The following is a 56,130-nucleotide window of genomic DNA, read 5'->3' as shown; positions in this document are numbered from 1 at the left end:
TCCTCGACCAGGGGATGCAGCGCCTGGTGCAGGGCCGAGAAGCTGTGCGCCGCCTCGAACTGTGTGCCCGAAGCCGTCAGGACCCGTGTCCGCGCCGCCTCGGCGTGCCCAGCGGCCGCCCCCAGCAACGCCGTCTTGCCGACACCGGGCTCGCCCACGAGCAGCAATGTGCCACCCGCCCGCCGTGCCCGATCCACGAACGAACGCAGCGCCGCCAGATCATCGTCACGGCCGACGAGATCGGCGTCGCCGGCACCAGCAGGCGAATTGAGCACGTGGACCGCCGAGGGTTCGAACCCCGGACCCGGTGAACTCCATGACTGTCCCGGCCCGCCACCCGAATCCTAGAGATCAGGCAACTCGCCGGGAAGCTGTTGTCCTCAGCGCCCGTACTCCGCCGTCATGGCCGCCTGGTCAGCGCTGGTTGAGCGGGAATTCGGCCTGCAGGCGAGTGCCCTGGCCGGCCGGGCTGTCGAGGGTGAGCGTGCCGCCCAGGGCCTCGACGCGGTCGGTCAGTCCGGTGAGGCCCGTGCCGCGCCTCGGGTCCGCGCCGCCGAGGCCGTCGTCACGCACCGACAGGTGCAGGTAGTCACCCTGGACCTGCACTCCGACGTGGACGAGCGTGGCCTGGGAGTATTTGGCGGCGTTCGTCAGCGCCTCCGCCACCACGTAGTACGCCGCGACCTCGACCGGCTCCGGCTGCCGGCCGTCGACCTTCACGTCGAGTTCCACCGGGACGCCGCAGCGGCGGACCAGCGCGCGCAGCGCGGGTCGCAGGCCGCCCTGGGTGAGGATCGCCGGGTGCACGCCGCGCGAGAGCTCGCGCACGTCGTTGACCGTGCCGCTCAACCCGGCCGCGACGGCGGACAGCTGCTGTCGAAGCTGGGTCAGCTCCGGCGGTACGTCGGACTCGGCACGGCGGACGTCCAGCGCCAGCGAGATGAGTCGCTGCTGAACGCCATCGTGCAGATCGCGCTCGAGCTGCCGGCGGGTCTGGTCGGTGGCGAGCACCAGCCGCGCCCTCGACGCGACGAGGTTGGCGCTCTGCACGAGCGAGACCGCCTGGCGGATGATCAGCAGTGCGATGACCACGGTCTCGACGACGATCTCGACGGTGTCCGTCGGGATGCCACGGACGCGCTGTACAACGAACAGCACGCCCATGCCGGCGACCGGCACGTAGGGCAGCAGCAGCTGGCCCCACCGTGCGTCCGGTCGCGCGGCCCAGCCCGGCGTCTGCTGGGCCGGGGCCAGCGCGGCGACCGTGACGAGCGCGAGCCCGGCGACGAACCCGGCATCGATCAGCGTCGGTACGCTCTGTGCACCCGCGGACACCCGGTACGCGAAGATGCTGTCCGAGATCGCCAGGCACAACAGCCCGGCGCCGAGAATGATCAGCAATCGCTTCGCCGTCGACGAGGCTGCGGCGATGAGCAGGACGACGATGACGGTCAGCAACAGATCGGTGAGCGGGTAGGCGATCGCGACCGAGTAGGCGAGCGGGGTGACCGCACCGGCCCGCACCACCGGCGCGAGCGCGGTGGCCCAGCTGAGCACGAACAACGCACCCACGACGATGAGCCCGTCGAGGACCATCACCAACTGCTCCGGGCGGTGCCGCGGCACACCCTGCTTGGGACGGTCGGCGGCCAGGGCGATGAGCGCCACGAGCGCGAACACCGGCATCATCAGATATCCGGCGTCCGCGAGCGACGGCGACGGCAGCTCGACGTTGCGGAACAGCTGGTACCAGGACCAGAGGATCTGCCCGATCATCCAACCGCACATCGCGGCGCCCATCCACACCCGCCACCACCGCTGCCCGCCGGTATGCCGACCGGCCGTGATCCAGCAGGCGAGGGTCGCGGCGAACGCGACGAAGACTTGCGTGTAGTCGTAGACGAACAGCGACCACCACGGGCTCAGCAGCCCCGAACTGCCCAGACCGACGACGGCGGCCACCAGCGCCGCAGCGATTGCGAGAAGGGACGACAAGGGTCTGCCCGAAGAATGGGCCAATCCTGACCGAACGCGATCAGAACCACACGTAGGCAACGCTACCGCACCCTGCGGTCGTCCGCCGGTTTCGACCTGATCGTCCGGTGCGGCGGCAACCCCATGGTGTCGGATGCGTACGCCCATCATCGGCGCAGGGCGCGGCTCGCGCCGGCGACGACGGTGGTGGCCAGGATCCAGCCCGCCGCCATGACGAGGACCGCGACCGCCTTGTCCGCGCCGGTCGGGTCCCACGCCCGTTCGTGGCCGAGGTCGACCAGTGGTACCAGCAGGTCCAGGGTGTACAGCAGCGGATCCCACGTCGGCGCCTCGTCCGCCTTCACCGGGTGCAGCGGGCCGCTCCACGCGAACCACGCGCTCCCGGCACCGAGCACGGCGACCAGCCACAACAGGGCCCGCGCCGGGCGGTAGCCGAAGCCGATCGTGACGTTCTGGACGGAGCCCCACATCGCGCCCAGGCGACCCATCGCGCGGTGCCGCAGCCGCTCGCGGACCCGCAGGACCTCGCGGGCCTCCTGTTCCCGGCCGTCACGGCGCAGCGCGGCGGCGAGCTGATCGTACGGGCCGGGCGCGAAGTCGGTGCCGTACCTGGCCATCCACGCCAGGCGCTGGCGGGCGGTCCACTCGGCCGTGTCGCTGGAGCGGCGGCTGATCCGGTCGTACGTCAGGCCGGCCAGTTCCACCTGGCACCCCGCCGGCCAGCCGACCGGGTCGTCGACGAGCCGGCCGACGTGCGCGTCGCGCAGCGAGATCGTGCCGGCCGAGTCCGGGGCCGGGCGCAGCGTCAGCATCGCCGTCTGCGCCTCGATGAGCAGCAGCGCGTGGCCGTCCGGGTGACGCAGGGTGGTGTGCTGCAGCGTGATCGCGGCGGTGGCGCGCAGGCCGATGAGCACCACGGTGCCGTCGGCGACGAGCTCGTGCGCCCACAGGCCCCCGCCCACGGTCACGCCGCCGGCGCCGATCGCCGGGCCGGCCGCGGGGGCCCGCACACTCGCCTGGGCGATGTTGAGGTCGCCGGCGACGCGGGCGCCCTCCAGGCGCAGGCCGGCCGCGTACACGGCGCCGTGGCCGAGCCTCGCGTCACCCTCCACGACGGCGCGCTGCAGGTTGACCGCGCCGCCGAAGGCGCTGCCGGCCAAGTCCAGTGCGCCGCCGACCCGGACGTGGTGGAACCAGGCCGCGCCGGCCACCCGCGCGTCGCGCATGCCGAACCAGCGGCGCACGCGCAGCGACTCCGCCTCGACGGCCGGCAGCACGCACTCGTCGAGGTTCACCGAGCCGAGCTCGGCGTGGTCGAGCAGCAGCGGCTCGTCGAAGAGGCAGCGGCGCAGGCGCAGCGGGGCGTCGATGCGGGCGCCGGTGAGGTCCAGCCGGCCGGTGATGCGGGCGCCGGCGAGGTCGACGCGGGCCGTGCGGCCGGGCCGGGGCGGCGGGCCGGCCAGCAGCAGCTCGGCGAGCACCGAGGCCCGCACCGTGGCCCGCGCCCGGGCCCGCGGTTCGCCCGAGCCGCCGAGATCGAGCGGGGCGCCCGTGCGGTAGGCGGCGCGCAGCGCCCGCTCGGCCCGGTTCCACATACCGTGATCTATACCAGCCTTCCGTCGCGTCCGGGGGTGTCGCCTGGCGCGGGGCGGGTAAAGAGATCGTATGCACGACATCGAGGAGCTGCTGGACGACGTCTACGCCGGGCGGGAGCGGGTCAGCCGCAGCGAGATCTACCGCCGCGCCGTCGCCCTGGACCTGCCCGCGGAGGCCGTCACCGCGCTGGAGGCGCTGCCGGAGGGTGAGTACGCGCAGGAGGAGGCCGCGGAGGCGTTGGTACAGCTCAACGGCCGAGCGATCCTGGGCACCGGGGTGCCGGCGGGCGAGCTCTCCGACGCGGACCTGTTCCGCGAACTGCGCCACCTGCACAAGACCCGGGACGACACCTTCCATCACGCCTCGCCGCAGGCGCTGGTACACCACGACGAGCGCACCGCGGAGCTCGAGACCGAGTACCTGCGCCGCTTCCCCGACCGCGAGGTGGACCCGCGCCGCCTGCGGGCCGGGGCACGGGCTCGATCAAACGCTTGACGTTGTCCCGCCGGGCACCCGGCGACGAGGAGGACGGCCGGGTGGTCGAGCCGACTCGGGCGCGATGCTTTTCGCCGCAGCGGGCCCAGAACGTCGTGGCCGCCGGGTAGCATCACCCCGGTGATCGACCTCGACCGTTATTCTGAGATCGACCCCGACGACCTGCCCGGGCCCGCGCCCCTGCGAAGACGGCCCGGCGTGCGCGTGCTCGTGCTGGCCGCCCTGGCGCTGCTGGCGGCCGCCCCGGCGGCCCCGCCGCGGACGATCACCCTCGCGCGAGCTACCCCGCACCCGCAGTTCTGCCGGTCCGAGGCCGCCGTGCGGCTGCATGTCGTCCTCGGCGACCGCACCCAGCTTTCCGATTCGACCATGGTGTTCAAGGGATGGACCTGCGGACCGCACGGCATCGAAGCATTGGTGCGGGGCACCGGACCTTAGGGGGTCATTATTTCTTCGTTCGGCACCGAATCATCGGATGATAAGCGTTGACAAGCACATCGACGTCGGCAGAATTCTGAGGCAGACCCGCAGGTGCGATCGGCGCGCTCCTGTGCCGCGCCGAAAGGAACCTCATGAGTCTCACACGACGTCAGGTGCTCGCATCCGGGCTGGCCGCCACCGGCCTCGGAGCCGTCGGTTATCTCACCGTCGGCACTGCCGAGGCGGCCAGTGCCCCGGGCGACGTGGTGGGCAAGATCACCGTCGGCTACCAGGGGTGGTTCGCCTGCCCCGGCGACGGCGCGCCGATCAATTCGTGGTGGCACTGGAGCCGCAACGGCGGCCAGCCTCCGTCCCCCAGTAACACCACGATCGTCTCGTGGCCGGACATGCGCGAGTTCACCAAGGGTTACACGACCGCGTATGCCAACCTCGGCAACGGCCAGCCCGCGCGCCTGTTCTCCTCCTACGACCAGCAGACCGTGGACACGCACTTCAAGTGGATGCGCGACTACGGCTGCGACACCGCCGCGCTGCAGCGCTTCAACCCGTTCGGGGGCGAGGGCCCGACCCGCGACGCGATGGCCGCGAAGGTCCGCAGCGCGGCCGAGACGTACGGCCGCAAGTTCTACATCATGTACGACGTCACCAGCTGGACGAACATGCAGTCGGAGATCAAGACCGACTGGACGACCAAGATGTCGGCGTACACCTCCTCCTCGGCGTACGCCCGGCAGAACGGAAAGCCGGTCGTGTGCATCTGGGGCTTCGGGTTCAACGACTCCGGAAGGCCGTTCGCGCCGGGACCGTGCCTGGACGTCATCAACTGGTTCAAGGCCCAGGGCTGCTACGTCATCGGCGGCGTGCCGACCTGGTGGCGCACCGGCGTCAACGACTCCCGCCCCGGGTTCCTCGACGTCTACCACGCCTTCAACATGATCTCCCCGTGGATGGTCGGCCGGACGGGCGACATCGCCGGTCTGGACTCCTACTACAACAACGTCAACGTCGGCGACCAGGCGGACTGCAACGCCCGCGGCATCGACTACCAGCCCTGCGTGATGCCCGGCGACCTGTCCGCCGGCGCCCGCGCGCACGGCGACTTCTACTGGCGCCACATCTACAACATGACCAGGTTGGGCGCCCAGGGCCTGTACGTGTCGATGTTCGACGAGTTCAACGAGGGCAACCAGATCGCGAAGACCGCCGAGAACGCGTCGATGCAGCCGACCAACTTCGGCCACCCCGCGCTGGACGCCGACGGCGTGGCCTGCTCGGCGGACTATTATCTGCGCATCACCGCCGACGGGGGCCGCATGTTCAAGGGCCAGGCGCCCCTGACCCCGACCCGTCCCACCCAGCCCATTGCCGGCGGCCCGACGACCCCGCCCCCGACCGGCACGGTGGCGCTGCGTTCCCGCGCGAACAACCTGTTCGTCTCGGCCCGCAACGCCGGCGCCTCGGCGCTGCAGGCCACCGCGTCTGTGGTCGCCGCGTGGGAGCAGTTCGACCAGATCGACCTGGGCGGCGGCAACATCGCGCTGCGGGCGCGGATCAACGGCCAGTACGTCTGCGCGGACAACGCGGGCGCGGCACCGCTGATCGCCAACCGCGCCGCCGCCGGCCAGTGGGAGACCTTCCGGCTCGTCCGCAACGCCAACGGGACGGTGAGCCTGCTGGCCGCGGCCAACAACCAGTACGTGTGCGCGGACAACGGCGGCGCCGCGCCGCTGATCGCCAACCGCACGGCGATCGGACAGTGGGAGCAGTTCGACCTCGTGACCGCCTGACCCCGCCGCCGACCTGACCTGCTCGTTGGGTCAGCGGTGGGTCAGCGGTGGGTCAGCGGTTGGTCAAGGCATGGGCATACAATGATGGCTTCCTAGCGGTCGCCGGTCAGCACCAGGAGACCGGCTACCGCGAAGCTGGCCGGCCCCGACAGCACGTGCCCGGCCTCGGCGAGGAGGCCGTCGTTTACGAGACCGTGGGCATCGGCGATCAGGCGAAGCGGCTATTGCACCGGACGCCGTCCATCGGCGGCGGCAACGTGCGGCCCGTCCTCGTGTCCAGCGCCCGGCGCGACGACAACAGCGCCCGGCGCGACGACAACGCGGGGTGGCGCCGGAAGCCGAGACACGACGGCCGCGACAAGCTGATCGCCGCGGCCGAGTCGACCTTCGCGCAGACCATCGCCGGCATGACGCGATGACCCGGCGCCGCGCCCTGCTGGCCACGGCGGGCCTGCTGGCCCTCCTGGCGCTGTGCGCGGGCGCGGCGATCCTCACCGACGTCGTGCACTACGCGACCGGCCGCCGGGGCACCGTCACCGTCCGGTCGTGCGCGTTCGACGCCGGCTCCCACCGGCCCCGGTACGAGTGCGCCGGCACCTTCGAGTCCAGCGACGGCACGATCCGCCGCGAGGCCGTCCACTTCGTCGAGACCTACGGCGACGATCCGGGCGCCCGGGTCCCGGCCACCCTCAACGGCGCCACGGTCAACGAGGTCAGCCCCGCCGGCACCGCCGCCGGCAGCGCCGTCGCCGTGGCCTCCCTCGCCGGCGTGGTCGCCCTGCTGCTCGTGCGCCGCAGACAGCCGAGGTCATGACCTTTCCGGCGGCACGTGGCCGGACGAGACGATCTCCCGCGCGGCGGGTCTGAGCTACCGGTGGGTGCGCTCGTCGGTCAGGAAACGGGCCAGCCGGGCGTACCCCTCGCCGCCGTGGCCCGCGACGACCGCCCGGTCGAACAGGGCACGCAGCGCGTGCAGCGGTCCCGCGTCCACGCCGAGGTCGGCGGACGCGGCGGCGACGTGGGCCAGCGCCGCGGACGCCGAGCCGAGGGTCGACGGCTGGCCGGGGAAGGTGCCGGCCGCCAGGTTTCCGGCGTACCGATGCGCCATCTCGGGCAGGAGCGCGCCGATGCCGCCGGCGAACCTGGCGAACGCCGCCGGGTCGAGTCCCGCGGCGGTGGCGAGCGCGAAGGCGTGGGCGAGGCCGCCGGTGGACATAACGAACAGGTCCAGCAGCGCCATCTCGTACGCGGCGGCCGTCGTGACCTCCTCGCCGAGAAAGAGCGGATCGGCGGCGAAGGCCCGCAGTACGGCCTGGTGGGCGTCGAAGATCGGCCTGGGACCGCTGTAGAGGATGGTCGCGGCGGGCGTGCCGATGGTGGGCGCGGGCGTCAGGATGGCGCCGTCGAGGTATTCGATGCCGCGGGCGGCCGCCCAGCCGGCCATCCCGCGGACCTCGCCGGAGTGGCCGCTGCCGAGGTTCACCAGCACGGCCGGACCCTCGGCGCCGTCCAGCGCAGAGCGGACGGCGCCGTAATCGAGCAGGCAGCAGATTGCCACCGGGGCGCGGCGCAGCGCCTCGGCCGCGCTCGGGGCGAGGGCCGCGCCCCGGTCCAGCAACGGGTGGGCGCGCTGCGGCGTGCGATTCCAGACCACGGTGGCGTGCCCGGCCGCGAGCGCGGCGCCGGCGAGCGCCCGCCCCATCGGCCCGAGCCCGAGCACCGCGACGGCGCAAGGTTCGTCGTTCATGCCACCGACGCTAAACCCTTCCGTTGACGTGAAGGTCAAGCCCGTGATCTCCTGCGGGCATGCGGATCGGCGAGCTGGCGAGGCTGACCGGGACCACCCCGCGAGCGTTGCGGTACTACGAGGAGCAGGGCCTGCTGCGACCCGGGCGGCGCCCGAGCGGCTACCGCGACTACCCGCCCCAGGCCGAGCACACCGTGCACCACATCCAGCTGCTGCTGTCGGCCGGCCTCGGCACCGCGACGATCGCCGAGATCCTGCCCTGCGTCCCCGACGGCGCGACCGTGCTCGCCCCGAAGTGCCCCGAGCTTCTCGACGGCCTGGCCCGCGAGCGTGCCCGCATCACCGAGACCATGGACGGCCTCGCCGCCGCCCGCGACGTGCTGGACCGCATCATCGGCGCGTGACGCGGCCGGGGGATACCGTCGAGGTCATGCGCCTGGTGTCGCTGCTGCCGTCGGCCACGGAGATCGTCTACGCGCTCGGGCTCGGCGACCGGCTCGTCGGGATCACCTTCGAGTGCGACGAGCCGCCGTCCGCGCGTGCGGAGAAGGCCGTCGTTGTCGGCGGGCGCGACACGAAGGGGTTGACGCCGGGCGAGATCGACGCGTACGTGCGGTCGCGGTTCGCCGCCGGCGAGGACCTGTACACGCTGCACGCCGGTGCGCTCGCCGCGCTGGCGCCGGACCTCATTCTCACGCAGGACCTGTGCCGGGTGTGCGCGCTGCCGTCCGGGCACGTCGAGGACGCGCTCGATCATCTCGGCTGCCGCGCGGACGTGCTGTCGCTCGACCCGCACTCGCTCGACGAGGTGCTCGGCACGATCGTCGCGGTGGGGGAGCGGGCCGGGGCAGCCGGGCGGGCCGCGGCGCTCGTCGCGCGGCTGCGCGAGCGGCTCGGCGCGGTGGCGGCGCGGGTCGCCGGGCGGGAGCGGCCGCGGGTTCTCGTCGTGGAGTGGGTGGACCCGCCGTTCACGGCCGGGCACTGGGTGCCCGACCTCGTCGTCGCGGCCGGCGGGGAGCCCGTCGCGGCGCGGCCGGGCGAGCGGTCGGTGCCGGCCGACTGGGCCGAGCTGACCGCGGCGAGCCCGGACGTCGTCGTGGTCTCGCCGTGCGGGTACCACCTCGACGGCGCCGCCGCCCAGGCCGGGCCGGTAGCTGCGCGCTTCCCCGAAGCCGAGGTGTGGGCGATCGACGCCGACGGGCTCGTGGTGCGGCCCGGCCCGCGACTGGTCGACGGGGTGGAGGCCCTGGCGGCGGTCCTGCACCCCGCCGTGGCCGCCCCGGCCCCCGAGGGCGCCGTGCGCCGCGTGGCCTGATCCGGGCCGAACACGACGCCGTCATGACCGCGACGGCGCGTCACCTCGCAAAGCCACCCCCGCACGCTCCGGCGCGTCGCGTTTAGCGGCGTTCGCGGGGGTACTGGCTCGCCGACGCCCCGAAGCGAGTTCGCACTGTGCCGTACGGCTTGCGGCCCGTGCGAAGAGGGCGAGGCGAAAGGAACACGGTTGAGTATCGGGTTTGCGCCGGACCGCTCCCGCATGCCGGGCGGCCCGGCGGTTCGGCGTGCCTCGACGGGGATCGACGGCGGCAAACGCAACGTGCTGGGCGTCATGGTCGACGTCATCGACTACGACGCGGCCGTCGCGCGCGTGATCGCGGCCGCCCGGGACCGGCGTCCGTTCATCCTCAGCGCGTTGGCCGTGCACGGCGTGATGACCGGGGTCGCGAGCCGCGCGCACAACGCCCGGCTCAACGCCTTCGACGTGGTGGCGCCGGACGGCCAGCCGGTGCGGTGGGCGCTCAACCTGCTGCACGGGGCGGGGCTGCGGGACTGGGTCAGCGGGCCCGACCTGACGCTGCGGGTGCTGCGCCGGGCGGCCGCGGATGCGCTGCCGGTCTACCTGTACGGCTCGACGGCGCCGACCGTCGAACGGCTGGCGGAGTCGCTGACCGAGGCGCTGCCGCCGCTGCGCATCGCCGGCGCCGAACCGTCGAAGTTCCGCACCGCCCACCCCGGCGAGCCGGAGCGGATCGCCGAGCGGATCAACCGGTCGGGTGCCCGGCTGGTCCTGGTCGGTCTCGGCTGCCCGCGCCAGGAGGCGTTCGTGCACGCGATGCGACCGCTGCTGGCCATGCCGCTGCTGGCCGTCGGCGCGGCATTCGACTACCACGCCGGCCTGCTCACCCCCGCACCGCTGCCGATGCAGCGGTACGGCCTGGCCTGGCTGTGGCGGCTGAGCCGCGAGCCGCGCCGGCTCTGGCGCCGCTATCTGCTCCTCGGGCCTGGCTACCTGGCCCGGCTGGCCGCGCAGAAGACCCGGCTGTGGATCCCGGTGGCGCCCGAGCCGGTGTACCGCCCGCCCGAGCCGCCGCCGGTCTGACTGCACCCGCCAGCCCTGTCAGCGATCAGCCGAAGCGGAGAATCGAATGTGCGGAATTGCCGGCGTGGTGATCGCGGACGGCGCGCGCGAGGTCGACCCGGACCGGTTGCGTGCCATGTGCCGTACCCTCACGCATCGCGGCCCGGACGACGAGAGCTACTACGTCAGCGGCGCCGCCGGGCTGGCCGTGCGGCGCCTGGCCGTCATCGACGTGGCGCACGGGCGGCAGCCGGTGCGCTCCGAGGACGGGACCGTGCACGCCGTGCTCAACGGGGAGATCTACAACCATCGGCGCCTGCGCCGCGAGCTCGCCGCGCGCGGCCACCGGTTCCTGTCCGGCAGCGACGCCGAGGTCATCCCGCATCTGTACGAGGAGCACGGCGCCGACTTCGTGCGGCACCTGGAAGGCATGTTCGCCATCGCGCTGTACGACGGGGCCCGCCGGCGCCTGGTCCTGTGCCGCGACCGCGTCGGGGTGAAGCCCTTGTACTACGCCGAGCGCGACGGCGGCCTGGTGTTCGGCTCGGAGATGAAGGCCGTGCTGAGCGCCGTCCCCGACCGAACGCCCGACCTGCGGGCGTTCGGTGCGTACCTGTCGCTGATGTACGTGCCGGCGCCGCGGACCATGTACCGGGAGATCCGCAAGCTCCCGCCGGGCACGTCGCTGGTGTGGCAGGACAACGCGTACACGGTCAAGCCCTACTGGGCCCTCGCCGACGTGGCACCGCGCTCCGGCCTGAGCGCCGCCTCGGCCCAGCGCGTCCTGCGCCACCTCATCGTCGACGGTGTGCGCCAGCAGATGGCCGCCGACGTACCGCTCGGTTTCTTCCTCAGCGGCGGCATGGACTCCAGCACCGTCGTCGCCGCGGCCCGCCTCGCCGAGCCGGACGCCGCGCTGAAGACGTTCTCGGTCGGCTTCGCGGACCGGTCCTACGACGAGCGCGGCGAGGCCGCCCTGATCGCCCGGCACTTCGGCACCGATCACACCGCCCTGCTGGTCGAACCGCGGGCCGACGACGTGGCGGGGGGCATGCTGTCCGCCTTCGACGAGCCGTTCGCGGACCCGTCCATGGTGCCCACCTACTACCTGTGCGGGCTCGCCCGCCAGAAGGTGACGGTGGCGCTGAGCGGGGACGGCGGTGACGAGCTCCTCGCCGGCTACGCGACCTACCAGGCGGACAAGCTCGCCCGCTACTACCGGCACCTGCCGCGTCCGCTGACGGCCCGGATCGCCCCGGCCCTGCTGCGCTTCCTGCCCAGCTCGGACGCCAAGGCGAGCTTCGACTTCAGGGCCCGCCGGTTCGTCGAGAACGCGATCGAGGACCCGGGCCGCAGCCACTACCTCTGGCGGGTGGTCTTCCGCGAGGCGCACAAGGCGCGGCTCCTGCAGCCCGACGTGTTCGCCGAGATGACCGACGCCTACGAGACGCACGAGACCCACGACCGGGCCGGCGCGGGCTTCGATCCGCTGACGCGGTTCCAGTACACCGACGCCCACGTGTACCTCCCCGACGACGTGCTCACCAAGGTCGACCGGCTGAGCATGGCCCACTCGCTGGAGGTCCGGGTCCCGCTGCTGGCCACCCCCGTGCTCGAGTTCGCCTTCTCCCTGCCGGGCCGGTTGAAACTCCCGGGCCTGCGGCCGAAATGGCTGTTGCGCCGCGCGATGGCCGGCCTGCTGCCACCGGAGATCGTCGCGATGCGCAAGAAGGGCTTCAACGCGCCGCTGCCCAGGTGGCTGCGTGGCGTCTACCGGCCGCTGCTGCGCGAATACCTGAGCCGGGACGTCCTGCAGCGGCAGGGCTACTTCCGGTTCGACGAGGTGAACGGGATCGTCGAGGAGCACCTGAGCGGCACGGCCGAACATGCCCGGGAGCTGTGGATCCTGTTGCTGTTCACGATGTGGGCCGAGCAGGAGAAGGCGTACCGCTAGTGGTCCCGAGCCGCGGCTTCGCCCGGGGCCGTCGGCGGCGACGCGCGCCACGACGCCGTGGCACTGCTGGAGGTAAGAAACCGTGAATTACTGGGGGCTGCTGACGTCGCTCATCCTGGCGTTTCTGCCCGCCGTCGTCCTGGCATCCCTGATCTCGCAGCCGGCCCGCGCCTGGGCCTGCCGGATCGCCTTCCTGGTCTCGGTGGGGCTGATGCTCGCGCCGTGGCTCTGGATGCGCCTCGGCTACGACGTCCCGGCGCGCGCCGCCCTGCTGCTGGTGACCGGCGCGTTCGCGGGCGGGATCGTGCTCAGCGCCGCCACCGCCGGACTCGTGGAGGACAACGCGCCGCCCTCCCTGGGCGTCCAGCGCATGGTCCTGTCCTACCACGGCCCGGGCCGGCTGCGCCTGCGCCCGACCCCGCGCGGGAAGCGGCTGTTCGACATCGCCGGCGCGCTGCTCGGGCTCGCCCTCACGCTGCCGCTGTGGCCGGTCATCGCGCTGCTCATCTGGTTCGAGGAGCCGGGCCCGATCTTCTTCACCAAGAACTCCGTCGGCCGCGGCGGCGCCACGTTCCGGCAGTTCAAGTTCCGCAGCATGCGGTACGGCGCGGAGCGCCTCACCGGCCCGGTGGCGTCGGTGCGCAGCGATCCGCGCACCCTCACGGTCGGCCGGTGGCTGCGGCGCTGGCACCTGGACGAGCTGCCCGAGCTGGTCAACGTCCTCGGCGGCTCGATGAGCCTGGTCGGCCCGCGCCCGCTGCGCACGGTGCTGGTCCTGACCCATCTCAAGGCCGTGCCCGGATACGCCGAACGGCACAGCGTACGGCCGGGGATCGCGTGCATCGCCCAGATCGAGAAGTTCGACATGCCGCCCGAGGAGCGGCTGGTGAAGGATCTCGCGTACATCGGGGAACAGAGCGTGCTGTTCGACCTGAGACTGCTCGGCCGCGCCGCGCTGACCACGCTTCGCGGCGAGCGCCGATACCACAACGACCCGGTGGTCGTGCCGGCCAACCGAGCCCCCGCCGATCCGGTCAGCCGGCCCGAGCCCGCCGAGTTCGTCGACTCCCTCGAGCCCCTCGAGCCGCTCGAGTCCGTCGAGGCGGCCGAGCCCCCCGAGCCGATCGAGCCCGCGGGGCGCATGCCGGGCGCATGAGCGCACTCTCATGCCCTCTCCTCCGCCTCGCTCCCCCGAGTGCATGAGCTCCTGCTGAGCCTCCGATGAGCGGCTCCTCCGCTCCGGACCGCTACCTGCTGTCAGCGGCCGGTCCGGAACCCCGCCGTCGCGGTGGACACGAGACGGCGGAGCTCGCCGAGGCCGAGCAGCCGGGCGGCGGTCACGTAGGTGGCCGCGCCGAGCAGGCCGGCGACGGCGAGGACGAGCGGCGCCGCGATCCACGCCGGCCCGGCCAGCGCCGTCACGAGGCGGGCGCTCGCGGCCGCGACGGTGGCGGCCGCGGCCGCCGCGACCAGCACCCGGGCGTGCGTGCCGACCAGCCGGCGACCGTCGATGCGGCCGAGCCGGTGGCGCAGGACGAGGCCCGCGATGACCAGGCCGGTGGTGTACGCCGCCGCGTAGGCGATCGGGACGGCGATCACGATCTGCCGGGGGGCCAGCAGCTCGACCGCGGCCAGGCACCCCGCCACGCCGACGACGCTCACCGCGCTGCTGATCAGCGCCGGCGTCCTGGTGTCCTGCATGGCGTAGAACCCGCGGAGCATGATCGAGTAGCCCGTGAACGGCACCACGGCGAGCCCGAATCCCGCCATGAGCACCCCGACCAGGCCCACGGTCGACGCGGTGCTGCGGCCATGGGCGAACAGCAGCGTCGCGACCTGCGGTCCGAGTACGACCATGGCCGCCGCCACCGGGGCGAGCGCGACGCTGGCCAGCCGGATGGCCAGCGAGAGGTCGTCGGTGATCCCGCGGTGGTCCATGCGGGCCGCGCTGCGGCTCAACCTCGGCAGCAGCGCGGTCATCACCGAGACGGTGATGACCGCGAACGGCAGCTGGAACAGCGCCCACGCGTTCTGGAACGCGCTGATGCCGCCCAGCCCGCTGATCGAGGCCGATCTCGTGGCGACCGCGAACAGCAGCTGCGCCGCGGCGACGGACAGCAGCATCCAGCCGCCGAGCCGGCCGATCCGGCGCATCCCGACGCCCCGCAGGTCGAACCGGAGCCGGACCGGAAAGCCGCTACGGGCCAGCGCCCACAGCACCAGCGACATCTGGGCGAAGACCCCTGCGCTGGTGCCAACGCCGAGCAGCAGCAGCTGGGCCGTGGTCAACTCGCGCGTGCCGGTGGTGCCGCCGGCCAAGAGATACAGCGACCCGACCGCGATGACGATCAGGCTGTTGGCCGACGGGGCCCACATCGGCGCGGCGAAGCGGCCCCGGGTGTTCAGCACGGCGCCCGTCGCCGCGCTCACCCCGTAGAAGAGGATCTGGGGCAGGAAGAACCGGGTGAACACCACGGCCGGCTGCCGCTGGTCCGCGGTGAAGCCGGGCGTGTACAGCTCCACGAGGAACGGGGCGAACAGCGTCGCCACCACAGTGACCGCGACCAGCCCGTAGCCGATCATCGACAACAGTCGCTGGGCGTAGGCCACGCCGTCGTCGGAGTCGTCGAGCGCGGCCCGGGTCAGCAACGGCACGATGACACTGGCCATCGCGCCGCCGACGGCCAGCTCGTAGACCGTGTTCGGCAGCGTGTTCGCCAGGTTGTAGCTGTCCAGCAGCCGGCTGCCCAGCCCGAGCGCGGCCGACAGCAACAGCACCCTGGCAAATCCGGCCACCCGTGACGCGAGGGTCGCCACGGCCATGCCCCGGCCCGCGCGTCCCAGGGACGATCCGACTGCCACGCTGCCCTTCATAGCTCGGCTTTCCGGCCGCTGTCCAGCCGGCCGGCGCGGAGCCGGGCCGGCGAATGTCATGAGATTGCCACGATGTCGCAGAGGGGCCGTCATGGCCGCCGACCAGGCTCATATCGATGTACCCCGCATCGACGGACCCATCGATGAACGGAGCAAACCACCACGAACTCGTCGTCGTGACGAGCCGAATCCCCGCCGAGCCCCTGGACACCGGGCGCCGACCGGGGCGCTGGGCGGGCGAGCACGCCGCATGGGCGGGAGCGTTGCGGCCTGCCCTGGCCGCGCGCAACGGTGCCTGGATCGGCTGGAACGGCGTCGCGGGCAACGGGACGTCGCCGAAGAAGTTTCAGGCGGTCTCGCTGTATCCGGTGACGCTGTCGGCCACGGAGATCGCCGATCACCTCGAGGGCCAGTGCGCGTCGACGATCGTTCCGCTGTACCACGATGGAGTCGAGCGGCCCGCCTTCCACCGGCGGTGGCGGCGCGCGTACCGCAGCGTCAACGAGCGCTACGCGGCTACCGCGGCGGCGGTGGCCGCGCCCGGCGCCGCCGTATGGGTGCACGGCCACGAGCTGCAGCTCGTCCCGGCATTGCTGAGGGCGGCTCGGCCGGACCTCACCATCGGCTGTTACCTGCCGCTGCCCGTGCCCCCGGTGGAGCTGTTCAGCCGGATGCCGATGCGCGCGGAGATCGTCGACGGTCTCCTCGGCGCGGACGCGATCCGGGTTCCGGACCGTCGTAGCGCCGGCAATATCGTGCGGCTGGCGAGCGGCCTGGGCGGTTACGAGGTCGACGACAAGGTCGTGACCGTCGGCGGTCGCCGGGTCGTCGTCGACGCGCTGCCGATGGGCGCCGACGTGGAGAGGGCCGAGCAGCTCGCGGCGGGGGTGGGCGTGCGGCGGCGGATGGACGGCCTGCGGAGGGAGCTGCGCGATCCACGCGCCGTGCTGCTCGCCGTCGACCGGCTCGACGCGACGAGCGGAGCCGAGCAGCGGCTCACCGCGTTCGGGGAGCTGCTGGCCGATCGCCGGCTTCGCGCGACCGACTGCGTGCTGGTCCAGGTCGTCGTGCCGGCCGCGCGGCAGTCCGCCGAACAGGACGGGATCCGCACGCGCGTCGAGCAACTGGTGGCGCGCATCAACGGTACGCACAGCGCCGTCGGCCGGCCGGTCGTGCACTATGTGCACCGCAACCTCGACCCGGTCGATCTGGTGGCCCTGTTCCGCCTGGCCGACGTGTTCCTGGCAACCTCCCTGCGGGACGGCGTCAACCCGACCGCGAAGGCGTTCGTCGCCGCCCGGCTGGACAACACCGGCGTGCTCGTGCTGAGCGAGTTCAGCGGCGTCGCCGGGGAGCTCGGCGAGGCGACGATGGTCAACCCGTACGACGTGGAGGACCTCAAGCGGGCGATCACCGCGGCCGCCGACCCACGCCGCGCCGCCGAGGAGGAGGCGGCGATGGGCCGGATGCGCCAGTCGGTGCGACGGTACGACGCACGCTGGTGGGCCGGGCGCGTGCTGGCCGTGCTGGACGCGTGCCGTTCCGCAAGATCCGGACAACAGGCCGCGTCCACGGAGCCGGCCTGATCATGGCGGCGCCCCGGAATCGCTGACGCGACCCGGGGCCGCCTTCCCGATCACGACCGTGACCTCCAGGGCCGCCCGACGTGACCCGCGTGGCGGTCGACCCCGTCTCCAGGGCAACGGCGCGGCATCGCCCCTGGACGGTGCCGCGGCACTGGCCTCGGCGGTCAGAACTTCAGCCCCAGGGCGGTGCCGCGGCACTGGCCTCGGCGGTCAGAACTTCAGTCCCTGGACGGTGCCGCGGCACTGGCCTCGGCGGTCAGAACTTCAGGCCCAGGGCGGTGGACAGGCGGCGGGCCTCGGCGGTCAGGCGCGAGCCGCTGCGGCGCGCGGCGAGGTCGGCCAGGCCCGGGATCTCGACCGGGCCGGGCGCGGCCGGGGCGGTCTCGGCGGCCAGGGTGAGCAGGTCGGGCGTGCCCCGCGGTGGGGGCGCGGCCGCCAGCAGCGCCGGCAGGGCCGCGGCGAGCAGGCGAAACACCGTGCGCGGGGCGCCGGCCGCGGCCGCGTCGCGCAGGGGCTGCAGGGCCCGGGCCGGCGTCACGGCGCCACCCGCGGCCAGGACGCCCAGGTGCCGGCCGGCGGTCTCGGCGTCGAAGGAGCCCGCGGCCGCCAGCAACAGCAGCGCGTCCAGCGCGGCGACGCGGTCCGCCTCGTGGCGGGCGGCGAGGCCGTAAGCGACGGCGATCGGCAGCGCCGGTCCCGGGTCGCCGGCGGCCTCGGCGAGCATCGGCAGCACGGCGGCACCGCCGCGCCGGTCCATGTCGGCGGTGGCGGCGACGTCGGGCAACGCGTGCGCCGCGGCCAGACCGCGATGCCACGGCAGCAGCCCCGGCCACAGCACATGCCAACCGCCGGTCCCGCCGCCGACGGTCGGCAGCGCCGACCCGAGCAGCCCGAACGACTCCGCCTCGGCCGCGTCCGCACCGCGGGCCGCCGGCGCGGCCGAACCCGGGGCCGCGACCGAAAGACCGGTCGTCACGGCCCCGCTGCGGGGCGGCCGCGACGCCGTGGCCGCCGCCGAGGTGCCGACCTGGACGCGCAGGAGCGGCAGCGAGTCGTGTTCGTAGTCGCCGGCGTGCTTGCGCGGGCGGCGAGAGACCGTCTCCACGTGCCACCGGGGCGAAGGCAGGCCGCCGGTGCGCAGCCAGGCGGCGACGCGGGCGCCGGCCGTGGTGCCGAGCGCCTCGGCGCGCGCCGCGGACGGCTCGTCGATGCCGGGCGGCAGGCGCAGCAGGGCCTGTGTGAAGTCCCACGGCCAGGGCTCGTGACCGCCGAGCACCGCCAGCCGGTCGAGCAGCACGGCCGTGTCCAGGGCGCCGTTGGCCCACGTGGGCGCGGCGAGCAGGCCAACCGTTGCGATCGAGCCGACCTGGCCCGCAGAGCCGCCCGAGCCGACCGGAGCGCTGGCGCCGACTGAGCCGACAAGGTCGGCCGAGCCGCCACGGCCGGCCGGGGCACCGAGGCCGGTTGAGCCGGTCGAGCCGGTCGAGCCGGACAGGCGGGGCACGACGTCCGGGCGGGCGGCGTGCATGCCGATCTCGGCGAGGCGGGCGCGCAGGAGCCGGTGCGGTGGCGCCACACGCGGGTCGGGCGCCGGCTCGCCCAGCGCGAGGAACCGGCGCGCCGCGGCGAGCAGTGCGGCCCAGCCGCCCCGGCGCGCGGTCGCCTGCTGGACGTCGGTGGCCGAGTGCAGAACGCCGGTGAAGGTGCCGCACAGGCAGCACGGGTCCCAGCGGTGCTCGCCCATGCCGTCGCGGTGACGCTCGAGCACCGGCAGCAGCGCGGCGCGCAGGGCCGGGCGGTCGGCGGCGGACAGCCGGACGACGGCGTCGGCGATGCGCTCCAGGGGCAGCAGAGCGGCGAACGGGCGGCCACTGTAGAAGGCGGCCACCTCCTCGGCCAGCTCGTCGGGGTCGGTGATCGGCGGTGGCGCGGGGACCGGCGGCGGGGGCGGCGGCAGGTCGTCGCCGGCCGCGACCGCGACCACGGCGACCGGTGTCGCGCCGCCGTGCCGGGCGGCCAGGACGGTCGCCCGCTCGCGCAGCTCGACGGCGGGGTGGTCGGCGGCCTCGGCCAGGGCGGCGGCGACGTCGGCGGCCCGGGCCGGGTGCCGGCGGGCGAGGGCGTCGAGCCACGTGAGCTGCGCGCGGACCAGCGCCTTGTCGGGGCGGCGCAGGACGGCCTTCGACGCCTCCAGGACCGCGTCGAGATCGAGGTCGGGCGCGGTGCGCAGCGCCTTCTGCGCGGCCGTCGCCACCGGGGACGGCGCGTCGGCGAGCAGGCGAAGGTAGTCGCCCGCGTGGGCGGCCACCTCGGCCGGGGCCGGGGCGAGCGCGCTGAGCAGGGCGAGGAGGGGGCGCACCGCGGCCGGGCGGTCGCCGTGCAACAGGCGGCCGAGGCAGCCGCGCAGCAGCATGTCGCGGTCGACGCGGCCCTCGGCGGCGAGCTCGGCGATGGCCTGGATCAGGGCGAGCTTGCCGCCGGGTCGGCTGCTCTCCCACATCGTCAGCCGCTCGCCGGCGCCGGCGACGGTGAAGACGCGGGGGAGCAGCGCGTCGAGGAACGGGTCGGTGCGCAGCCGTTCGGCGATGGGCCGGGAGCGCAGCCGCTCCTCGGCCGGGAAGCCGAGGTCGGACAGCCAGCCCAGCACGAACCAGTCCGTCGCCGGCGCCGGCAGGCCCTCGGCGGCGAGCACCAGCGCGATGAACGCCCACAGCCGCCCGTCCTCGTCGGTGGGGCGCCGGTCGGCCAGCCGGGTGACGAGCTCGGGCAGCCAGGTCACGCCGCGGGCGCGCGCGGTCGTCACGACCGCGTCGACGGTGTCGCGGCCCGGCGACATCCAGCGGCCGGTCAGGATCCGCGCCGCGGCGGCGGCCGAGGGAACGCAGCCGATCGTGGCCACGGCCAGGGCGGACAGCTCGTCGCCGCGCCAGTGGTTCTCGGCGCGGCGCTTCACGTAGGCGAGCAGGTCACGCGCCGTCTTGGCGCGCCCGGCGTCGTCGAGGGCGGCGACCTCCACGGACACCGCCGCCACCCGGCCCTGCCGGATCAGCTCGAAGTCGAACGCGGTCATGCCGTGCCCGCCGTGGCGGTGGCAGCGGCGATGGTGACGGCCAGGGCGTGTTTGCACGGGCCGCGGCCGCCGCGGTGCTTCGCCCACCACGGGCACGTGCAGGTCAGCGCGCCGTCCGGCAGGCGGCGTACGCGGTAGGTCTGGTCACCGCTGCGCACCGTCGCCGCCGAACCGTCGAGGGTGACGGCGCCCGACTCGGCCAGGGCCCGCGCGCCGACCAGACGCGGGTTGTCGCGCTCGGCACGGGCCGCGTCATACGGCAGCACGCGGTGGAAATACGCCGCGTCGGCCACGTCGTAGCCGACCCGCCCCGCGGTGCCGAGCTGGGCCAGGGCGGCCCGGACACGGCCCGGCTCGAGGCCCGCGGCGGCGGCCAGGTCGGCCACGTCGATCGTCGGGTCCCACGACAGCAGGGCACCGACCAGCTCGGCGTCGTCGGCGACGTCGTCGCCGGCCAGGGACGCGAGGGCGGCGCCCTCGCCGGAGAACCCGCGGTGCGGCTCGGGCGAGAGCGTCAGCGTGAGCCGCAGCGCGCCGGTGTCCAGCTCCCAGGCGCTCGCCACCGGCGGCGACCCGGCCGGGACCGGCGGACCGTAGACGCGCAGGCTCCGGGAGTGCCGCAGCAGGCCCCGCAGCGCGGCGAGGCGGCCGGCACCGGCCAGGCAGACCGCGCCCGGCACGGGGCGCGAGGTGAGGCGCAGCGACCGGCCGGCCGGCACCGCCCACAGCACCGAACGGTCGTTCGCCCCAGGCAGCCGGCGCAGGAAGGCCCCCGCCTCCGCGGCCGTGAGCTCGGCGCGCAGGTCGAACCCGGCGGACAGCACCTGGACCTCGGCGAACCCACGCAGCCACCGGGCCGGCAGCGGCACCTTCTTCTCCACGACCGTGCCGTCGAGCGTGGACGCGGTGAGGTCGTCAGGGCCGACGGACAGGTGCAGCGGGTCGAGCCCGGCGATGCGGGCCAGCGCCTCGCGCAGCGGCGGGTTGACGTCGACGTTGGTGGTGCCGTGGCCGAGGACCTCCCCGTCGAGCCCGGCCGGCAGCGCGTCGAGCCGCGCATACACCCCGCAGCAGCCGGAGAACGACTCGAACCGCAGCCGGTCGGCGCTGCCGGTGACGACCGGGTCGAGGCTGGCCGGGTCGCGCGGCTGGAAATAGCGGGTGCGGGCGACGTCGGCGACGGCGAGCAGCCCCGCCGCGGCCGCCGCCGGCGTGGTCAGAAAGCCGGCGAAGAACCGCGGGTTGGCCGCCGGCCCGCCACAGGTCTGCAGGTCGACGCCGCCGTCGCCCGCGGTGGACGGGGCCAGATACCGATACTGCTGAACAACACTCACGCCCGTGAGGCTAGCCCGGGGGTACGACATTTTTGTGAGGTGAGCGAGGGTAGCCTCGAGCGCAACCATGACCGACTTCGCACTCTGCCACGACAGCCTGGACGGGCTCAGCGTGGGCGACGCGCTCGGGGCGCAGTTCTTCGTCCCCGGCACCACGTTCGAAGATCTTCTCGACGGCAGCGCCCCGGCCGGCTCCTGGCCGTGGACCGACGACACCGAGATGGCGTGCACGCTCGCGGGCGAGCTGCGCCGGCACCCCACCATCGACCAGGACCGGCTCGCCCGGGCGTTCGCGGAGCGCTTCGAGCCCTACCGCGGCTACGGCGGCGGCGCGGTGGTGATCCTGCGCCGCATCCGCGCGGGCGAGCCGTGGCGGGAGGTGACCCGCGACGCCTTCGGCGGGCAGGGGTCGATGGGCAACGGTGCCGCCATGCGCGTCGCACCGCTCGGCGCCCTGCACGCCGGCGACTCGCGGACCGCGGCCCTGGAGGCGATGCGCTCAGCCGAGGTCACGCACGCGCACCCCGAGGGCATCCTCGGCGCGGTCGCCGTCGCGGTGGCGGCCGCCGAGGCCGGCTGGGCGCGGCTGGTGCGCAACCGGCCGACGACCGCGGAGCTGCTTGACGCGGTGCACGGCTACCTCGTCGACGGCGGGGTCCGCGACGGCGTGCGGCGGGCCCGGCGGCTGCTGGGCGCGAGCGTCGCCGAAGCGGCGTACGAGCTGGGCAACGGCGCGCAGGTCCTCGCGCAGGACACGGTGCCGTTCGCGCTGTGGGTCGCCGCGACCCGGCTGGACGACTACCCGGCGGCGGTGCGGGCGTGCATCGAGGCCGGCGGAGACGTCGACACGACGGCGGCGATCGTCGGCGGGATCGTCGCCGCGTACACCGGCCGCGACGGCATCCCGCCGGCCTGGCTCGAACAGCGCGAGCCCCTGGCCGCGTGGGCGGTCCCCGACTGAACCGATCACACGAGCTCCTCGATCGTGCGGGCGATCGCCTCGACGTCGGCGGGGGAGAAGCAGGCGGTGTCGACGTCGAGGATCAGGCGTACGGCGCCCGGCACGTCGTCGGCGTGCAGGAACAGCGGCTCCGTCGGGCCGGGCGGCGGGCCGGCCCAGGTGAGCGTGCCGGGGTCGGTCCGTTCGGCTCCCAGCCCGGCCGAGCGGAAGGCCATGGCGGCCGTGGCGCGGCGGTCGTTGAAGCACGGCGTCAGGGAGTCCGGCATCGCGAACGGGTCGTAGTAGGCGTACTTGCGGGCCGGCAGCGCGGCGCGGGCCACGCTCACCACCGCGTCGTCGAACCCGCCGGACACGTCGGCGACGCACAGGCCGAGCTGGGTGATCGGGCTGACCACATCGGACAGTCCACTTCGGAACCGGTTGCTGACGACCTGCCGCGCGGCGACCGTGCCGCGCCCGGCGACCCGGCCGATCGCGGCCAGGTACGCGGCGAGCAGGACCGTGGACTGGTCGACGCCGGTGCGCCCGGCCGCCTCCGGCAGCCGGGCGGCGAGCCTGGGCGACTCGAGGAGGCACTTGCGGTACCGCTGCGAGGAACGGATGCCGGTCGTGAACGGCTCGAGGTCGGGCGCATGCCGCTCCCAGTGCCGCAGGGCGCCGGCGTGCTGGCGGGCGCCGGCCGGGGATGCCTGCCAGCCGACGAGCTCCAGCGGTCGCAGCCCGGCGACCGGCGCGGCGACCCGGCGGGTGACCTCGTCGACCATGACGGCCGCGCCGATGCCGTCGGTGACCAGGTGCGGCAGGACGGCGACCAGGCGGGCCGGGCGGCCGCCGCGGCAGACGACCGCCATGCGCATCGGCCAGTCGCGGACCAGGTCCGGCTCGGTGCCGCGGTAGGCGCGCTCCACCGCCGCGGCGACCTCGTCCGGGTCGGCCCCGTCCGCCTCGACGACGTCGAGGCGCGCGACGCCGTCCGCGGCGACGGACTGGCCGGGCGGGCCGCCGTCGCGCGGGCGCAGCCGGGTGCGGAACGCCTGGTAGCGCTCCATGGTGTACCGCAGCTCCGCCTCGATGTCGGCGACCGTCGTCCCGGCGGGCACGGGCCGGTGACCGCCCATCGGCAGCCATGACCGTTCGCGCTCCATGGCCTGGTATATCGCGCGCTGGCCCCACGTCAGCTCCGCTTCGCCGGCGCCCTCGCCGGCGAAGGGAACATCGACGCGCGCCACAGCGTTCGGCACGTCCATCGGCACAGGATCGCCACCGGGCGGGGCCGTCGCAAGACTGGCGTCAGGACCAGTTTTCCGCTAAGGAGTGACCCGCTCGATCGAGCGCGCCGTATTCACTCACGCCAGCCGGGCCGGGAACCCGCCGGTCGCCACCGGTCCCCACCGCTCGATCGTGATGCGCAGCAGCGACTTGCCCTGCGCCACCATCGCCGCGCGATACTCGTCCCAGTCCGGGTGCTCCCCGGCGATGCGGCGGTAGTATTCCACCAGCGGCTCGAGGGCCTCGGGCAGGTCGAGCACCTCGGCGACCCCGTCGACCTGCACCCAGGCGTCGTCCCAGTCGTCGGACAGCACGAGCACCGACACCCGCGGGTCGCGGCGCAGGTTGTTCACCTTGGCGCGCTCCGGGTAGGTCGAGATCACGATCCGCCCCTGCCCGTCGACCCCGCACGACACCGGCGAGGCCTGCGGCCGTCCGTCGGCGCGGTTGGTGATGACGATGCCGTGGTGGCGCTTGGCGAGGAACTCCACCAGCGCGTCCCGGTCGACCCGGTCGTTCGTCGCGATTTTTCGTGCCATGGGTTCGACCGTACTCCGCCGATCGCCCGCGTTCGTCACGGCCGCGACGAACGCTGGGCCGGCGCGGCCTCGCGCGCGACGCGCAGCTTCCACGGCATGAGCGCGGACTCCAACTGGACCCGCAGGCTCATCTTGGACTCGCCACGCGTGCGGTCGGCGAAGCGGATCGGGACCTCGACGATGCGCATGCCCCGCCGGACGGTCCGGTAGTTCATCTCCACCTGGAACGAGTACCCGTTGCTCTGGATCGAGGCGATGTCGATGCGGCGCAGCGCCTCGGCGCGCCACGCCTTGAAGCCGGCGGTGGCGTCCTTGACGCCCATCCGCAGGATCGCGTCGACGTAGAAGTTCGCCCACGTCGACAGCGCCTTGCGGTGCCACGCCCAGTCGCCGGCGACCGAGCCGCCCGGCACGTATCGCGAGCCGAGCACGACGGACACGTTGTCGGCGGCCAGCGCCTCCACCATCGCCGGGATGGCGGAGGTGGGGTGGGACAGGTCGGCGTCCATCTGGATGACGACGTCGGCACCCTCGTCGAGTGCGCGGAGCATGCCGGCGACGTAGGCCCGGCCGAGCCCGTCCTTCGCCGTGCGGTGCAGCACGCCGAACGTCTGCGGGGACTCGAGCGCCAGCTTGTCGGCGACCTCGCCGGTGCCGTCAGGGGAGTTGTCGTCCACGACCAGCACGTGCAGCCGCACCGGCAGCGCCGCCAGCTGATCCACCAGCTTCGGCAGGTTGTCGCGCTCGTTGTAGGTCGGCACGACGACCGTGATTTTCCCAAACCCGTCTGGCACTGATCATACCCCTAGCCACGCCCCGCGTATCGAGATCCTTCTCCTGACCCTAGCGGACGGCGGGGTGGAACGCGGTCATTCGGTTGCCGGGACGACCCGGCTAGGGTCAGCGACGAGGACGACCTTGCCGGTGACCGTGCCGGACTCGGCCAGGCGCAGCGCCTCCGGTGCGCGGTGCAGCGGGATGCGGGCGGCGACCTGCGCGGTCAGCGAGCCGTCGGCGAGCAACGCGAACACTCGCGTGAGGTCCTCGCGCATCCGGGCGCGGAACGCGGCGGGGCGGCGCCGGCCGGCCCAAACGTTGTAGAACGCGGCGCGGCGGCCGTTGGGCAGCAGGTTCCACCACAGCAGTCGCCCGAACAGGACGAGGACGGGAAGGCGGGCGTTTCCGGCGATGTCACGGGTGGCGGCGGTACCGTAGGAGACCAGCGTCCCGCCGCGCCGGACGAGCCGCCACGAGTCGGCGATGCCGGGGCCGCCGACGTGGTCGAACACCGCGTCGTAGCCGCCCGGAGCCAGGGCCCGGGCCCGCGCGGCGACGTCCGGGGCGCGGTAGTCCAGCGGCTCGGCGCCCAGCGCGCGCACGGCGTCGTGGTGGCGCGCCGACGCGGTGCCGACGACCCGGATGCCGGCGTGGCGGGCCAACTGGGTGAGGGTGGAGCCGACGCCGCCGTTGGCGCCGAGGACCAGGATGGTGCCGCCGGGGCGGACGTTCGCGATGCGTGCGACGCGATGGAGCATCTGCCAGGCGGTGACGCCGTTGACCACGACCGTCTCAGCGGCGGCCGGGTCGACACCGTCGGGGACCGGCATCAGGTCGGCGGCGTCGACGGTGACGGCGGTGGCCCAGCCGCCGGTCTTCGTCACGGCCGCGACGCGGGTCCCGGCGAGGCCAGCATCGACGCCGGGTCCGACCGCCTCCACCAGACCGACCAGGTCGTACCCGGGGGTGAACGGGAAGGGTGGCTGGTCGTAGTACTTGCCGCGGCGCATCTGCTGCTCGGCGAACGAGACGCCGCTTGCCTCGACGCGCACGAGCGCCTGGCCGGGTCCCGGCGCGGGGAGTTCGCGGTCGCGCACGAGCAGGCCGTCGGGCTCGACGATGCCGGGCAGGACGATCTCGGTGGTGAGCGTGGACATCAGGGTTACCCCTCCAAAGTGTGTAGGTGTGCACTCACTTACATCTGACGCCACAAAAACGCGCCGTGCTCACGACACGTGACGCATGCCGTCGGTCAGCGCGCGGGCCCACGACTCGTCCACGCCATCCAGACCGGCGGTGACGATGAGGTGGCACAGTTGCCCGTACGCGACGAAGTGCTGGATCTGCCGGTCCTCGGCCCCGGCCGCGCGCAGGAAGTGCACGAGCCGCTTGTATCCGGCCCGCACCGCCGCCCCGACCTCGGGCACGTCGCTGACGCTCTGCGCGTGCACCTGGAGCAGCAGCAGGTCGCGGTCGGCGATGAGCTCGGCGTAGGCGTCGCCGAGGCTCTCCAGCAGCTTCTCCGGCTCCTGGCCCGCCGCCCGCGCGGCGGCCGCCTCGAGGGTGGCGAGGATGCGCTCGTGGCACGCCTCGACGGCGGCGACGAACAGCCCGAGCTTGCCGGAGAACAGCCGAAGCGCATACGCCTCGGAGATCCCGGCCGCCGCGGCCACCGCGGTGACCGGCGTCGCGTGATACCCGTTGCGGGCGAACACGGAGACGGCCCGGTCGAGCAGAACGGCCCTGCGGGCCTCGGCGGTGCTTCGCATGTAAGTCAGTACACACTCACAAACTTCCGCTGTCAACCCGGTCGAGTCGCGTCCGTCGTCCCCGCGAAGGCGGCTCGGGCCGCGAGCAGCTCCGGCAGGTGCGCACCGCTCCATGCGCGGAACGCCGCGATCACCGGCAGCAGGCTGTGTCCGAGCGGCGTGAGCGCGTACTCGACCCGGGGCGGGTTCTCCGCGTGCTCGGTCCGCTCGACCAGCCCGTCGCGGCGCATCGCCCGCAGCGTCGCGGCCAGGACCTTCGGGGTCACGGCCCGCAGCGGCACCCGCAGCTCGGTGAAGCGCCGCGGCCCGTCCCGCAGGCAGAGCAGCACCATGCCGGTCCACTTGTCCCCGATCTGGAACGGCAGCGCGCCCGACGGGCACATCGGGTCGAACATGTCGGGGTCCAGCGGCTCCGCGGCGGCGGCCATCAGCCGAGCGTAGCGCCGGTATCGTTGCGGAAACCGGCACCCCCGGCCGTAGCGTCGCGCCCATGAGAATCGCAGTCTTCGGCGCCGGCGGCCGGGCCGGCCGCGCCGTCACCGCCGAGGCGGTGCTCCGGGGCCATGAGGTCTCCGCGCTGGTACGCCGCGTGCCGCCGCACGCCGGCCTGGCGTCCCCGTCGGTCACCGTGACCCGGGCCGACGTCACCGACCCCGGGGAGGTGGCCCGCGCCGCGGCCGGCTGTGCGGCGCTCGTCAGCGCGGTGACCCCGGCGTCGAGCCCGGAGGCCCTGGCCCGCCTCGACGCCTCGGGCACGGACTACGCGGACTACTTCGCGAACGCGGCGGCCGCGCTGCTGGCCGCCCGCCCGGCCCGCCTCGTCGTCATCGGCCTGTTCGCGACGCTGCGCACGCCCGGCGGCGGCCTCGTCCTGGACGATCCGTCGGCGTTCCCGTCATCGCTGCGGCCGTACGCGCTGGCCCACCTCGCCGGCCTGCGGCGCCTGGAGTCGGGCCCGGCGGACGTCGACTGGGCCGCGCTGACCCCGACCGCTGGCCTGCGCCACGAGGGTGCGCGCACCGGGAGGTACCGCCTCGGCGGCGAGACGGTTCCCGCCGAGGACGCCACACTGTCCTATGTGGACCTCGCGGTGGCCGTCCTCGACGAGATCGAGTCGCCGACCGTGCACCGCCGCCGCGCCTCGGTGTTCGGCGCCGCCGGTGCACCTGGGGGCGATATTTCGTAAAGACGGTGTTTGTCCCGCCGATGGCCCCGTCGGAGGGTGCCGTCATGCAGGAACCGCAACAGCGCACCGGGCGCTCGCTGCGCGCCCGGGTGTACCACGTGGTCGCCGTCTGCGCCGTGCCCGCCATCATCGGTACCGCCGTCGCGATCGTCGGGCTCGGGCGGACGCACGACAGCGTCGTCGACCTCGACGAGCGCTCGGTGCACCCGCTCGCCGCGCTCGGGGAACTGCGCGACATGGAGGGCCACGCCCAGGTCCAGATCTGGGAGTACCTCGCCGCGGCCCCCGCCGACCGCCAGGCGCTGCGTGCCGAGATCCGCGACATCGACGGCCAGGCGGACGCGGACATCGCCGCCTACCGGGCCGCGCACGACGGGGCCGGCGACGAGCGCGAGCGGCTGATGGGCGACTTCGTGCGGCTGCTGTACGCCTGGCGGACCGTGCGCGACCAGCAGGTCTTCGCTGCCGCCGACGCCGGGCAACAGGGCGAGGCCTATGCCGCGGCCGGCGGGGCGCTCGCCGGCGCCAACGAGGCGATGGCCGGCCCGCTCGACCGGCTCTTCCAGGCCGAGGTCGACGCCGCGGAGGCCCGGGTCGCGGCGTCCAACCGCGACTACGACCGGGTCCGGCTGGTCGTCATCGGGATCATCCTGCTCGGCCTGGTGCTCGCCGTGGCCGCCGCGCTGCTGCTCACCCGCTCGGTGCTGGCCTCGGCGCGGCGGATCGGCGACCTGCTCGCCGCGGGCGACCGCACCCGCCGGATCGGGCCGAACCGCGACGCCAGCGAGATCGGCGACCTCGGCCGGCAGCTCGACCTCATGCTCGACGCGATGCAGGAGCAGGAGGACCGCCTGCGGCACGAGCGGGCGACGAAGGAGGCGCAGCTGACGCGCGACAGGGTGCGCCGGCAACTGGCCGAGCAGAGCACCCGGCGCCGGGCCGGGGAGATCATCGACCGCACCGGTGCGGCGGTGCTGACCGAGCTGCGCAACGTCATGGCGCAGGCCGACGCTGTCCTCGAGGCGGCGAACTCGATCGAGCGGCAGGCGTCCACGGCCGACGAGGTCACGCGGACCGTCGTGGACCGGGCGTCCGCGGCGGGCACCGTGGTCGGCGCGGTCAACACCAGCCTCGGCCGGGTCGACGGGATCGCCGCCCTCATCGCGAGCATCGCCGGCCAGACCAACCTGCTGGCGCTCAACGCGACCATCGAGGCCGCGCGGGCCGGGGCGGCCGGACGCGGGTTCAGTGTCGTCGCGGGCGAGGTGAAGGCCCTCGCGTCGAAGACGAAGGACTCCACCGACGAGATCGCCACGACCGTCGAGGCGCTCGGCGTCGACGCGGCGGCCATGGCGTCGGTCATCGCCGACATGAGCGCCGGCGTAGTCGGCGTCGGTGACGTCACCGCGCAGCTCAACGAGGTCTCGGTCCGCCAGCGCGAGGCCGTGCATCAGCTGGTGCAGAGCGTCCGCGAGGCGATCGGGCGGGTCGAGGCGCTGTCGCAGGTGACCGACCGGCTCGAGCGGCGCCGGCACGACCGGGCCGCGGTCGTGGGCACGATGACGGTACGCGCGGGCGAGGACTCCCACACCGTGGAGATGCTCGACCTGAGCGCCAGCGGCGTGCGCTGCGCGGCGCCGCCGGGCTGGCACCCGAGCCCCGGCGCCCCGGTCGAGCTGACGCTGGACCTCGGCGACCAGCGCACCTCGGCCAGGGGCCGGGTCGTGCGGATCCTCGACGGCGACGACGGCGAGGAGATCGGCATGGAGTTCCTGCGGCTCGACCCAGCCGCCGAGGCCGGCATCGAGGCCTACCTGGAGCACCTGCTCGGGGCCGAACAGCGCGAGCTCATGGCGGGCTGAGCCCCCGTCAGGGCGCGGTCCACCCGACCGGCACGTGGCCGATCCGCACCCGCTGCGGGTGGTCGCCGACCGGCACGCTCGTCACCTTCTGGCCGGTGGCGAAGCTGATCGCGGTGACCTGGTCGGCGCCGGACTCCGAGATGACGCAGTCCCGGCCGTCGCCGCTGACCGTCGCCCAGTACGGCTTGCTCGCCGGGACCAGCGCGCCCTCCTGCAGCGTGGCGCGGTCCACGACCGTCGCGTAGTCGTCCATCGTGCCCGCGACGCAGAGCTTCGCGCCGTCGGGGCTCATCGACAGGCCGTGGTGACGCGAGTCGTTGACCCAGGTCGTGCGGTCCGGGCTGGTCGCCGGGTTCTTGGGCAGCTCGCGGATGCGGGTGATCCGGTCGGAGGCCACGTCGTACTCCACGAAGCCGTTGAAGAACGACACCTGGAAGTACAGCGTCCGCTCGTCCGGGGTGAACACGGCCGGGCGGACCGCGTTGGAGAGGTCGGAGCGGCCGAACGCGTCCAGCCGCGCCCGCATGTCGACGGTCCGGACCACCTGGAAGGTGCGCGTGTCGGCGATCGTGATGTGCCGGTCGCCCTTGGTCCAGTCCAGCCACGGGTCGTCCAGCGCCGTGTTCACCTCGCCGATGGACATGTTCCACAGGTACCGGCCGCCGTCGGTGTAGATGTTCTCGTGCGGCTTGTCGCCGGCGCCGAACGAGCCGAGCTGCCGGCCGGTGTCGATGTCCAGCACGTGCACGGTGTTCGAGGTCGAGGCGGAGACGGCGACCTGCTTGCCGTCGGGCGAGACGGCCATGTGGTCGGCGCGGTACCCGGACACCGGGAACCGCCACCGCAGCGCCCCGGTGCGCAGGTCGATCGAGACGACGTCGGCGAAGCTCGGCCGCGACGCGACCAGCGCGCCGCCGTCCGGGGTGGTGTACATGTCGTCGACGAGCTGGTCGTGGCCCTCGCCCGGCCCCTGCCGCACGCCGAGGAAGAACGCGAGCCTGACCGGGTTGAGGTGGATCTCCAGCAGCCGCTGGCTCTTGTCCGGCACGACGTTGATCCGGCCGAGCTTCGCGTACGTGCCGCTGGATCGGATGACGTCGACGGTGCCGTCCCAGTTGTTGCCGACGAACATCACCTCCTGCAGGGCGGGCGCCGCGGCGGCCGGCGCGGCCGAGGTGGTGAGCGGGGCGAGGGCGGTGGCGAGCAGTGCGAGGCCGGCGAGCGCGGCGCGGCGGCCACGGTGCGGCGGACCGGCCGGGTTTTCGACCGGGGTTCTGGCGCGGGTTCTGGTCACGCGGCTCTCCCTGGGAAACGTTGTTACTTTGCGGTAACGTCCAGGAAATCGCCGATCGGTGTCGCTCGATAGGTGCTCGCGCACAACGCCGCCCCGCCCGGTTGTGCGGGGCTCACAACGGCCGCAGGAGGTGGCACTTGCCCACGCCCACCGAGCCGCTCGCGCCGCTGCTGGGCGCGCTCGCCGCCGACGAGGGCCTGATCGGCGAGCTCGTCGCCGCGGCCCGCGCCGCCTCGCCCGACGTGGCCCGGCTGCCCGTCCGGGAGACCCGCCGGCACGTCACGCTGCTGTTCGCCGCCGGTCTGGCGGCGTTTCGGGACCCTGGCGACGCCGGGTTCGCCGAGGCCGAGCAGCTCGGCGCCGACCGGGCCGCGCAGGGCGTGCCGATCGCCGGCCTGCTGCACGGGCTGCGGGCCGCCCGCACCCGGCTGCTCGAGATCGCCGTCGACCGCGGCCGCGGCGCCGGCGTCCCCGACGACGTCCTGCTCCGCGCGGCGCTGGACTTCGACCGGTACGTCGGTGCCCTGGAGCGCCACGTGGTCGACGCCCACCACGCCGCCGAGCGCCGCCTCGCCCGCGGCCGGCGCGACCAGCGCGACGCGGTGCTGCGCGCGCTGCTGCTCGGCGGGGACCCGCCGGCCGGCCCGGAGGAGCTCGGCGTCTTCGGGCTGCGCGCCTCCGCGCGGTACCGCTGCGTGCTCTTCGACATCACCGACCCCGGCCGGGCGGCGGCCCTCGAACCGCGCCTGGCGGCGTGCGGCGGCGTCTTCGGCGCGGTCGAGGGCCGCCTCGCCGGCCTGGCGCCACGCCCACCGGACCCGGCGCGGGTCGGCTCGGACGTGCTGGCGGTGGTCGCGCCGCCGCTGCCCCTGGAGCGCGCGGCGGCCGGCTACCGGCTGTGCGTGGCCGCCCTCGCCGGCGCCGACCGCTTCGCCCGCCGCGGCCTGCAGCCCGCCCTCGACCTGGCCGGCGAGATCGCCCTCGCCGCGCAGCCGGAGCTGGCCGGCCTGCTCGGCGACGCGCTGCTCGGCACCCTCGACCCGGCCGACGGCTTCCACCGCGAGCTGGTGAGCACGGCGCTGTCGTACCTCGACCACGGCCAGCGCCTGGACCGCACCGCCGCCGCGCTGCACGTCCACCCGAACACGGTCCGCTACCGGCTGCGTGCCCTGCGGGAGCGGGCCCCGCTGCCGCTGGACGACGCGACGGTCCTGCAGACGCTGCGCTGCTGGTGGGCCCTGCACGCCTGGCTGCACCGCCCCGGGCCGGCCGCCGGCCGATGACCTCGGTTCGACCGTTTTCCTCCGACCCGGCCGGACGGCGCCGATTGGGGTGCCGGAGGGCTCGACACAGCTGCTCGGGAGGCTCGGCGAACATGGACGTGCTGCGGCGGACGCGGGTCGTCACGCGGCTGGTGGTCGGATTTCTCGTCGTCTCGCTCTGTGTGGTCGCGATCTGGCTGGCGGCGATCTCGTCCGCGCGCGAGACCGGCGGCACCGCCGGGCACCTGTCGGCCGCGCAGGCACAGCTGTCCGCGGCCGAGCAGCTGAAGTTCCGGATCACCGACGTGTCGGGCTGGCAGGCGGGGTACGCGTTCGACATCGTGCGCGGCCTGCCCGAGGCCGCCGACGACACGGCCGAGACGCGGGCCGCGTTCCTGCGGTCGATGCGGGACTTCAGCGCCGAGCTCGACGCGATGGCGAGCCTGCCGCTGTCGGCGAGCGACCAGGGCGCCGTGCGGACGATCCGGACCGCGTACACCGATTTCGTCGCCCTCGACGACCGGATCGTCGCGGCCTACCGGGCCGGCACGCCCGAGCGGACCCAGGCGGCGAACGACCTCGTCGTCGGCGAGGGCCTGGAGGTGTACGTGCGGATCGCCGACGGCGTCGACCAGCTCCTGACGAGCGCTCGGCAGCGGGCCGCCGCCGCCGAGCGGGCCGCGGGCTCGTCGGCGACCCGGACCAGCCGGCTCGCGAACGTCGTGGGCAGCATCGCGCTCACGCTGTCGATCATCCTGGCCGTCGCGCTGTCGCTGTCCGTCATCCGGCCGCTGCGCGCGATCGGCGACCGGCTGGCGGACATCGCCGACGGCGAGGGCGACCTGACCCGCCGGCTCGTGGTCCGCGGCAACGACGAGTTCACCGACGTGAGCCGCGCGTTCAACACGTTCGTCGACAAGATCGCCGCGACGGTACGCGCGATCGGCGGGTCGGCCTCGACGGTCGCGTCCGCCAGCGAGAAGCTGACCGACACCTCGACCCGGATCATGAGCAGCGCCCAGCGGACGTCGGCGCAGTCGGAGCGGATCGTGGCGGCGGCCGACGAGGTGTCCGACAACGTGGGTACGGTCGCGACCGGCGCCGAGGAGATGAGCGCCTCGATCCAGGAGATCTCCGGTACCGCGGAGGAGGCGGCCCGGGTCGGCGGTCAGACGGCCGAGCTGACCCAGTCGGCGTTCGACCTGATCGGCCGGCTGTCGGGGTCGAGCCGGCAGATCGGCGACGTCGTCAAGGTCATCACCGACATCGCCGATCAGACCAACCTGCTCGCGCTCAACGCGACGATCGAGGCGGCCCGGGCGGGCGAGGCCGGCAAGGGCTTCGCCGTCGTCGCGAACGAGGTGAAGGACCTGGCCCAGGAGACCGGCCGGGCCACCGGCGACATCGCCGCGAAGGTGCAGAGCATCCAGGCCGACACCGCGGCCGCGACCGACGCGATCAACCGGATCGTCGAGATCACCGGCCGGCTCGGCGACTACCAGACCACGATCGCGGCGGCCGTGGAGCAGCAGACCGCGACCACGAACGAGATGAGCCGCAACATCTCCCGGGCCGCCGCCGGCTCGGCCGACATCGCCGCGGGCATCTCCACCATCTCCGACGCAGCCCGCGTCACCACCGGCGGCGTCGAGGACACCCGGGCCGCGGCGCAGGAGCTGTCCGCGATGAGCCGCGAGCTGCACGGCCTGGTCGGCCAGTTCCGCGTGTGAGGCCGGGCCGCCGCGGCGGGCGTCAGTCGTCGAACTCGAACCCTTCCGCCTCCGCCGAGCGCACCAGGTGGCGGACGCGGTCGGCGTCGGTCGCCACGCCGGCCATCACGGTGCCGAGCTCCTCCAGCGCCGCGCGGTCGGTGCCGTACGCGCAGAACATGCCGCCCTCTGGATCGTAGCGGAACCGGCCGTCGAGGCCCGGCGCCTCGTGGGCGACCAGGAACCGCGCGACGCCCTCCCAGAAGTACCCGTTCGGCTCGTGTCCCAGCTCGGACACCACCTGGTCGACGTCGGTCGTGCCGGCGTTGAGCAGCAGCGAGTACTTCCCGGCATCGGTCTCGATCAGCTTCAGCGGACGCATCGGCGTAGCGTGGCACGCCCCGCCCGGCGAGGCAACGCCGGGGGAGACTCCAAACCTCGTGGAGCCTTGTCTACGAATCGATGCCCTGAGCCTCCATGATCGCGCTCCGCTCGGCCGTGACCGGGACGAGCATCGCGGCGATCAGGGGAAACGCGGCTACCAGGGCGAAACTCGGCGCGAAGCCCGCGGCTCCGATCGTCACGGCCAGCACCGGCGGAGTGGCGGCCGCCAGAGCGTTCTGGCTCGTAGTCTGGATGCCGAGGGCTCGGCCGGCCCACGCGGATCCCGCGTATTCGGCGACGGCGGTGAAGGACAGGCCGTTGCTGCTCACCGCGACCACCGCCAGGAACAGCAGGACGGGTACCGCCAGGCTCGATCCGGCCGCGGCGGAGGCGGCCAGCACCAGCATGCCAACGCCGGTCGAGATCGCGATGATCCGCACGGGCCTCAGCCGGCTGCCGGTGCGGTCCGACCAGTAGCCCGCCCCGAGCCGGCCGAGGGCGCCGCAGGCCTGTGCGCCGGCCAGCAGGTACCCGGCGCCGAGGGCCGTCCAGCCGCGGGTGTCGGTGAGGAACACGAGCGTGAACGTGGTGACCGTGAACTGGGGGATGACGAGCAGCGCGCTGGCGGCGTGAATGCGCCACAGCCGGGGAGTGCGGTAGGGCGACGTCGAGGTCGGCTTCCGATCGGGCGCCGGCTGGTCAGTGGTGGACGACTGCGGGGCTGGATCGCGTACGACCACGAAGGCCGCTGTCGCCGCGGCCAGGAACAACACCGCGAGGAACAACAGTGGCACGCGGGTGCCGCCGGCGGCCAGGGCGGGCAGCGTGGCGGCGGCCAGCGCGAGGCCCATCGGCTGCGCGCTCTGCCTGATGCCCATTGCCAAAGCGCGCTCGTGCCGCGCGAACCAGCCCAGGATGAGCCGGCCGCTCGCCAGCGTCGAGCCGCCGGCCGCGCCGGCCAGCGCCAGGCACACGGCGAGGCTCGCGGTGCCGTGCGCCCACCGGGCGGCGACGAGGACCAGGCCGGCCAGCCCGAGGCCCGTGGACAGCACGACGCGCTCGCCCCACAGATCCGCCGCGGCGCCCCAGGCGATGAGCGCGAGCACCACGCCGACAGTGGGGCAGGCGACCAGGATGCCGGCCTGTTCCAGGGAGAGGCCCTCGTCCCGGAATGCCGGAATCAGGTAGGCGAGCCCGTACTGGAAGGTGCTGCCGGCCGTCATCGCCAGCATGCCGACGACCAGGATCAGCCAGCGTCTGCGTTCACTTCCCATCTGCGGGTCCGTCCGTTCCTTGGTCCGCCGGCTTCCGCCGCATGATCGAACTCGATCACATCACCTAAGGTGGTTGGGTGTCTGTACTGATCACGGGGTGTTCATTCCAGTACCGCACGAGCGTTGCCGTCTTCCGTGACCTGAACCTCGAGTTCCGGTCGGGCGCGACCGTCCTGCTGGGTCCGAACGGGGCGGGCAAGTCGACCTTGCTCTCCCTGATCGTGGGACTCCTGCGGCCCGGCTCCGGCACGGTTCGCGTCGGTGATCTCGCCAGCCACGTTCGGCGTACCCGGCACCAGTACCGGCGCCGCGTCGGATGGCTGCCGCAGAACGTCACCGCGATGCCCGGCCTCAAGGTGCGTGAACAGGTCGCCTATGCCGGCTGGTTGAAGGGGCTCAGCCGGCGCGACGCCTGGGACAACGCCGCCGGGGCGCTGCGCCGGGTGGCCATGCTCGACTTGGCGGACCGGCCCAGCAGGGCCCTTTCCGGCGGCCAACTGCGTCGCGTCGGGATCGCGCAGGCACTCGTGCACGACGCGCGGCTCGTCGTCATGGACGAACCCTCCGCCGGCCTGGACCCGCAACAGCGACGGGGTCTGCGCGATGTGCTGAACGCGCTGGCCGGGGACGTCGACGTGCTGGTGTCGACACATCAGACCGAGGACATCAGCGATGTGTACCAGAACGTGGCCGTGCTGAGTCTGGGCGTCGTGCGCTACCACGGCAGCGTGCCGTCGTTCCTGGCGCTCGCCGAGCCGGGCACGGAGCCGTCGCGGCGTGCGGAGGACGCGTACATCCGGCTCGTCGGCGCGGCGGAATGACCATGCGGACGCTCTATTCCTGGCGCACTCGCGCCGAGACGTACGCGACGGCGCCTCTGCTGGCCCTGGTGCTGCTGCAGGGCTCGGCGGTGGTCGGTACCACGACGCCCCTGTACTGGACCGCCGCCACGGCGAATGCAGACCTGATGCTGTTCATCGTGGTGCCGGTGTGCGCGGCGGTCGCGGCGTGGGAGGGCGCCCGGCACCGGATCGGCCGCATCGACACGATGACCATCGTTCGCCGGTCCTGGCAGGTCGCGCTCGTGGCCGTCGCCCCGACGCTGGTGATGGGCCTGCTCGGGATCGCCGCCGCCGTCGCGTCGACAGCGCCGGCCGCGGTGGGCGCGCCGGGCCTGCCCGACCCGTGGCTGATCGCTGTCTATATCCTGGTGATGGCCGGTCATACGGTGGTCGGCTACGGCCTCGGCCGGTGGCTGCCACCGGCGCTCGCCCTGCCGATCAGCTTGGCCGGATCGTATGTCTGGCTGGCCTACCCGGCCGCGATCGAACCCTTCTGGATCCGTCACCTCAACGGGCTCTCCTTCGAGGGCTGCTGCACGATCGACCGGAGCCCATCACCCAGGGCCCTGCTGGCCACCGCCGTGTTCGCGGTCGCACTGGGCGCGGGCGTACTGTCCGCCTTGGCCGGCACCCGGCGGATGCGTGCGGTCGGGGGCGCGGCATTGACGGTGCTGTCCATCGTGGCGGTCACGGTGGCTCTGCCGCTGGGACCGTCCGCCGACGCACCTCGCGGCGGATCGGTCCGGTGCGAAGGAAGCAAGCCGGTGCTGTGCCTTTGGCCCGAGCAGGAGGGCTCTCGGGGCCTCGTGCACGCCGCCCTCGCCTCGTCGTATGCGCGACTGGCCGATGTCGGCATGCCGCTGCCCGCGGTTGTCACCGCCAGGGAGGCCGAAGCGCGCGATGCCATCTTCGTCGGCCTGGCGGCGCGACCGGAGCCCCGGGATGTCGTGCTCAGCCTCGTCGCCGGCGCCGTGCCCGGCACTGTGCCGGACTGTGCCACGCGTGGCGAATGGCCGGGCGCGAACAGCCACGTCGCGTTGACGGCCTGGCTGGCGTTGGCCGCCGGCGTACCGGCATCGGATCTGGATGGCGTCGCACCGCCGGAGCTCATCGACCTGGCCTCGCGCGTACGTCGGCTGAGCAACGAGCGACAGCTCGCGTGGTACCACGCGAATCTGGCTCCGCTGCAGGACTGCACCACGCAGCCCCGGCTCGACCCGTCCGCCTTCCAGGACGGTGCGAGGTGATCTGGTGGTGGCGGACCCGCGCCCTGACCGCGGTGAGCATCGCCTTCCTCGGCAGCCTGGTCGCCGCGATGGTGATCGGCGGCGAGGTGCTGCCGCTGCCGAGCGTGGCCGGGTCCCTGCTGGTGCCGGTTGTCTTCGCCGTGTTGCTGCCGCTGGTGCCGATCGTGTTCCTCTGGTACGGCATCGACCGAAGCAGCGGAGATCTCGACGCCACGGCCGTGCGGGCGGTGGCGGTCCGCGATCTTTCGGTGGCCGTCACCATGGTGCTCGCGACCGCGGCGACCGTGGGCGTCACCTCCGCCGCCGGTTGGTGGGACCTGGGCCCCGGCTACCTGCGCAACCTGATCGGCTGTCTTGGCCTGACACTGCTCGTCGCCCCGCTGACCGGTTCGCGGTTCGCGGCGATCGTCCCGGTCGCGGCGGTCATCATCAGCGCGCTGTTCGGCACCGGGCCTGGCGGTCTGGTGCGCTGGTGGGCGTGGCCGATCGCCGACGCCCGTGCCCACTCGGCGTTCGCCGAGGCGCTGCTGCTGCTGGTACTCGGCGTGGCCGTCGCGTTCGGCGTCGGCGCTCGTACTCCGGGCAGGTGGGGTCCGCGAGCTTGAAAACTCGACCGGCCGGCGTCACACGCAGACCCAGCAGTACACGTGGTCGCCCGCATCCCGTGCGCGCCGAGCGAGTGCGGAGATCTGCTCGATGACGGGCAGCATGGCGTCGTCGGGCAGCGGACCGTCCCAGGCGAGCTCCTCGGTCCGTCCCCAACGCGCCGAAAGGCCCGGCATCTGCGCCTCGGTGATCGAGGCGAGGGTGTCCCGAACGTCGTCCCCAATGGAGAACACCCAGGGGCCTGCCGACTCGTTCCTGGACCACACCAGGTGCTCTTCGATGACGTCGACGCTCCATTCGACACCGCGGACGAAGCAGACGAGCTGGGCAAGCATGACCGTCGGGTCGATGCCCTTGAGGTCGATCGCGTCCGCCGTGGCGGAGTTGCCGGCGCCGGCCGGACCGCCGTCGAGGTTCTCGATCAACTTCGTGGCGGAAGCGTCGTCCGCGGCTCGGAAATAGTCATACAGCACACCCATGACGACGACCTCAGCACATCCGACGCGCCCGCCTCAACCCCGGGGGGCAGTCGCTCGGGGAGGCGAGGAGCGACGAGGGTTCCGCGGAGATCTGGGCGCGCGCTATTTGCAATGATCCGCGGCCGTTCGGGACGGTGATTTCGGTTGGATTGACGCCACGCCGAGCGCCTCCGCCGTATCCGCGAGGCGGCGCAGTCGGCAGCCGGTGGGGAGCACGGCACCCCACGGGCGATCACGGTCGACGACCAGCAGCACGAAGGTCCAGCACCCGCGCCGTCCCCACCTCCCGAACATTCCGTGACCGACACCGTTGCGCACGACCACGATCCCGCGCTACTCCCGGCCGACGACGCCGAGCCCCGTTGCGCACCCGCACCGCCACCGCCACCACGCCGGCCCGCCGGGGCGGCAACGCGCGCAACGGTCAGCAGCGATATACGCCCACCGGGGCGCCGCAGCAGTGATGCGAACACGCACGCACCGCAGGGCCGCGTTCGGCGAGGCCCCCGGAATCGAGGCCCCCGGAATGTGGCGTCAGCCGGCCACGGTCTCAATGCCCCACAACGACGACGGGGCCCGCCCGCCGCCCGCGCACACATCGGCAGTTCCGGGCGCCCGCCGACCCGGTCCGCTGTCTGGGTGTGCGGTTCTTGCCGAGCTGCGGGGGTCGGCGCGGCCAGGACGATAACCACGGCGGGCCGCACTCTTGCCAGTGAGCCTTTCCGGGCAACGGTTAGGACGAGCGCTGCGGCGACGATCTTCCCGACCCGCCGGGGACACAGGCTGACGTTGCGTGGGCGTTGCCGCGTTCGGCGATGGCCCGCACGCCGTTGTGGGCCCGGTTGAGCTGCGGTGTCTTGAACGCCACGGTGATGGCGTCGGCCTTGCCTTCGTCGCCGAGGGCGCGCAGGTCGCCGGCGATCATGGTGAGTGCAAGCAGGATCTCGGTGTGGGTGCGCACCGTCGTGATGTCGTGCTCACGGCCGGGGCCGCACGTCGGAGGTCCGGATCGGCCAGCCATCCGGCACGGTGATGACCTGGACGTGGGCCGCGGTGTGCGGCAGCGGTCCGTTTCGATCAGCATGACGTCGGTGGTGACGTGGCTGTAGCCGGCCGTCTTGGCGCCATCGGCGCCCCGTGCAGGCTCGGTGCGCGGGCACGTATCCGGTGGACCGGCTGATCGCGTTGTCCCGGGCCGACTGGCTCCTCCGGGTGCCGTCCAGGAACCATCGCCGGGCGGGAGGGCGACGGGCGCGTCTGGCCAACGGGGCGGCCGTCGGGCTCATCGCGGCGCCCGTGCGCGAGCGCAGGACCAGGATCGCCTGATCGTGGCAGGGCGCCGGCGCCGCGGTCAGCAGCGGTTCCGGCGTGTCACCGCAGCGGTAGCGCAACAGACTGTGCGGCGAACGGCCGTCACCGGCCGGCAAGCCGGCGAGCTGTCCGATGCCCAGATCAACAACACGTGCGAGCGGCTCGGCGCCGCGACCTGCCTCGGTGACTGGCTGCGGACGGTGCCTGGCCGGTTCGCGGGTGTGGCGGCAGAATCGCGGTGCCCCGGGCGGCATCCGCCGCCGACCGAACCGTGAGGGACCATACATGATCATCGACAGGGCCGAAGTCATCGTCACCAGCCCGGACCGCAACTTCGTGACGCTCAAGCTGACCACCGACGAGGGGGTCACCGGCCTCGGCGACGCCACGCTCAACGGCCGGGAGCTCGCGGTGGTCGCCTATCTGCGCGACCACGTCGTGCCGCTGCTGCTCGGCCGGGACGCCGGGCGGATCGAGGATACCTGGCAGCTGCTGTACCGCGGCGCGTACTGGCGGCGCGGGCCGGTGACGATGGCCGCGATCGCCGCCGTCGACGTGGCGCTGTGGGACATCAAGGCCAAGGCGGCCGGGATGCCGCTCTACCAGCTGCTCGGCGGGGCGTCGCGGACCGGGCTGCTGGCCTACGGGCACGCGTCCGGCAAGGACCTGCCGGAGCTGTTCGACAGTGTGCGCCGGCACCAGGAGCTGGGCTACCGGGCGATCCGCATCCAGTCCGGGGTGCCCGGGCTGAACGCCATCTACGGTATCGCGTCCAACGCCACCGCCGAGGCCAACGCCGGGGTTCGCTACGACCACGAGCCGGCCCAGCGTGGCCCGCTGCCGGCCGAGGAGGACTGGGACACCCGCTCCTACCTGCGGCACCTGCCGACGGTGTTCGAGGCGGTCCGCAACGAGTTCGGGCCGCAGTTGCCGCTGCTGCACGACGCGCACCACCGGCTCACCCCGATCCAGGCGGCGCGGCTGGGCCGGTCGCTGGAGCCGTACGACCTGTTCTGGCTCGAGGACTGCACGCCCGCGGAGAACCAGGAGGCGCTGCGGCTGGTGCGCCAGCATACGGTCACGCCGCTGGCGATCGGGGAGGTGTTCAACTCCGTCTTCGACTACCAGCAGATCATCCGCGAGCAGCTGATCGACTACGTGCGCGGCGCGGTGACGCACACGGGCGGGATCACGCACCTGCGGAAGGTCCTCGACTTCGCCGCGCAGTACCAGATCAAGTCCGGGATGCACGGCCCGACCGACATCTCGCCGGTCGGCATGGCCGCCGCCCTGCACCTGGGGCTGGCCATCCACAACTTCGGCATCCAGGAGTACATGATGCACGGCGCACGGACCGACCGGGTCTTCCAGCAGTCGTTCACGTGGTCGGGCGGGCTGCTGCACCCGGGGGAGCGGCCGGGTCTCGGGGTCGAGCTCGATGTCGACGAGGCGGGCAAGTACCCGTATGTGCGGGCGTATCTGCCGTACAACCGCCTCGCCGACGGCACCGTGCACGACTGGTAGCGGTGGATGATCATCGCGGGTTTGGTGGCCGGTGGCCCGGGTAGCGGCGGGCCCATGGACATCGCCGTGCTCGGCATGGGCAACATGGGCCGCGCGATCGCCGCGCGGCTGCTGCAGGGTGAGCACCGGGTGCGGGTGTGGAACCGCACGCCGGGACGGGCCGCCGACGTCGTGGCCACGGGCGCGCGGGAGGTGCGGGCGGTGGCCGACGCCGTGCGCGGCGCGGACGTCGCGGTCACCATGCTCGCCAACGACGACGCCGTGCGGTCGGTGGCCTTCGGGCCGCTGCGGGAGGCGCTGGAGGAGCGGGCCGTCTACGTCGACTGCTCCACGGTCTCGCCGAGCCTCAGCGCGGAGCTGGCCGCCGGGTTCCCGGGCCGGTACCTTGCCCTGCCGATCCTCGGCAACCCGGTCGCCGTGCGGGCTGGTCAGGCGATCCTGCTCGCCGGCGGCGACCGGGCCCTCGTCGACCGGCTGCGCCCGGTCCTGGGGGCGCTGTCGCCGGCGGTGCGCCAGTACGACTCGCCGTCGCTGGCCGGCGCGGCGAAGCTGGCCTCCAACCTGCTGCTGCTGTCGGAGGTCGTGGCGCTGGCCGAGTCGGTCGCGCTCGGCCGGGCCGGCGGCCTGTCCGACGACCAGCTGCGGGAGCTGCTCGGCGACAGCCCGCTGGTGGAGGGGGTCCGTAACCGCTTCGAGGACGTGCTCACCGGCGCCCGGGACACGTGGTGGAGCAACACGCTCGGCGCGAAGGACGCCCGCCTGGCCGTCGAGCTGGCCCGGGGCGCGGGCGTGGAGCTGCCCGACGCGGATACGGTCCACCGGCGGTACGAGGCCGCGTCGGCGGCGGGGCTGGCCGACGCGGACATCGCCGCCGTCGCCGAGCTCTACCGCCGCCCGCCCGCCGCGGTCGGCTGACCGGCGCGTCAGGTGCCGCCGAGGTCGCCGGTCTGGTGCAGGGCGTACAGCAGCGCCAGCGACGGCACGACGAGGATCAGCGCGGCGGCGGCCACGACGGTCAGTGCCAGCAGGGTCGGCGCCGGCGCGGCGGCCTCGGCGATGGTGAGGTGGTTGCCGAGCAGGTAGGGGTACTGCGCCACGCCCCAGCCGGCCACGACCGTCGCCGCCGCGCCGACCGCGGCTGCCTGCGCGACGCGTGGCGGGGCGTGGCGCAGCAGTGTCAGCGACCCCAGTCCGCACGCGGCAGAGATGATCATGAGCGGCAGGCCGCGGGTGAGCAGACCGTGCGTGAGGTGCGGCGCGTCGGCGTGCAGGACGCCGATCCCGGCCACGGCGACGACCCCGGCGGCCAGCGCGCCGATGCGGGCCCGCCGGGCGAAGTAGCGGCGCAGGCCGTGGTAGCCGCGCCGGCGCGCCTCGGCGGTGAGGAACACGGCCGCGACGAACGCGCACACGAGGACCGCGAGAACCCCGCCGAGCAGCGAGGTGGGGTTCAGCCAGCTGTACAGCGGGTCGCCGCCGCCGGCGGACGGCACCCGTCCGGACGCGATGCCCCCGGCCACGGTGCCGAGGAAGAACGGGGTGAGCACGGAGGAGAACGCGAACGCGGCCCCGGCGGCGCGCTGGTGCTCGGTGGCGGTGAAGGCCTTGCGGAAGGCGAATCCGCAGCCGCGGATCACCACGCCGAGTGCGGCCAGGCCCAGCGGCACGTAGAGGGTGGTGGTGATGGCGGCGAACGCGGCCGGGAACCCGGTCCACAGCATCACCAGGCAGAAGATCAGCCAGACGTGGTTGGCCTCCCACACGGGGGCGAGGACCATGTCGATGAGGTGGCGGGGTGCGCGGCCGCGCTTTGCGCCGCCTGCGGTCAGGTCCCAGAACCCGGCCCCGTAGTCGGCGCCGCCCAGCACGGCGTAGGCGACGACACCGGTGAACAGCACCACGGCGGCGAACGTGCTCACGCCGTCACCGGCCGTAAGGCACGTCGGGTGGGCCGGCGCCCTGCTCGTGCCAGCGGCGGCGCAGCACCCGCAGGGCGTGCACGGTCGCGGCGGCGACGGCGGCGTAGAGCAGCAGCGTCGCGGCGAAGAACAGCCACACGTCGCCGGAGCGTGTCACGGCGTCGCGGGTGAGCAGGTGTCCGACGACCGTCCAGGGCTGCCGGCCGACCTCGGTGACGACCCAGCCGGCCTCCAGCGCGACGACGACGAGGATGCCGGCGGCGATCGTGGCGCGGGGGAACCAGCGCCCGCGGGGCACGTCCCGGTGCCGCCACCACGCGAGGGCGAACCAGGCCGACAGCGCCAGCAGGAACATGCCGGCGCCGATCATGACGTCGAAGGCCAGGTGCGTCACCGTGATCTCGTGGTCGCTCGGTCGGACCTCGACCGGCACGACGTTCAGGCCGAGGATCTCGGTGCCGGGCCGGTACCCGGACAGGATCGACGCGCCGTAGGGGATCGGCAGGCCGAGGTGTGCCCTGCCGTCACGGTAGTAGCCGCCGAGGATCTCCGGCACGTGGGTGGCGGTTTCCGGCACCAGCTCGATCGCGGCGAACTTCGCGGGTTCGCGGTGGAACACCTCGCGGGCGGCGATGTCGCCGACGACGATCTGCGCCGGGGTGATGATCGCCGCCATGGTCAGCGGGATGAGCAGCCCCAGCCGGGCGTGGCGGTCGGTGCGGTCGCGGTGCACGGCGCGGGCGTAGACGGCGGCGGTGAGGAAGCCGGCGACCATGTAGCCGGCCAGCAGCATGTGCAGTGCCTCATACCAGAACGCCCCGTTGAAGATGACGGCGAGCGGCCGCACGTCGGTCACCCGGCCGTCGCGCAGGGTGAACCCGGCCGGCTGGTTCATCCAGGCGTTGGCCGCGACGACCGACAGCGTGCCGCCGATGCCGGCGATCACGACCGGCACGCCGGTCCAGAAGTGCGCCCGGCCGCGGAGGCGGTCCCAGCCGTAGATGTACACCGCGATGAAGATCGCCTCGAGGAAGAAGAACAACCCCTCGATCGCGAACGGGATGCCGAACGCCGCCCCGAAGCGGCCCATGAGCCCCGGCCACAGCAGCCCCAGCTCGAACGACAGCACGGTGCCGGACACCGCGCCGACGGCGAAGAGCACCGCCGCGACGTGCGACCACTGCCGTGCCAGCCGCAGCGCCGCCTCGTCGCCCCGGCGCAGCCCGCGGTACTCGGCGATCAGCATCAGGAACGTGAACGCCAGCCCGAAGGGCACGAGGATGATGTGGAACCCGAGCGTGAAGGCCATCTGCTCGCGCGCGGGCAACATCTGTGACGGCTCCATCACCGAGGGTCTACCGCCGCCGGCCACGGCTAAACACGCCGCCGGACGTTCAGCCGACGGGACGGCGGCGTTCACGATCCGGTGGCACGCTCGGCGGCCGTGAACGCGTAGCCGCCGATGCGGGTGACGATGATCCCGTTTCACGCATGCTGCTTGTTGTTGCAAAGCAATTGCGATAGCCGCAGACTGCGGATAACGCCAAGGAGGCGCGTGACAGGGGAGGCGTCATGCACATTCCGGACGGGTATCTGAGTCCGCAGACCTGCGCCGCGTTCGGCGTGGCCATGCTGCCGCTGTGGTGGCAGTCGGCGCGGCGGGTCAAGAAGGTCGTGAAGAGCCGGTACGTGCCGCTGGTGGCGCTCGGCGCGGCGTTCTCGTTCGTGGTGATGATGTTCAACATCCCGATCCCCGACGGCACCACCGCGCACGCGGTCGGCGGCGGGCTGATCGCGATCCTGCTCGGGCCGTGGGCGGCCTGCATAGCCGTGTCCATAGCCCTGCTCATCCAGGCGCTGTTCTTCGGCGACGGCGGCATCCTGGCGTTTCCGGCCAACGCGTTCAACATGGCGGTGGTGCTGCCGTTCGTGTCCTACGGCGTCTACCGGCTGCTCACCCGCAACACCGCGCTGACCTCCGGCCGGCGGGTGTGGGCCGCCGTCGCCGGCGCCTACGTCGGGCTCAACGCCTCCGCGCTGGCCACCGCGGTCGAGTTCGGCATCCAGCCCGACCTGTTCCACAAGGCAGACGGCACCCCGCTGTACGCCCCGTTCCACCTCTCCCAGGCGATCCCGGCGATGATGATCGCCCACCTGATCATCGCGGGCGTGGTCGAGGGCGTCCTCACCGGCGGGGTGGTCGCCTACCTGCAGCGGGCCAACGTGCCGCTGCTGCGGATCAACGCACCCGAGGTACCGCTGACCGAGCGGGAGGTGCGGCGCAGGCCCGTCAGCCCGGTCCGCGCCGCGCTGGTCACCCTCGGGATCATGGCCCTGGTCAGCCCGCTCGGCCTGCTCGCACCCGGCGGGGCGTTCGGCGAGGACGCCCCCGAGGACCTCGACCTGGCCAAGTACCACCTCGGGGCCGTGCCCGAGGGGCTGCAGAAGTACACCGACTTCTGGGGCAGCACGCTGCTGCCCGACTACGGCGACGGCAGCTGGTGGCAGTACATCCTCTCGGCCCTCATCGGCGTGGTCGTCGTCGCGGCCCTCGTCTTCGGCATCACCTGGCTCATCGGCCGGCTGCGCGGCGGCGAGCGGGAGGCGGCCGACCTCGACACCCCGCCCGTCTCGCCGGTGCCGTCCAACGCGGCCGGGTCATGACCAGTCCGGAGCGAAGCGGCGCCTGGTCTGGGTCGATCATTGCGAAGCCTCATCGAGCCAGACCGGGCGGAGGGGCTGGTCATCATGGGCTCAGGTCCCAGTCATGCCGCAGCCGGAGCGAAGCGGAGGTTCCGGCATGACCAGCACGCCGGCCTGGTTGCTGCAGCCCGAGGTCGGGCTGTGCCCGTGCGGCTGCATCGGCAAGCGGCGCAAGGGCAGCTTCGTGGGCAAGACCCTGGCCGGCGCCACCGGCGTCCTGCGCCAGGCGATGTTCTCCGAGGACATCGCCGCCGGCCGGGGCCTGTTGCAGCGGCTCGACCCGCGGGTCAAGCTGGTCACGATGGTCGGCCTGCTGGTCGTCGTCGCGCTCGTGCACTCGCTGCCGATCCTGGTCGGCGCCTACGCGGCCACCGTCGCGCTCGCCGTCGCCTCCGGGCTGTCGCTGGGGTACTTCATCAAGCGCGTCTGGCTGTTCATCCCGATCTTCACCGGGATCGTGGTCCTGCCGGCCACCCTCTCCGTCGTCACGCCCGGTGAGGTGCTGCTGCCGCTGTGGCACTGGCACGGCCACACCCACGGCGTCACGGAGCAGGGCCTGCACGGCGCCGGGATCATCGTGGCCCGGGTGGCCACCTCGATCTCGCTCGTCGTGCTGCTCACCCTCACCACGCCGTGGGCGCGGCTGCTGGCCGCGCTGCGCGCCCTCGGGGTACCGAAGATCTTCGTGCTCATCATCGGCATGGCCTACCGGTACCTCTTCCTGCTCCTCGACGCCGTCGACGACATGTACACCGCGCGCAAGGCCCGCACCCTCGTCGCCGACACCGGCCGCGGCGAGGTCAAGTCGGGCCGCCGGTTCGTCGCCGCCGGCGCCGGTACCCTCTTCGGCAAGGCCCACCAGCTCTCCGAGGAGGTGCACCAGGCGATGACCGCGCGCGGCTACACCGGCAACGCCCGCACACTCAGCGGCTTCCGGCTGCGCGGCGCCGACATCGCGTTCACGCTGTTCGCCGCCGCCCTGGCCGCGGCGATCCTGGTGGCCGATTACAAGGTGGGACGATGAGCACCGTCTTCGAGTGCCGGGACCTGCGCTACCGATACCTGGACCGCTTCACCGCTCTCGACGGCGTGAGCCTGCGCGTGGAGCGCGGCGAGACGGTGGCGCTGCTGGGCGCCAACGGCTGCGGCAAGTCCACGCTGCTCAAGCTCCTCGACGGCCTGCTGTTCGCCGACAGCGGCACGTTCACCGCGTTCGGCGAGGAGGTCACCGAGGACAAGCTCGAGGACGAGCAGTTCAACCACGGCTTCCGCGCCCGCGTCGGCTTCGTGTTCCAGAACTCCGACGCGCAGGTCTTCTCCCCGTCGGTACGCGAGGAGGTCGCCTTCGGCTGCCTCCAGCTCGGGCTGGACCGCGACGCCGCCAACACCCGCGTCGACGACGTCCTGTCCATGCTCGACATCGCCGACCTGGCCGACCGCGCCCCGTTCCAGCTCTCCGGCGGCCAGAAGAAGCGGGTCGCGATCGCGTCGGTGCTGGTGATGAACCCCGAGGTCCTGCTCTTCGACGAGCCGACCGCGGCGCTGGACCCGCGCACCCAGTTCTGGCTGATCGAGCTGCTGGAGCAGCTGCGCTCGGCCGGCAAGACCATCGTCCTGGCCACCCACGACCTGGACACGCTGCCGGACCTGGCCGACCGCTGCGTCGTCTTCAGCGAGCAGCACCGGGTGGTCGCCGACGCCCCCACCGTGACCGTCCTGGACGACCGCGAGCTGCTGCTGTCCGCAAACCTGATCCACGCCGGCGCCGCGGCCGCCCGCCCCCGCGCCGGCCTCCGGTAGCCGCGGGCCGGCCACCGGCGTTCACGCCGCGCCGCCTCGCCAGCCGAGGTCGCGGGACATCGCGTCGCAGTGGCGGATCAGCGTGTTCACCAGGTGGTCGCGGTGGGCTGGCCCCTCATCGAGCCGCACGCGGGGGATGGAGCAGCTCATCGCGGCCACCACCCGCCCGGTGCCGTCCCTGACCGGCACGGCGACGCAGAAGACCCCTGGGGTGTACTCGCCGTCGTCCTCGCCGAAGCCGCGCGCACGGATCTCCTTGACCCGCTCGAACAGCTGCTGCGGCGTGGCGATGGTGTGCTGGGTGAACCCGCGCATGGTCACGCCCTTGAAGCGTGCCTCCAGGTCCGACTGATCGAGGTAGGCCAGCAGCACCTTGCCCAGGCCGGTCGCGTAGGCGGGCAGCCGCATCCCGACCCGGGACACCAGCCGCAGCGGATGGTCGGCCTCGACCTTGGCGATGTAGACGTTGTCGATGCCGTCGAGCACGGCCAGCTGGACGGTCTCGTCGAGCTCGTCGCGGGCCGCCCGCAGGTGCGGCTCGGCCCGGCCGGCGAGGTTGTCCAGGTATCCGAAGCTCTGCGCGGTCTCCCAGACCCGCACCCCGATCCGGTAGCGCCGCCGCTCCTCGTCCAAATGGATCCAGCCACGGCCGACCAGCGTGCCCAGCAGCGCGTGCAGGCTGCTCTTGGGGAAGCCCAGGTCCTGACAGATCTGCGGGAACGTCGCGCCGGAGCGGTGCGCCGCGAGGTACTCCATGAGATCCAGCGCCCGTTCGGCCGACTTGACGCCGGCCGTGGACCGGACGTCCGGCGAGGTGTTACGGGTGGCGGTCATCGAGCACCTCGATCAGCCGCTTCGCCAGCGCGGCCCCGTCGCCGTCGTGCAGTCCCATCGGACTGACCACGAGCACGCCCCGCCAGGCGAGGTCCTCGCCGACGTGGACCCGCGGCGCGCCCCGGTCCAGCTCCCGCACCACCTCGTCGGCCGTGCGACCGGACCCGGACAGGTCGATCTCGAGCACCGGCACGTCCAGGTGGTGCTCGTAGCCGTCCCGGACCGTGCACCGCCCGTCCGCCTCCAGCGCGGCCCGGATGTCGGCCAGCTCCCGCGTCCCGTGCCGGTGGTGGGCGTCCGGGTCCCGGACGAACGCCCGCAGCGCGACCAGCAGCCCGACGATCTGCTCGCGGCCAACCTTCATGCCCCGGCCGATGCCGTGCCGGCCGCGGACCGGGTCGGCGCCGCTCACCTCCGAGCGTTGCCAGGTGCTGGGCCGGATGTCCATGTCCTGGTGGTGCAGCGCGACCGCGGAGACCAGGTCGGCCCGGCCACAGAGGATCCCGGCGGTGTGCGGGCCGCGGAACGCCTTGCCGCCGCTGATCGCCACCAGGTCGGCGCCGCCGTCGAACAGCGCCGCGAGCCGTCGCAGGGGCGGCACGTCCATGGCGGCGTCCACGAGCACCGGTACCCCGGCCCGGTGCGCCAGCCGCGACACCTCGGCCACGCTCAGGTGGTCACCGCCCCGCCCGGGCCGCCACAGCACCAGCGCGGCCCGCTCGTCCAGCTCGCGCAGCAGCTCGTCGGGGCGGGTGGAGCCCGGATAGCCGATCTCCACCAGCTCCGCGCCCACCGCGGTCAGCGCGTGGTCGTACGGGTCCCGGTGCGCCCGCTGGATGATGACCCGGCGGCGCGGCCCGGACACCTCCGGCAGCGCGTCGATCGCCGCCGGCCGGTCGCCGGCCAGGCAGACCGCGGTGGCCAGGCTCAACGCCGCCGCCGCACCGCTGGTGACATAGGCGGCCGGCGCGCCGAGCAGCGCGGCGATCTCGGCACCGGCCGCCTCCTGCAGCTCGTCCATGCGCACATTGCGCGCGCCCGCCGCCCGCATGGCCTCGACGACCTCGCCGGACAGCGGCAGGCCACCCAGCCGGGTGGCCGGCCCGACCGCGTTGATGATGGTCCGGATGCCCAGCTCCGCGTAGATGTCCATCTGCGTCGATCCTTTCAGTTCGAGGCGGTGTGTACGATCTCGCCGTCCCGGACGGTCAGCGCGGCCGAGACGGTGGGGGACGGGCCGTCGCTCACCCGCAGCACCGCGAGGTCCGCCGGTGCCCCGGGACGCAGGCTCCCCACGCCGGCGCCGTCCAACCCGGCGACCCGGGCGGGCACGATCGTCACGCGGCGGACCACGTCGGGCAGGCCGACGCCGAGCGCGAGGAACTTCGCCATCACGTCCGGCAGGCCCCCGACGATGTCCCGGGAGTAGGTGTGCAGGTCGGAGCTGATCGTGTCCGGCAGGAACCCGGCCGCCACCGCCGCCCGGGCCTGTTCCACGTCGAACCCGCACATGCCGTGCCCGACGTCGAAGAGCACGCCGCGCTGCCGGGCCTCGGCGACCAGGTCGAGCACCCGGCCGTGCTCGGTGAGTGGCGTCCCGGACAGGCCGGTGAAGCAGTGGGTGAGGATGTCGCCCGGCCCGAGCCGGGCCAGGATGTCGGCCAGGGACGCCGGCGGCGGCCCAAGGTGCACCATCAGCGGCAGCCCCTCGGCGTCGGCGACCTCGCGGGCGCGGTCCAGGGCCACCACGCCGTTGTCGCCGGCCACGTCGGCGGACGCCCGGACCTTCACGCCCACGATCCGGTCCCGGTGGGCGTCGATCGCCGCGCGGCAGCTCGCGGGGTCGACGTAGGCGAGGGTCTTCAGCTCGCCGGAGAGCATGATGCTCGTGGTGCCGACGCTGGAGATGTTGATGAACGCCGCGATCCGGGTGCGGGCCTTCTCGACGGTACCGCGGACGAAGGCCCCGAACAGGTGCGCGCCGGCGCTGCCGGTGTCGACCATGGTCGTCACCCCGCTGGGCGGGCCGGCGACGTCGGGGTCGACGCCGAGATCCTGGCCGACGAATACGTGCGTGTGCAGGTCGACCAGCCCCGGCGCGACCACCAGCCCGGACACGTCCACGATCCGGTCCGTCTGGCCCGCCGTCGCGGGTGCCGCGATCCGCCCGTCCCGCACGACGACGTCGCCCGGGGTCAGGGAGCCGGCCTCCGGATCGCAGACCAGACCACCGCGCAACACGAAACCTTCGCCGCTCATGACGCGGTCACGACGGGCGTCGAGTACGCGAACGCCCGTGCGGGGTTGGCGACCGTCATGCGGTGGATGTCCTCTTCGGACACCCCGCGGTCGCGCAGCATGGGCAGGAAGTTCTCGATCACGTTGGCGTAGCCCGGTCCGTCGTACGCGGCGAGCTGGCCCAGCTCGCAGATGTCGTTGGACAGCATCAGCTGCCCGGCCAGTCCCATGGCGCACAGCTCGGCGACGTTGTCGGCCCGGAACGACAGGGGCGCGTAGCCCTGCACGAAGGCCAGGTTGTCGAAGTTGAGCCAGGCGCCGCGCTCGGCGATCGGCAGCCACCATCGCACGCCGCGCCGGTCGCCGAGATGCGACACGATCACGCGCGCCGGGTCGACCCGCTCCTCGGCGAGCAGGTCGAGCTGCTCGAGCGCCAGCTCGCCCCAGTGGGTGGTGTGGGTCATGATCGGGCAGCCGGTCCGCTGGTGCGCCCGGGCGGCGGCGCGGAACACCCGTTCCACGGCCGGGCTGATGTATCCGCGCTCGGTGCCGATCTCGCCGATGAAGCCCGGCCGGATGCCGCTGCCGTCGACGCCGTCGACGATCTCCGCGATCAGCCGGCCGGCCAGCGCCTCGGTGCTCTCGGTGGCGATGTAGTCGGGGTAGACCATCTCGCGGTACCAGCCGGCGCCCATCACGACGTTGACGCCGGTGGCCGCGCTGATCCGGCGCAGTGCCTGCGGGTCGCGTTTCAGCCCGATGTTCGTCGGGTCGCAGATCGTCCGCCCGCCGGCGGCCGCGAACCGCCGGACCTCCTCGACGGCGATCTCCTCGTCGTCGAGGATTGCCTCGTACAGCTGGCGCAGTCCCCACCCGTCGACCATCAGATGGTCGTGGGTGAGGGTGTTACCCATCGCCTCCGGCTCGATGGGCCCGAGGACGGTCATGACTTTACCGGTGAAGATCCCGGTCATCTGACTCCTTCCGTGGATACCCCAGCCTTCAGGCCGGTCGGCCAGGTGGTTCATATACATGAACCTGAGTTCTGAGTTGAGCATTCGTACCAGCTCAGCGTGGCCCAGGCAAGAGGGGAGCTTGAAAGGGGTTCGATCGCCGGGCCGCCGGGAAGTCACACCGGGACGCCACGTCCAACGTCTGGAGGGGTGTGTCATGGCGGATACGGCTGATGTCTTCGACGTGATCGTGATCGGCGCTGGGCCGGTCGGGGTGAGCGTCGCCGCACGCGCTGCGCGAGGTGGCCTGACCGCGGCCGTGGTCGAGGAGCGCCTGGCCGGGGGTGAGTGCGAGTACTACGCGTGCATTCCGAGCAAGGCGCTGCTGTGGCCGATGGAGCTGGCGGCCGAGGTGGACCGGATGCCGGGGCTGCAGCTGCGCGGCCCGATCGACGCCGCCGCGGTGCTGGCCCACCGCGACGACACGGTGTCCCACGGCGACGACGGCCACGTGGTGAACGCGATCGAGAAGTTCCCGGCGACGTTCGTGCGGGGCCGCGGACGGCTGGCGGGGGCACTGCGCGCCGAGGTCACGACGCCGGAGGGCGGCACACGCGCGCTGCGGGCCCGGCACGCCGTCGTCATCGCCACCGGCAGCACGCCGGCGATTCCCGGCATACCCGGACTGCGGGAGGCCCACCCGTGGACCAACCGGGAGGCGACCAGCGTCCAGCAGGTACCCAAACGGCTGGCGGTGATCGGCGCCGGGCCGGTGGCCTGCGAGATGTCCCAGGCACTGCACTCGCTCGGCGCCCAGGAGACGACCGTGCTCGTGCGCGGCGACCGGCTGCTCGCCCAGGCCGAGCCGTTCGCCGGCGAGCTCGTGACGCGCTCGTTGCGGGACTCGGGCATCGACGTGCGCTTCGGCCGCTCGGCCGGCCGCGTCGAGCGGCCGATCCCCGGTGGCCCGGTGACCGTGCACACCGAGGACGGCGATCGGATCGACGCTGACGAGATCCTGGTCGGCACCGGCCGCCGGCCGGCGGTCGGCGACATCGGGCTAGACACGATCGGCCTGCGGGTAAACGGCCCGATCGAGGTCGACGCCAGCATGCGGGCCACCGCCGTCAACGACGGCTGGCTGTACGCCGTCGGCGACGTCAACGGCCGCAACCTGCTCACCCACATGGGCAAGTACCAGGCCCGGGTGTGCGGCGACGTGATCGCCGCCCGCGCCGGCGGCGCCCCCGACGACGCACCAGGGCTGCGCGACACCGCCGACGACCGGGGCGCCCCCCAGGTCGTGTTCACCGAGCCGCAGGTGAGCATGGTGGGGCGCACCGAGTCGCGGGCCCGCGCCGACGGCTTCACCATCCGCGCCGTGGAGCACGACATCGGCGAGGTCCCCGGCGCCATGGTCCGCGGCGTCGGCTACGACGGCCGGGCGAAGCTGGTTGTCGACGAGGAGCGCCGGGTGCTGCTCGGGGCCACCTTCGTCGCCCCGGACATGGCCGACATGCTGCATTCGGCCACCATCGCGGTGAACGCGGAGGTCCCCCTCGACCGGTTGTGGCACGCCGTCCCGCCGTTCCCGACCGTCAGCGAGATCTGGCTGCGCCTGCTGGAGCAGTGCGGCCTGTGACCGCAGCGGCCGGCCGGTGTACGAGCGGCCGAGCCGGGTACGAGCATTGGATAACAGAAGACACCCGCAACGGTCGGAGTGACCAGGGATCATGAGCGTTCGGTATGCGGTGCCCGGCTCCGGTACCAGGGAATCCGTCGCGGCGCGGCGGGAGAGCAATGGTGCGCCCCGCGACGACCACGTGATCGTGCTGTTCGGCGCCACCGGGGACCTTGCCAGACGCGAGTTGCTGCCGGGGCTGTTCAGCCTGGCGAAGGCCGGTCTGTTGCCCGCCAGGTATCGGATTGTCGGCTCGGCCCGGTCCGCGATCACCGACGACGAGTTCCGCCACCACGCCAGGGACGCCGTGGCCGAGTTCGGGCTGGCGGAGCCGACCGGCGAGGCGTGGCACGAGTTCGCCGAATCGTTGTCCTTCGGCGCGGCGGTACCAACGGATCCGCAACCACTGCTCGACGCGGTGACGGCGGCCGAGAAGGCGATCGGGGGGCACCCGCGCCGGCTGTTCCATCTGGCCGTACCGCCGCGGGGCTTCACGCCCACGATCGGCATGCTCGGCGACACCGGGCTGGCGAGCAACGCACGCGTCATCGTCGAGAAGCCGTTCGGCACGGATCTGGCGTCCGCCCGCGCGCTCAACGACACCATCCACGCCACCTTCGACGAGTCCCAGGTGTTCCGCATCGACCACTTCCTCGGCAAGGAGTCGGTCGACAACATCCTCGCCCTGCGGTTCGCCAACGGACTGTTCGAGCCGATCTGGAACCGTGAGCACATCAGCCACGTGCAGATCGACGTGCCGGAGACGATCGGGATCGAGGGCCGAGCCGGGTTCTTCGAAGACACCGGCACGTTCCGCGACATGATCGTCACGCACCTGTTCCAGGTGCTGGGCTTCGTGGCGATGGAGCCGCCCACCTCCCTGGCGGCCAAACAGCTTCGGGACGAGACGACCAAGGTCTTCGAGGCGATGTCGCCGCTGGACGCCGGCCGCGTGGTTCGCGGCCAGTACCGCGGCTACCGCGACGAGCCCGGCGTCGACCCCGCCTCGCAGACCGAGACGTTCATCGCCGCGCGCGTGGAGGTGGACAACTGGCGCTGGTCGGGGGTGCCGTTCTACCTGCGTTCCGGCAAGTCGCTCGGGCAGAAGCGGCAGGTGGTCACCCTCGGGCTCAAACAGCCGGCCCTGCGGATGTTCGCGCTGGACCCGGACACGACGAACGCCACGCCCAGCAACGAGTTGGTGATCGAGTTCGACGATCCGGGCTGGATCGCGGCCCGCTTCCTGGCCAAGATGCCCGGCGCCAGCATGCGCCTCGGCGAGGCGACCATGACGTTCCGGTACGCGGACTCGTTCTGCACCCGGCACGCGCTGGCCGGCTACGAACGGCTCATCCTCGACGCGATGCAGGGCGACCAGTCGCTGTTCACCCGCGCCGACGGCATCGAGCGGCTCTGGGAGGTGTCCGCCCCGTTGCTGGAGGATCCACCAGCCGTGCAGCAGTACGACCCCGGATCATGGGGCCCGGACTCCATCCACCGGCTTATCGCGCCACACCAGTGGTACCTGCCGGACGGCCCATGATCCGGGGGAGCGCGCAGATCGTCACATGCCGCCGGAGACGGTCACGTCGGTACCGGTGACGTATGACGCCGCCGGCGAAACCAGCCACGACACGGTGTTGGCGATCTCGTCGGGCCGGCCCACGCGACCGATCGGGCTGCTCGCGCCGGCCTGCCTCGCACCGGTGGTCTCCCCTGCCATGTCCGTGTCGATGACGCCCGGCGAGACGCTGTTGACACGGATCCCCTCGGGGGCGACCTCGTTCGACAGGCCCCGGCTGAACGTCACCACCGCGCCTTTCGTGGCCTCGTACGGCACGAATCCCGATATTCCCGGGATCGCCCGGGCGGCGACCGAGGCGATGTTGACGATGGAGCCACCGGAGCCGCCGTGCGCGGTCGACATCGCCTGCACGGCGTGCCTGGCGCACACCATCGGCCCCACGACGTTGATCTGCATCAGCCGGGTCAGCTCGTCGGCGTCCTGCTCATCGATGCGCGCCTGCTCGCCGATGATCCCGGCGTTGTTGACCAGCGCGGTCAACGGACCCATCTCCTGCCGCGCCCGGTCGAACAGGTTCGCGACGTCATCCGGTGCCGCCACGTCCGCGCGTACAGCGACGGCCCGGCCCCCGTGCTCACGGATGGTGGAGACCACCGACTCGGCGCCGGCCGCGTCCGCCGCGTAGTTCACCACCACGCCGTACCCGTCGTCAGCCAGCTTCTGGGCGATCGCGGCGCCGATACCCCGGCTCGCGCCGGTGACGATCACGGCACCCTTACCCTGCTCAGTTCTCGTCATCTCGCCGAGCTACCCACAGGGTCCAGGTCGAACCTCATGCTCGGAGCACGTGCGCCATCACCCGGTGGTGGCGGGGGTGCGGCGTTCGCGGGTGGCTACCCAGACCCCGGCGGCGGCCGCGAGGGCGACCGGCCATTCCAGGACGC

The 56,130-nt window shown here is 73.3% G+C and carries 51 protein-coding genes (1 of these 51 only partly in view); 26 read left to right on the top strand and 25 right to left on the bottom strand.

Annotated elements, in window-relative coordinates; all coding sequences use genetic code 11:
* The 3 genes from ABT297_RS20180 to ABT297_RS20170 all read right to left on the bottom strand — a co-directional run.
* A protein-coding gene (locus ABT297_RS20180) for a helix-turn-helix transcriptional regulator (RefSeq protein ID WP_350551601.1) crosses the window boundary here: on the bottom strand, positions 1-275 show its 5' portion. Its footprint begins 2,509 nt before the window's first position; only the first 275 of its 2,784 coding nucleotides appear in the window; its start codon is at positions 273-275; its stop codon lies beyond the left edge, outside the window.
* A 139-nt stretch (positions 276-414) separates the two neighbouring features.
* Positions 415-1,995, bottom strand: coding sequence for a sensor histidine kinase (locus ABT297_RS20175; protein ID WP_350551598.1), 1,581 nt, complete (start codon positions 1,993-1,995; stop codon positions 415-417).
* 146 nt (positions 1,996-2,141) lie between these two features.
* Positions 2,142-3,590: a hypothetical protein gene (locus tag ABT297_RS20170; RefSeq protein ID WP_350551595.1), complete on the bottom strand. Its 1,449-nt coding sequence runs from the start codon at positions 3,588-3,590 to the stop codon at positions 2,142-2,144.
* A gap of 70 nt (positions 3,591-3,660) precedes the next feature.
* Here ABT297_RS20170 and ABT297_RS20165 point away from each other — a divergent pair, with 70 nt between their 5' ends.
* The 5 genes from ABT297_RS20165 (at position 3,661) to ABT297_RS20145 (ending at position 7,128) form a co-directional block, all read left to right on the top strand.
* Positions 3,661-4,086, top strand: a complete 426-nt coding sequence (locus ABT297_RS20165; RefSeq protein WP_350551593.1) for a DUF6158 family protein — start codon at positions 3,661-3,663, stop codon at positions 4,084-4,086.
* A 120-nt stretch (positions 4,087-4,206) separates the two neighbouring features.
* The gene (locus ABT297_RS20160; RefSeq protein WP_350551590.1) at positions 4,207-4,524 is read left to right on the top strand and encodes a hypothetical protein; all 318 of its coding nucleotides are present in this window, start codon (positions 4,207-4,209) and stop codon (positions 4,522-4,524) included.
* 134 nt (positions 4,525-4,658) lie between these two features.
* Positions 4,659-6,314 (top strand): glycoside hydrolase family 71/99-like protein, encoded by a 1,656-nt coding sequence (locus ABT297_RS20155; RefSeq protein ID WP_350551587.1) that lies wholly within the window; start codon positions 4,659-4,661, stop codon positions 6,312-6,314.
* A 47-nt stretch (positions 6,315-6,361) separates the two neighbouring features.
* Positions 6,362-6,733, top strand: coding sequence for a hypothetical protein (locus ABT297_RS20150; RefSeq protein ID WP_350551585.1), 372 nt, complete (start codon positions 6,362-6,364; stop codon positions 6,731-6,733).
* The gene (locus ABT297_RS20145; protein ID WP_350551582.1) at positions 6,730-7,128 is read left to right on the top strand and encodes a hypothetical protein; all 399 of its coding nucleotides are present in this window, start codon (positions 6,730-6,732) and stop codon (positions 7,126-7,128) included. The genes ABT297_RS20150 and ABT297_RS20145 overlap by 4 nt, the downstream gene beginning before the upstream one ends.
* 54 nt (positions 7,129-7,182) lie before the next feature.
* Here ABT297_RS20145 and ABT297_RS20140 read toward each other — a convergent pair whose 3' ends face one another.
* Positions 7,183-8,061, bottom strand: coding sequence for an imine reductase family protein (locus tag ABT297_RS20140; RefSeq protein WP_350551579.1), 879 nt, complete (start codon positions 8,059-8,061; stop codon positions 7,183-7,185).
* Between the two features lie 59 nt (positions 8,062-8,120).
* Between ABT297_RS20140 and ABT297_RS20135 the strand changes: the two genes are divergently transcribed.
* The 5 genes from ABT297_RS20135 (at position 8,121) to ABT297_RS20115 (ending at position 13,530) form a co-directional block, all read left to right on the top strand.
* The gene (locus ABT297_RS20135) at positions 8,121-8,465 is read left to right on the top strand and encodes a MerR family transcriptional regulator (protein WP_350551577.1); all 345 of its coding nucleotides are present in this window, start codon (positions 8,121-8,123) and stop codon (positions 8,463-8,465) included.
* Positions 8,462-9,376: an ABC transporter substrate-binding protein gene (locus ABT297_RS20130; protein ID WP_350551574.1), complete on the top strand. Its 915-nt coding sequence runs from the start codon at positions 8,462-8,464 to the stop codon at positions 9,374-9,376. The genes ABT297_RS20135 and ABT297_RS20130 overlap by 4 nt, the downstream gene beginning before the upstream one ends.
* Before the next feature lie 222 nt (positions 9,377-9,598).
* Positions 9,599-10,441: a WecB/TagA/CpsF family glycosyltransferase gene (locus ABT297_RS20125; protein WP_350551667.1), complete on the top strand. Its 843-nt coding sequence runs from the start codon at positions 9,599-9,601 to the stop codon at positions 10,439-10,441.
* Positions 10,442-10,487: 46 nt separating this feature from the next.
* On the top strand, positions 10,488-12,374 hold the full coding sequence (asnB, locus tag ABT297_RS20120) for an asparagine synthase (glutamine-hydrolyzing) (RefSeq protein ID WP_350551571.1): 1,887 nt from the start codon (positions 10,488-10,490) through the stop codon (positions 12,372-12,374).
* Between the two features lie 82 nt (positions 12,375-12,456).
* Positions 12,457-13,530, top strand: coding sequence for a sugar transferase (locus ABT297_RS20115; RefSeq protein ID WP_350551569.1), 1,074 nt, complete (start codon positions 12,457-12,459; stop codon positions 13,528-13,530).
* Positions 13,531-13,631: 101 nt separating this feature from the next.
* Here the strand turns inward: ABT297_RS20115 and murJ are convergent, their stop codons facing one another.
* Positions 13,632-15,197: a murein biosynthesis integral membrane protein MurJ gene (gene murJ / locus ABT297_RS20110; protein WP_350551664.1), complete on the bottom strand. Its 1,566-nt coding sequence runs from the start codon at positions 15,195-15,197 to the stop codon at positions 13,632-13,634.
* A 194-nt stretch (positions 15,198-15,391) separates the two neighbouring features.
* On the opposite strand from murJ, the gene ABT297_RS20105 reads away from it, so the two are divergent.
* Positions 15,392-16,834 (top strand): alpha,alpha-trehalose-phosphate synthase (UDP-forming), encoded by a 1,443-nt coding sequence (locus ABT297_RS20105; RefSeq protein ID WP_350551566.1) that lies wholly within the window; start codon positions 15,392-15,394, stop codon positions 16,832-16,834.
* A 256-nt stretch (positions 16,835-17,090) separates the two neighbouring features.
* Here ABT297_RS20105 and ABT297_RS20100 read toward each other — a convergent pair whose 3' ends face one another.
* Complete coding sequence (locus tag ABT297_RS20100) at positions 17,091-19,904, bottom strand: DUF6493 family protein (RefSeq protein WP_350551564.1); 2,814 nt, start codon at positions 19,902-19,904, stop codon at positions 17,091-17,093.
* Positions 19,901-21,238: an SWIM zinc finger family protein gene (locus tag ABT297_RS20095; RefSeq protein ID WP_350551561.1), complete on the bottom strand. Its 1,338-nt coding sequence runs from the start codon at positions 21,236-21,238 to the stop codon at positions 19,901-19,903. The genes ABT297_RS20100 and ABT297_RS20095 overlap by 4 nt, the downstream gene beginning before the upstream one ends.
* 67 nt (positions 21,239-21,305) lie before the next feature.
* Here ABT297_RS20095 and ABT297_RS20090 point away from each other — a divergent pair, with 67 nt between their 5' ends.
* Entirely contained in the window at positions 21,306-22,199 is an 894-nt protein-coding gene (locus ABT297_RS20090; RefSeq protein ID WP_350551558.1) for an ADP-ribosylglycohydrolase family protein, read from the top strand.
* Between the two features lie 5 nt (positions 22,200-22,204).
* Here the strand turns inward: ABT297_RS20090 and ABT297_RS20085 are convergent, their stop codons facing one another.
* From ABT297_RS20085 to ABT297_RS20060, 6 genes are all read right to left on the bottom strand, one after another.
* The gene (locus ABT297_RS20085) at positions 22,205-23,446 is read right to left on the bottom strand and encodes a condensation domain-containing protein (protein ID WP_350551556.1); all 1,242 of its coding nucleotides are present in this window, start codon (positions 23,444-23,446) and stop codon (positions 22,205-22,207) included.
* Positions 23,447-23,545: 99 nt separating this feature from the next.
* Entirely contained in the window at positions 23,546-24,007 is a 462-nt protein-coding gene (locus ABT297_RS20080) for a PPOX class F420-dependent oxidoreductase (protein ID WP_350551553.1), read from the bottom strand.
* A 35-nt stretch (positions 24,008-24,042) separates the two neighbouring features.
* A complete protein-coding gene (locus ABT297_RS20075; protein WP_350551551.1) occupies positions 24,043-24,801 on the bottom strand; it encodes a polyprenol monophosphomannose synthase in 759 nt (252 codons plus the stop codon).
* A gap of 75 nt (positions 24,802-24,876) precedes the next feature.
* A complete protein-coding gene (locus ABT297_RS20070) occupies positions 24,877-25,941 on the bottom strand; it encodes a medium chain dehydrogenase/reductase family protein (RefSeq protein WP_350551548.1) in 1,065 nt (354 codons plus the stop codon).
* A gap of 69 nt (positions 25,942-26,010) precedes the next feature.
* The gene (locus ABT297_RS20065; protein WP_350551545.1) at positions 26,011-26,553 is read right to left on the bottom strand and encodes a TetR/AcrR family transcriptional regulator; all 543 of its coding nucleotides are present in this window, start codon (positions 26,551-26,553) and stop codon (positions 26,011-26,013) included.
* 32 nt (positions 26,554-26,585) lie between these two features.
* Complete coding sequence (locus ABT297_RS20060) at positions 26,586-26,981, bottom strand: winged helix-turn-helix transcriptional regulator (RefSeq protein ID WP_350551542.1); 396 nt, start codon at positions 26,979-26,981, stop codon at positions 26,586-26,588.
* 62 nt (positions 26,982-27,043) lie between these two features.
* Between ABT297_RS20060 and ABT297_RS20055 the strand changes: the two genes are divergently transcribed.
* Positions 27,044-27,739, top strand: coding sequence for an NAD(P)-dependent oxidoreductase (locus ABT297_RS20055; protein WP_350551539.1), 696 nt, complete (start codon positions 27,044-27,046; stop codon positions 27,737-27,739).
* A 44-nt stretch (positions 27,740-27,783) separates the two neighbouring features.
* A complete protein-coding gene (locus tag ABT297_RS20050) occupies positions 27,784-29,601 on the top strand; it encodes a methyl-accepting chemotaxis protein (protein ID WP_350551536.1) in 1,818 nt (605 codons plus the stop codon).
* A 7-nt stretch (positions 29,602-29,608) separates the two neighbouring features.
* Here the strand turns inward: ABT297_RS20050 and ABT297_RS20045 are convergent, their stop codons facing one another.
* On the bottom strand, positions 29,609-30,895 hold the full coding sequence (locus tag ABT297_RS20045) for a YncE family protein (RefSeq protein WP_502885601.1): 1,287 nt from the start codon (positions 30,893-30,895) through the stop codon (positions 29,609-29,611).
* 137 nt (positions 30,896-31,032) lie between these two features.
* Here ABT297_RS20045 and ABT297_RS20040 point away from each other — a divergent pair, with 137 nt between their 5' ends.
* Together ABT297_RS20040 and ABT297_RS20035 are read left to right on the top strand one after the other, a co-directional pair.
* A complete protein-coding gene (locus ABT297_RS20040) occupies positions 31,033-32,178 on the top strand; it encodes an RsbRD N-terminal domain-containing protein (protein ID WP_350551533.1) in 1,146 nt (381 codons plus the stop codon).
* Positions 32,179-32,270: 92 nt separating this feature from the next.
* On the top strand, positions 32,271-33,887 hold the full coding sequence (locus ABT297_RS20035; protein ID WP_350551530.1) for a methyl-accepting chemotaxis protein: 1,617 nt from the start codon (positions 32,271-32,273) through the stop codon (positions 33,885-33,887).
* 22 nt (positions 33,888-33,909) lie between these two features.
* Here ABT297_RS20035 and ABT297_RS20030 read toward each other — a convergent pair whose 3' ends face one another.
* Together ABT297_RS20030 and ABT297_RS20025 are read right to left on the bottom strand one after the other, a co-directional pair.
* Positions 33,910-34,248: an Imm51 family immunity protein gene (locus ABT297_RS20030; RefSeq protein ID WP_350551527.1), complete on the bottom strand. Its 339-nt coding sequence runs from the start codon at positions 34,246-34,248 to the stop codon at positions 33,910-33,912.
* Positions 34,249-34,318: 70 nt separating this feature from the next.
* On the bottom strand, positions 34,319-35,524 hold the full coding sequence (locus tag ABT297_RS20025; RefSeq protein ID WP_350551524.1) for an MFS transporter: 1,206 nt from the start codon (positions 35,522-35,524) through the stop codon (positions 34,319-34,321).
* Between the two features lie 77 nt (positions 35,525-35,601).
* On the opposite strand from ABT297_RS20025, the gene ABT297_RS20020 reads away from it, so the two are divergent.
* The 3 genes from ABT297_RS20020 to ABT297_RS20010 are packed head-to-tail and all read left to right on the top strand — an operon-like array spanning position 35,602 to position 38,218.
* Complete coding sequence (locus ABT297_RS20020) at positions 35,602-36,345, top strand: ABC transporter ATP-binding protein (protein ID WP_350551521.1); 744 nt, start codon at positions 35,602-35,604, stop codon at positions 36,343-36,345.
* A 2-nt stretch (positions 36,346-36,347) separates the two neighbouring features.
* Positions 36,348-37,613 (top strand): DUF7224 domain-containing protein, encoded by a 1,266-nt coding sequence (locus ABT297_RS20015; RefSeq protein WP_350551518.1) that lies wholly within the window; start codon positions 36,348-36,350, stop codon positions 37,611-37,613.
* The gene (locus tag ABT297_RS20010; protein WP_350551515.1) at positions 37,610-38,218 is read left to right on the top strand and encodes a hypothetical protein; all 609 of its coding nucleotides are present in this window, start codon (positions 37,610-37,612) and stop codon (positions 38,216-38,218) included. Before ABT297_RS20015 ends, ABT297_RS20010 begins: the two co-directional genes overlap by 4 nt.
* 18 nt (positions 38,219-38,236) lie before the next feature.
* On the opposite strand, the gene ABT297_RS20005 is transcribed toward ABT297_RS20010, so the two are convergent.
* Together ABT297_RS20005 and ABT297_RS20000 are read right to left on the bottom strand one after the other, a co-directional pair.
* Positions 38,237-38,698 (bottom strand): hypothetical protein, encoded by a 462-nt coding sequence (locus tag ABT297_RS20005; RefSeq protein WP_350551512.1) that lies wholly within the window; start codon positions 38,696-38,698, stop codon positions 38,237-38,239.
* Between the two features lie 733 nt (positions 38,699-39,431).
* Entirely contained in the window at positions 39,432-39,659 is a 228-nt protein-coding gene (locus ABT297_RS20000; RefSeq protein ID WP_350551509.1) for a hypothetical protein, read from the bottom strand.
* 635 nt (positions 39,660-40,294) lie between these two features.
* Between ABT297_RS20000 and manD the strand changes: the two genes are divergently transcribed.
* Together manD and ABT297_RS19990 are read left to right on the top strand one after the other, a co-directional pair.
* The gene (gene manD, locus ABT297_RS19995) at positions 40,295-41,533 is read left to right on the top strand and encodes a D-mannonate dehydratase ManD (protein WP_350551506.1); all 1,239 of its coding nucleotides are present in this window, start codon (positions 40,295-40,297) and stop codon (positions 41,531-41,533) included.
* Positions 41,534-41,587: 54 nt separating this feature from the next.
* Positions 41,588-42,448 (top strand): NAD(P)-dependent oxidoreductase, encoded by an 861-nt coding sequence (locus tag ABT297_RS19990; protein ID WP_350551503.1) that lies wholly within the window; start codon positions 41,588-41,590, stop codon positions 42,446-42,448.
* Between the two features lie 8 nt (positions 42,449-42,456).
* Here ABT297_RS19990 and ABT297_RS19985 read toward each other — a convergent pair whose 3' ends face one another.
* Positions 42,457-43,452 (bottom strand): cytochrome d ubiquinol oxidase subunit II, encoded by a 996-nt coding sequence (locus ABT297_RS19985; protein ID WP_350551500.1) that lies wholly within the window; start codon positions 43,450-43,452, stop codon positions 42,457-42,459.
* Positions 43,453-43,456: 4 nt separating this feature from the next.
* Positions 43,457-44,782: a cytochrome ubiquinol oxidase subunit I gene (locus ABT297_RS19980; RefSeq protein ID WP_350551497.1), complete on the bottom strand. Its 1,326-nt coding sequence runs from the start codon at positions 44,780-44,782 to the stop codon at positions 43,457-43,459.
* Between the two features lie 242 nt (positions 44,783-45,024).
* Here ABT297_RS19980 and cbiM point away from each other — a divergent pair, with 242 nt between their 5' ends.
* From cbiM to ABT297_RS19965, 3 genes are all read left to right on the top strand, one after another.
* The gene (gene cbiM / locus ABT297_RS19975) at positions 45,025-46,116 is read left to right on the top strand and encodes a cobalt transporter CbiM (protein WP_350551494.1); all 1,092 of its coding nucleotides are present in this window, start codon (positions 45,025-45,027) and stop codon (positions 46,114-46,116) included.
* 136 nt (positions 46,117-46,252) lie between these two features.
* Positions 46,253-47,179 carry a cobalt ECF transporter T component CbiQ gene (gene cbiQ / locus ABT297_RS19970; RefSeq protein ID WP_350551491.1) on the top strand — a complete coding sequence of 309 codons (927 nt, stop codon included), beginning with the start codon at positions 46,253-46,255 and terminating at the stop codon, positions 47,177-47,179.
* A complete protein-coding gene (locus ABT297_RS19965) occupies positions 47,176-47,955 on the top strand; it encodes an energy-coupling factor ABC transporter ATP-binding protein (protein ID WP_350551488.1) in 780 nt (259 codons plus the stop codon). The genes cbiQ and ABT297_RS19965 overlap by 4 nt, the downstream gene beginning before the upstream one ends.
* A gap of 21 nt (positions 47,956-47,976) precedes the next feature.
* Here the strand turns inward: ABT297_RS19965 and ABT297_RS19960 are convergent, their stop codons facing one another.
* From ABT297_RS19960 to ABT297_RS19945, 4 genes are read right to left on the bottom strand one after another with little or no spacing between them, the layout of a single operon-like run.
* Complete coding sequence (locus ABT297_RS19960) at positions 47,977-48,789, bottom strand: IclR family transcriptional regulator (RefSeq protein ID WP_350551485.1); 813 nt, start codon at positions 48,787-48,789, stop codon at positions 47,977-47,979.
* Positions 48,773-49,942 (bottom strand): aminotransferase class V-fold PLP-dependent enzyme, encoded by a 1,170-nt coding sequence (locus tag ABT297_RS19955; RefSeq protein WP_350551483.1) that lies wholly within the window; start codon positions 49,940-49,942, stop codon positions 48,773-48,775. The genes ABT297_RS19960 and ABT297_RS19955 overlap by 17 nt, the downstream gene beginning before the upstream one ends.
* Positions 49,943-49,956: 14 nt before the next feature.
* A complete protein-coding gene (locus tag ABT297_RS19950; protein ID WP_350551480.1) occupies positions 49,957-51,048 on the bottom strand; it encodes an amidohydrolase family protein in 1,092 nt (363 codons plus the stop codon).
* Positions 51,045-52,001: a phosphotriesterase family protein gene (locus tag ABT297_RS19945; RefSeq protein WP_350551477.1), complete on the bottom strand. Its 957-nt coding sequence runs from the start codon at positions 51,999-52,001 to the stop codon at positions 51,045-51,047. The genes ABT297_RS19950 and ABT297_RS19945 overlap by 4 nt, the downstream gene beginning before the upstream one ends.
* Positions 52,002-52,197: 196 nt before the next feature.
* On the opposite strand from ABT297_RS19945, the gene ABT297_RS19940 reads away from it, so the two are divergent.
* Together ABT297_RS19940 and zwf are read left to right on the top strand one after the other, a co-directional pair.
* A complete protein-coding gene (locus ABT297_RS19940; RefSeq protein ID WP_350551474.1) occupies positions 52,198-53,622 on the top strand; it encodes a dihydrolipoyl dehydrogenase family protein in 1,425 nt (474 codons plus the stop codon).
* A gap of 91 nt (positions 53,623-53,713) precedes the next feature.
* The gene (gene zwf / locus ABT297_RS19935) at positions 53,714-55,204 is read left to right on the top strand and encodes a glucose-6-phosphate dehydrogenase (protein ID WP_350551471.1); all 1,491 of its coding nucleotides are present in this window, start codon (positions 53,714-53,716) and stop codon (positions 55,202-55,204) included.
* 21 nt (positions 55,205-55,225) lie between these two features.
* On the opposite strand, the gene ABT297_RS19930 is transcribed toward zwf, so the two are convergent.
* Positions 55,226-55,984, bottom strand: a complete 759-nt coding sequence (locus ABT297_RS19930) for an SDR family NAD(P)-dependent oxidoreductase (RefSeq protein ID WP_350551468.1) — start codon at positions 55,982-55,984, stop codon at positions 55,226-55,228.
* Positions 55,985-56,130 lie beyond the last annotated feature (146 nt).

It is taken from the genome of Dactylosporangium sp. NPDC000555 (assembly GCF_040300025.1).
GTDB lineage: Bacteria > Actinomycetota > Actinomycetes > Mycobacteriales > Micromonosporaceae > Dactylosporangium.
Note: the sequence above shows the minus strand (reverse complement) of the source record. Positions and strands in the feature narration are given on the sequence as shown.

Excerpts from the sequence above, each read along its gene's own strand:
- ABT297_RS20170 (WP_350551595.1), bottom strand. The coding sequence starts at position 3,590 with ATGTGGAACCGGGCCGAGCGGGCGCTGCGCGCCGCCTACCGCACGGGC.
- ABT297_RS20165 (WP_350551593.1), top strand. The coding sequence starts at position 3,661 with ATGCACGACATCGAGGAGCTGCTGGACGACGTCTACGCCGGGCGGGAG.
- ABT297_RS20155 (WP_350551587.1), top strand. The coding sequence starts at position 4,659 with ATGAGTCTCACACGACGTCAGGTGCTCGCATCCGGGCTGGCCGCCACC.
- ABT297_RS20145 (WP_350551582.1), top strand. The coding sequence starts at position 6,730 with ATGACCCGGCGCCGCGCCCTGCTGGCCACGGCGGGCCTGCTGGCCCTC.
- ABT297_RS20140 (WP_350551579.1), bottom strand. The coding sequence starts at position 8,061 with ATGAACGACGAACCTTGCGCCGTCGCGGTGCTCGGGCTCGGGCCGATG.
- ABT297_RS20135 (WP_350551577.1), top strand. The coding sequence starts at position 8,121 with ATGCGGATCGGCGAGCTGGCGAGGCTGACCGGGACCACCCCGCGAGCG.
- ABT297_RS20125 (WP_350551667.1), top strand. The coding sequence starts at position 9,599 with ATGCCGGGCGGCCCGGCGGTTCGGCGTGCCTCGACGGGGATCGACGGC.
- asnB (WP_350551571.1), top strand. The coding sequence starts at position 10,488 with ATGTGCGGAATTGCCGGCGTGGTGATCGCGGACGGCGCGCGCGAGGTC.
- murJ (WP_350551664.1), bottom strand. The coding sequence starts at position 15,197 with ATGGCCGTGGCGACCCTCGCGTCACGGGTGGCCGGATTTGCCAGGGTG.
- ABT297_RS20105 (WP_350551566.1), top strand. The coding sequence starts at position 15,392 with ATGAACGGAGCAAACCACCACGAACTCGTCGTCGTGACGAGCCGAATC.
- ABT297_RS20100 (WP_350551564.1), bottom strand. The coding sequence starts at position 19,904 with ATGACCGCGTTCGACTTCGAGCTGATCCGGCAGGGCCGGGTGGCGGCG.
- ABT297_RS20090 (WP_350551558.1), top strand. The coding sequence starts at position 21,306 with ATGACCGACTTCGCACTCTGCCACGACAGCCTGGACGGGCTCAGCGTG.
- ABT297_RS20085 (WP_350551556.1), bottom strand. The coding sequence starts at position 23,446 with ATGGACGTGCCGAACGCTGTGGCGCGCGTCGATGTTCCCTTCGCCGGC.
- ABT297_RS20080 (WP_350551553.1), bottom strand. The coding sequence starts at position 24,007 with ATGGCACGAAAAATCGCGACGAACGACCGGGTCGACCGGGACGCGCTG.
- ABT297_RS20070 (WP_350551548.1), bottom strand. The coding sequence starts at position 25,941 with ATGTCCACGCTCACCACCGAGATCGTCCTGCCCGGCATCGTCGAGCCC.
- ABT297_RS20065 (WP_350551545.1), bottom strand. The coding sequence starts at position 26,553 with ATGCGAAGCACCGCCGAGGCCCGCAGGGCCGTTCTGCTCGACCGGGCC.
- ABT297_RS20060 (WP_350551542.1), bottom strand. The coding sequence starts at position 26,981 with ATGGCCGCCGCCGCGGAGCCGCTGGACCCCGACATGTTCGACCCGATG.
- ABT297_RS20055 (WP_350551539.1), top strand. The coding sequence starts at position 27,044 with ATGAGAATCGCAGTCTTCGGCGCCGGCGGCCGGGCCGGCCGCGCCGTC.
- ABT297_RS20050 (WP_350551536.1), top strand. The coding sequence starts at position 27,784 with ATGCAGGAACCGCAACAGCGCACCGGGCGCTCGCTGCGCGCCCGGGTG.
- ABT297_RS20035 (WP_350551530.1), top strand. The coding sequence starts at position 32,271 with ATGGACGTGCTGCGGCGGACGCGGGTCGTCACGCGGCTGGTGGTCGGA.
- ABT297_RS20030 (WP_350551527.1), bottom strand. The coding sequence starts at position 34,248 with ATGCGTCCGCTGAAGCTGATCGAGACCGATGCCGGGAAGTACTCGCTG.
- ABT297_RS20025 (WP_350551524.1), bottom strand. The coding sequence starts at position 35,524 with ATGGGAAGTGAACGCAGACGCTGGCTGATCCTGGTCGTCGGCATGCTG.
- ABT297_RS20015 (WP_350551518.1), top strand. The coding sequence starts at position 36,348 with ATGCGGACGCTCTATTCCTGGCGCACTCGCGCCGAGACGTACGCGACG.
- ABT297_RS20005 (WP_350551512.1), bottom strand. The coding sequence starts at position 38,698 with ATGGGTGTGCTGTATGACTATTTCCGAGCCGCGGACGACGCTTCCGCC.
- manD (WP_350551506.1), top strand. The coding sequence starts at position 40,295 with ATGATCATCGACAGGGCCGAAGTCATCGTCACCAGCCCGGACCGCAAC.
- ABT297_RS19990 (WP_350551503.1), top strand. The coding sequence starts at position 41,588 with ATGGACATCGCCGTGCTCGGCATGGGCAACATGGGCCGCGCGATCGCC.
- ABT297_RS19980 (WP_350551497.1), bottom strand. The coding sequence starts at position 44,782 with ATGTTGCCCGCGCGCGAGCAGATGGCCTTCACGCTCGGGTTCCACATC.
- cbiM (WP_350551494.1), top strand. The coding sequence starts at position 45,025 with ATGCACATTCCGGACGGGTATCTGAGTCCGCAGACCTGCGCCGCGTTC.
- cbiQ (WP_350551491.1), top strand. The coding sequence starts at position 46,253 with ATGACCAGCACGCCGGCCTGGTTGCTGCAGCCCGAGGTCGGGCTGTGC.
- ABT297_RS19965 (WP_350551488.1), top strand. The coding sequence starts at position 47,176 with ATGAGCACCGTCTTCGAGTGCCGGGACCTGCGCTACCGATACCTGGAC.
- ABT297_RS19960 (WP_350551485.1), bottom strand. The coding sequence starts at position 48,789 with ATGACCGCCACCCGTAACACCTCGCCGGACGTCCGGTCCACGGCCGGC.
- ABT297_RS19955 (WP_350551483.1), bottom strand. The coding sequence starts at position 49,942 with ATGGACATCTACGCGGAGCTGGGCATCCGGACCATCATCAACGCGGTC.
- ABT297_RS19950 (WP_350551480.1), bottom strand. The coding sequence starts at position 51,048 with ATGAGCGGCGAAGGTTTCGTGTTGCGCGGTGGTCTGGTCTGCGATCCG.
- ABT297_RS19945 (WP_350551477.1), bottom strand. The coding sequence starts at position 52,001 with ATGACCGGGATCTTCACCGGTAAAGTCATGACCGTCCTCGGGCCCATC.
- ABT297_RS19940 (WP_350551474.1), top strand. The coding sequence starts at position 52,198 with ATGGCGGATACGGCTGATGTCTTCGACGTGATCGTGATCGGCGCTGGG.
- zwf (WP_350551471.1), top strand. The coding sequence starts at position 53,714 with ATGAGCGTTCGGTATGCGGTGCCCGGCTCCGGTACCAGGGAATCCGTC.
- ABT297_RS19930 (WP_350551468.1), bottom strand. The coding sequence starts at position 55,984 with ATGACGAGAACTGAGCAGGGTAAGGGTGCCGTGATCGTCACCGGCGCG.